At 72.9% G+C, this 55301-nt stretch carries 51 protein-coding genes and 1 tRNA gene (2 of these 52 only partly in view); 23 read left to right on the forward strand and 29 right to left on the reverse strand.

The window, feature by feature from the left end; translation table 11 throughout:
- The 3 genes from treZ to G5B56_RS15460 all read right to left on the reverse strand — a co-directional run.
- Positions 1–685: the 5' end (the start) of a malto-oligosyltrehalose trehalohydrolase gene (gene treZ / locus G5B56_RS15450; RefSeq protein WP_164963812.1), read on the reverse strand. It extends 1067 nt beyond the left edge of the window; the window shows 685 of its 1752 coding nt (coding positions 1–685); it begins with the start codon at positions 683–685; the stop codon falls past the left edge of the window.
- A gap of 178 nt (positions 686–863) precedes the next feature.
- Positions 864–2357, reverse strand: a complete 1494-nt coding sequence (gene malQ, locus G5B56_RS15455; RefSeq protein WP_164963813.1) for a 4-alpha-glucanotransferase — start codon at positions 2355–2357, stop codon at positions 864–866.
- Between the two features lie 11 nt (positions 2358–2368).
- Complete coding sequence (locus G5B56_RS15460; protein WP_164963814.1) at positions 2369–4009, reverse strand: alpha-D-glucose phosphate-specific phosphoglucomutase; 1641 nt, start codon at positions 4007–4009, stop codon at positions 2369–2371.
- A 255-nt stretch (positions 4010–4264) separates the two neighbouring features.
- Here G5B56_RS15460 and G5B56_RS15465 point away from each other — a divergent pair, with 255 nt between their 5' ends.
- The 3 genes from G5B56_RS15465 to G5B56_RS15475 all read left to right on the forward strand — a co-directional run bounded on the left by G5B56_RS15465 (position 4265) and on the right by G5B56_RS15475 (position 6479).
- Entirely contained in the window at positions 4265–4573 is a 309-nt protein-coding gene (locus G5B56_RS15465) for a hypothetical protein (RefSeq protein WP_009856712.1), read from the forward strand.
- A gap of 127 nt (positions 4574–4700) precedes the next feature.
- Positions 4701–6065, forward strand: coding sequence for a dicarboxylate/amino acid:cation symporter (locus G5B56_RS15470; protein WP_164963815.1), 1365 nt, complete (start codon positions 4701–4703; stop codon positions 6063–6065).
- A gap of 42 nt (positions 6066–6107) precedes the next feature.
- Positions 6108–6479, forward strand: coding sequence for a hypothetical protein (locus G5B56_RS15475; protein WP_009856710.1), 372 nt, complete (start codon positions 6108–6110; stop codon positions 6477–6479).
- Between the two features lie 182 nt (positions 6480–6661).
- Here G5B56_RS15475 and G5B56_RS15480 read toward each other — a convergent pair whose 3' ends face one another.
- From G5B56_RS15480 to G5B56_RS15505, 6 genes are all read right to left on the reverse strand, one after another.
- Positions 6662–8731, reverse strand: coding sequence for a bifunctional diguanylate cyclase/phosphodiesterase (locus G5B56_RS15480; protein WP_164963816.1), 2070 nt, complete (start codon positions 8729–8731; stop codon positions 6662–6664).
- A gap of 186 nt (positions 8732–8917) precedes the next feature.
- Positions 8918–11452 carry a diguanylate cyclase gene (locus G5B56_RS15485; RefSeq protein ID WP_164963817.1) on the reverse strand — a complete coding sequence of 845 codons (2535 nt, stop codon included), beginning with the start codon at positions 11450–11452 and terminating at the stop codon, positions 8918–8920.
- A gap of 25 nt (positions 11453–11477) precedes the next feature.
- Positions 11478–11696 carry a hypothetical protein gene (locus G5B56_RS15490; RefSeq protein WP_009858361.1) on the reverse strand — a complete coding sequence of 73 codons (219 nt, stop codon included), beginning with the start codon at positions 11694–11696 and terminating at the stop codon, positions 11478–11480.
- 203 nt (positions 11697–11899) lie between these two features.
- Positions 11900–12328 carry a PACE efflux transporter gene (locus tag G5B56_RS15495; protein ID WP_009858362.1) on the reverse strand — a complete coding sequence of 143 codons (429 nt, stop codon included), beginning with the start codon at positions 12326–12328 and terminating at the stop codon, positions 11900–11902.
- A 150-nt stretch (positions 12329–12478) separates the two neighbouring features.
- Positions 12479–12688, reverse strand: a complete 210-nt coding sequence (locus G5B56_RS15500; RefSeq protein ID WP_009858363.1) for a hypothetical protein — start codon at positions 12686–12688, stop codon at positions 12479–12481.
- Positions 12689–12761: 73 nt separating this feature from the next.
- A complete protein-coding gene (locus tag G5B56_RS15505; protein WP_164963818.1) occupies positions 12762–14672 on the reverse strand; it encodes a pyruvate kinase in 1911 nt (636 codons plus the stop codon).
- A 94-nt stretch (positions 14673–14766) separates the two neighbouring features.
- Between G5B56_RS15505 and G5B56_RS15510 the strand changes: the two genes are divergently transcribed.
- Positions 14767–15930, forward strand: coding sequence for a glycosyltransferase (locus G5B56_RS15510; RefSeq protein WP_164963819.1), 1164 nt, complete (start codon positions 14767–14769; stop codon positions 15928–15930).
- A 6-nt stretch (positions 15931–15936) separates the two neighbouring features.
- Here G5B56_RS15510 and G5B56_RS15515 read toward each other — a convergent pair whose 3' ends face one another.
- Positions 15937–16788: a UDP-2,3-diacylglucosamine diphosphatase gene (locus G5B56_RS15515; protein WP_164963820.1), complete on the reverse strand. Its 852-nt coding sequence runs from the start codon at positions 16786–16788 to the stop codon at positions 15937–15939.
- Positions 16789–16831: 43 nt separating this feature from the next.
- Complete coding sequence (locus G5B56_RS15520; RefSeq protein ID WP_164963821.1) at positions 16832–17374, reverse strand: helix-turn-helix domain-containing protein; 543 nt, start codon at positions 17372–17374, stop codon at positions 16832–16834.
- Between the two features lie 279 nt (positions 17375–17653).
- On the opposite strand from G5B56_RS15520, the gene G5B56_RS15525 reads away from it, so the two are divergent.
- On the forward strand, positions 17654–17881 hold the full coding sequence (locus tag G5B56_RS15525; protein WP_009858368.1) for a hypothetical protein: 228 nt from the start codon (positions 17654–17656) through the stop codon (positions 17879–17881).
- Positions 17882–17908: 27 nt separating this feature from the next.
- Here the strand turns inward: G5B56_RS15525 and G5B56_RS15530 are convergent, their stop codons facing one another.
- The 6 genes from G5B56_RS15530 to G5B56_RS15555 all read right to left on the reverse strand — a co-directional run bounded on the left by G5B56_RS15530 (position 17909) and on the right by G5B56_RS15555 (position 25908).
- Entirely contained in the window at positions 17909–19933 is a 2025-nt protein-coding gene (locus G5B56_RS15530; protein ID WP_009858369.1) for a response regulator, read from the reverse strand.
- A 1-nt stretch (position 19934) separates the two neighbouring features.
- The gene (locus G5B56_RS15535) at positions 19935–20375 is read right to left on the reverse strand and encodes a response regulator (RefSeq protein WP_009858370.1); all 441 of its coding nucleotides are present in this window, start codon (positions 20373–20375) and stop codon (positions 19935–19937) included.
- Entirely contained in the window at positions 20372–22636 is a 2265-nt protein-coding gene (locus G5B56_RS15540; RefSeq protein WP_164963822.1) for an ATP-binding protein, read from the reverse strand. Before G5B56_RS15540 ends, G5B56_RS15535 begins: the two co-directional genes overlap by 4 nt.
- 5 nt (positions 22637–22641) lie before the next feature.
- Positions 22642–23955: a sugar ABC transporter substrate-binding protein gene (locus tag G5B56_RS15545; protein ID WP_009858372.1), complete on the reverse strand. Its 1314-nt coding sequence runs from the start codon at positions 23953–23955 to the stop codon at positions 22642–22644.
- Positions 23956–24086: 131 nt separating this feature from the next.
- Positions 24087–25343, reverse strand: coding sequence for an AGE family epimerase/isomerase (locus G5B56_RS15550; protein ID WP_164963823.1), 1257 nt, complete (start codon positions 25341–25343; stop codon positions 24087–24089).
- Between the two features lie 76 nt (positions 25344–25419).
- Entirely contained in the window at positions 25420–25908 is a 489-nt protein-coding gene (locus tag G5B56_RS15555) for a MarR family winged helix-turn-helix transcriptional regulator (protein ID WP_164963824.1), read from the reverse strand.
- Positions 25909–26176: 268 nt separating this feature from the next.
- Between G5B56_RS15555 and G5B56_RS20100 the strand changes: the two genes are divergently transcribed.
- From G5B56_RS20100 to G5B56_RS15585, 6 genes are all read left to right on the forward strand, one after another.
- A complete protein-coding gene (locus G5B56_RS20100; protein ID WP_009858375.1) occupies positions 26177–27691 on the forward strand; it encodes a methyl-accepting chemotaxis protein in 1515 nt (504 codons plus the stop codon).
- 99 nt (positions 27692–27790) lie between these two features.
- Entirely contained in the window at positions 27791–28459 is a 669-nt protein-coding gene (locus G5B56_RS15565) for a Crp/Fnr family transcriptional regulator (RefSeq protein ID WP_164963825.1), read from the forward strand.
- A gap of 81 nt (positions 28460–28540) precedes the next feature.
- A complete protein-coding gene (cowN, locus tag G5B56_RS15570; protein ID WP_009858377.1) occupies positions 28541–28840 on the forward strand; it encodes a N(2)-fixation sustaining protein CowN in 300 nt (99 codons plus the stop codon).
- A 137-nt stretch (positions 28841–28977) separates the two neighbouring features.
- A complete protein-coding gene (locus G5B56_RS15575) occupies positions 28978–30918 on the forward strand; it encodes a methyl-accepting chemotaxis protein (protein ID WP_164963826.1) in 1941 nt (646 codons plus the stop codon).
- A gap of 125 nt (positions 30919–31043) precedes the next feature.
- Positions 31044–31685: a hypothetical protein gene (locus G5B56_RS15580; RefSeq protein WP_164963827.1), complete on the forward strand. Its 642-nt coding sequence runs from the start codon at positions 31044–31046 to the stop codon at positions 31683–31685.
- Between the two features lie 68 nt (positions 31686–31753).
- Positions 31754–32722, forward strand: a complete 969-nt coding sequence (locus G5B56_RS15585; protein ID WP_404947962.1) for a tripartite tricarboxylate transporter substrate-binding protein — start codon at positions 31754–31756, stop codon at positions 32720–32722.
- On the opposite strand, the gene G5B56_RS15590 is transcribed toward G5B56_RS15585, so the two are convergent.
- Both G5B56_RS15590 and G5B56_RS15595 read right to left on the reverse strand, forming a co-directional pair.
- Positions 32691–32918, reverse strand: a complete 228-nt coding sequence (locus tag G5B56_RS15590; RefSeq protein ID WP_138938916.1) for a hypothetical protein — start codon at positions 32916–32918, stop codon at positions 32691–32693. The genes G5B56_RS15585 and G5B56_RS15590 overlap by 32 nt on opposite strands.
- A 42-nt stretch (positions 32919–32960) precedes the next feature.
- Positions 32961–33218: a DUF2249 domain-containing protein gene (locus G5B56_RS15595; RefSeq protein WP_009858651.1), complete on the reverse strand. Its 258-nt coding sequence runs from the start codon at positions 33216–33218 to the stop codon at positions 32961–32963.
- Positions 33219–33290: 72 nt separating this feature from the next.
- Between G5B56_RS15595 and G5B56_RS15600 the strand changes: the two genes are divergently transcribed.
- From G5B56_RS15600 to G5B56_RS15625, 6 genes are all read left to right on the forward strand, one after another.
- Positions 33291–33902, forward strand: a complete 612-nt coding sequence (locus tag G5B56_RS15600; RefSeq protein WP_164963829.1) for a cytochrome c oxidase subunit 3 — start codon at positions 33291–33293, stop codon at positions 33900–33902.
- Positions 33899–34174: a cytochrome C oxidase subunit IV family protein gene (locus G5B56_RS15605; RefSeq protein ID WP_164963830.1), complete on the forward strand. Its 276-nt coding sequence runs from the start codon at positions 33899–33901 to the stop codon at positions 34172–34174. Before G5B56_RS15600 ends, G5B56_RS15605 begins: the two co-directional genes overlap by 4 nt.
- A 68-nt stretch (positions 34175–34242) precedes the next feature.
- Positions 34243–34398 carry a hypothetical protein gene (locus tag G5B56_RS15610; protein ID WP_009858654.1) on the forward strand — a complete coding sequence of 52 codons (156 nt, stop codon included), beginning with the start codon at positions 34243–34245 and terminating at the stop codon, positions 34396–34398.
- 198 nt (positions 34399–34596) lie between these two features.
- The gene (locus G5B56_RS15615) at positions 34597–35052 is read left to right on the forward strand and encodes a hypothetical protein (RefSeq protein WP_009858655.1); all 456 of its coding nucleotides are present in this window, start codon (positions 34597–34599) and stop codon (positions 35050–35052) included.
- A complete protein-coding gene (locus tag G5B56_RS15620; RefSeq protein WP_009858656.1) occupies positions 35039–35566 on the forward strand; it encodes a hypothetical protein in 528 nt (175 codons plus the stop codon). Before G5B56_RS15615 ends, G5B56_RS15620 begins: the two co-directional genes overlap by 14 nt.
- 43 nt (positions 35567–35609) lie before the next feature.
- Positions 35610–36305 (forward strand): flagellar basal body L-ring protein FlgH, encoded by a 696-nt coding sequence (locus G5B56_RS15625; protein WP_009858657.1) that lies wholly within the window; start codon positions 35610–35612, stop codon positions 36303–36305.
- A gap of 156 nt (positions 36306–36461) precedes the next feature.
- Here the strand turns inward: G5B56_RS15625 and G5B56_RS15630 are convergent, their stop codons facing one another.
- A complete protein-coding gene (locus G5B56_RS15630) occupies positions 36462–37979 on the reverse strand; it encodes a choice-of-anchor I family protein (RefSeq protein WP_164963831.1) in 1518 nt (505 codons plus the stop codon).
- A 293-nt stretch (positions 37980–38272) separates the two neighbouring features.
- Between G5B56_RS15630 and G5B56_RS15635 the strand changes: the two genes are divergently transcribed.
- Complete coding sequence (locus G5B56_RS15635) at positions 38273–39829, forward strand: methyl-accepting chemotaxis protein (RefSeq protein ID WP_009858659.1); 1557 nt, start codon at positions 38273–38275, stop codon at positions 39827–39829.
- 54 nt (positions 39830–39883) lie between these two features.
- On the opposite strand, the gene G5B56_RS15640 is transcribed toward G5B56_RS15635, so the two are convergent.
- The gene (locus G5B56_RS15640) at positions 39884–42367 is read right to left on the reverse strand and encodes an adenosylcobalamin-dependent ribonucleoside-diphosphate reductase (protein WP_164963832.1); all 2484 of its coding nucleotides are present in this window, start codon (positions 42365–42367) and stop codon (positions 39884–39886) included.
- A 424-nt stretch (positions 42368–42791) separates the two neighbouring features.
- On the opposite strand from G5B56_RS15640, the gene G5B56_RS15645 reads away from it, so the two are divergent.
- Complete coding sequence (locus G5B56_RS15645; RefSeq protein ID WP_206023536.1) at positions 42792–44129, forward strand: NAD(P)/FAD-dependent oxidoreductase; 1338 nt, start codon at positions 42792–42794, stop codon at positions 44127–44129.
- Between the two features lie 12 nt (positions 44130–44141).
- Complete coding sequence (locus tag G5B56_RS15650) at positions 44142–44477, forward strand: hypothetical protein (protein WP_009858662.1); 336 nt, start codon at positions 44142–44144, stop codon at positions 44475–44477.
- Between the two features lie 10 nt (positions 44478–44487).
- On the opposite strand, the gene G5B56_RS15655 is transcribed toward G5B56_RS15650, so the two are convergent.
- Positions 44488–45072 (reverse strand): lipocalin family protein, encoded by a 585-nt coding sequence (locus tag G5B56_RS15655; protein ID WP_009858663.1) that lies wholly within the window; start codon positions 45070–45072, stop codon positions 44488–44490.
- Positions 45073–45188: 116 nt separating this feature from the next.
- Here G5B56_RS15655 and G5B56_RS15660 point away from each other — a divergent pair, with 116 nt between their 5' ends.
- Both G5B56_RS15660 and G5B56_RS15665 read left to right on the forward strand, forming a co-directional pair.
- Positions 45189–47207, forward strand: coding sequence for a DEAD/DEAH box helicase (locus G5B56_RS15660; protein WP_164963833.1), 2019 nt, complete (start codon positions 45189–45191; stop codon positions 47205–47207).
- Positions 47208–47220: 13 nt separating this feature from the next.
- Entirely contained in the window at positions 47221–48327 is a 1107-nt protein-coding gene (locus G5B56_RS15665) for a hypothetical protein (RefSeq protein WP_164963834.1), read from the forward strand.
- Between the two features lie 4 nt (positions 48328–48331).
- Here G5B56_RS15665 and G5B56_RS15670 read toward each other — a convergent pair whose 3' ends face one another.
- On the reverse strand, positions 48332–49381 hold the full coding sequence (locus G5B56_RS15670) for an NAD(P)-dependent alcohol dehydrogenase (protein WP_164963835.1): 1050 nt from the start codon (positions 49379–49381) through the stop codon (positions 48332–48334).
- Between the two features lie 121 nt (positions 49382–49502).
- Between G5B56_RS15670 and G5B56_RS15675 the strand changes: the two genes are divergently transcribed.
- The gene (locus tag G5B56_RS15675; RefSeq protein WP_237704899.1) at positions 49503–50147 is read left to right on the forward strand and encodes a DUF2242 domain-containing protein; all 645 of its coding nucleotides are present in this window, start codon (positions 49503–49505) and stop codon (positions 50145–50147) included.
- Positions 50148–50245: 98 nt separating this feature from the next.
- On the opposite strand, the gene G5B56_RS15680 is transcribed toward G5B56_RS15675, so the two are convergent.
- The 6 genes from G5B56_RS15680 to G5B56_RS15705 all read right to left on the reverse strand — a co-directional run.
- Positions 50246–50321 (reverse strand) — tRNA-Asn (locus G5B56_RS15680).
- A gap of 36 nt (positions 50322–50357) precedes the next feature.
- Complete coding sequence (locus G5B56_RS15685; protein WP_164963836.1) at positions 50358–52520, reverse strand: TonB-dependent siderophore receptor; 2163 nt, start codon at positions 52518–52520, stop codon at positions 50358–50360.
- 305 nt (positions 52521–52825) lie between these two features.
- The gene (locus tag G5B56_RS15690; RefSeq protein WP_164963837.1) at positions 52826–53914 is read right to left on the reverse strand and encodes an NAD(P)/FAD-dependent oxidoreductase; all 1089 of its coding nucleotides are present in this window, start codon (positions 53912–53914) and stop codon (positions 52826–52828) included.
- Between the two features lie 23 nt (positions 53915–53937).
- Positions 53938–54261, reverse strand: a complete 324-nt coding sequence (gene fdxA, locus G5B56_RS15695) for a ferredoxin FdxA (RefSeq protein ID WP_164963838.1) — start codon at positions 54259–54261, stop codon at positions 53938–53940.
- A gap of 69 nt (positions 54262–54330) precedes the next feature.
- Positions 54331–55071 carry a uroporphyrinogen-III C-methyltransferase gene (gene cobA, locus G5B56_RS15700; RefSeq protein WP_164963839.1) on the reverse strand — a complete coding sequence of 247 codons (741 nt, stop codon included), beginning with the start codon at positions 55069–55071 and terminating at the stop codon, positions 54331–54333.
- Between the two features lie 16 nt (positions 55072–55087).
- Positions 55088–55301, reverse strand: the 3' portion of a protein-coding gene (locus G5B56_RS15705; RefSeq protein ID WP_009858672.1) for a phosphoadenylyl-sulfate reductase. The gene runs 518 nt beyond the window's last position; the window shows 214 of its 732 coding nt (coding positions 519–732); its start codon lies off the right edge, out of view; its stop codon occupies positions 55088–55090.

Below are 55301 nucleotides of genomic sequence, written 5' to 3' on the forward strand. Positions count from 1 at the left end.
AGTTGATCGCCGCACCCCAGGGCGTGGCCGCGGCGCGCGTGTAGGGCGCGAACCGGCCGCTGTAGTTGCCTTCGGGCCCGAAGTGGTTGTAGACGACGTCCAGCAGCACCGCGATGCCCAGGGCGTGCGCCTGCTCGATGAACTGCCGCAGCTCGGCCCACGAGCCATAGGCCGCGTGCAGCGCGAACGGCTGCACGCCGTCGTAGCCCCAGTTGCGTTCGCCGGGGAAGGCCGCCAGCGGCATCAGCTCGACGACGTTGACGCCCAGGCCCGCCAGATGGCCCAGGCGCTGGGTGGCTGCCACCAGCGTGCCTTCGGGCGTGAACGTGCCGACGTGCAGCTCGTAGATCACCGCGTCCTCGATCTCGACGCCGCGCCAGCCGGGGCTGGCCGCCGGGGCGATGTCGACGACCTCGCTCGGCCCGTGCACGCCGTCCGGCTGACTGCGCGAAGCCGGGTCGGGCCAGGCGGCACCGTCGACCTCGACGCGGTAGCGCGTGCCGGCCGGCAGCGCCTCGGTGGCCGCGCTCCAGTAGCCCAGCGCGTCGCTGTGCAGCACCAGCGGCGCGCGGCCGTCGTCGAAGACGATGCGCAGCGCCAGCTTCTCCGGCGCGAAGACACGGAAGGCCGAACGGCCGTCGGCCAGCCGGTGGTGGCCCAGGCGGCCGAGCGGCGGGAATGTCATCGTGCGTCCTGCACTGGAACTTCTCGCCGCAGGCTGCACGCAGCGGCCAGCCCCTCGGGGACCGAGCGCCGCAGGCGCTCAGGGGGAGCGGCGTAGGCAAGCGTGCCGAACCCGATCCGGGTCGCCCGGTCGGGCTCGGAGCCCCCTCGGGGGGCGGCCGCCAGGCGGCCGGGGGCCGTCATAACCGGTCGTAGAGCTGGGCCATGCGGTGCAGCCTCGTTGCGGCTTCGGAGGGCACGTCGCTCCAGACGAAGCGCCAGCCCCAGTTGCCGCGGCCGGTGCCGGGGAAGTTCATCCGGTGGCGGCCGTCCAGGCCCATCACGTCCTGCATCGGGTAGATCGCGGTGTCGGCGATGCTGGCGCAGGCGCAGCGGATCAGGTCCCAGTGTGGCGTGCGGCCGTCGGTGGCCAGGTACTCGCGCAGGTGGTTGCGCGAGGCCTCGCTGGCGCTGGCGTACCAGCCGACGGTCGTGTCGTTGTCGTGCGTGCCGGTGTAGACGACGGTGTCGGGCTCGTAGCGGTGCGGCAGGAAACGGCGCTCGGCGTTGATGTCCTCGCCCCAGGCGAACTGCAGGATGCGCATGCCGGGGAAGGCGAAACGCTTGCGCAACGCGTCGACGTCGGGCGTGATGACACCCAGGTCCTCGGCGATGACCGGCAGCTCGCCCAGCGCCGCGGCGATGGCCTCGAACAGCGCCTCGCCCGGTGCCGGCACCCAGCGGCCGTTGACCGCCGTCGGCTCGCTGGCCGGGATCTCCCAGTAGGCCGCGAAGCCGCGGAAATGGTCGATGCGCAGCAGGTCGACGAGCTCGAAGCCGCGTTTGATGCGCTGGATCCACCAGGCGAAGCCTTCGGCAGCGTGCGCCTCCCAGCGGTACAGCGGGTTGCCCCAGCGCTGGCCGGTGGCCGAGAAGCCGTCGGGCGGCACGCCGGCGATGACGCTGGGCTCGCCGCGTTCATCGAGGATGAACAGCTCCGGCCGCGCCCAGACCTCGGCGCTGTGGTGGGCGATGAAGATCGGCGCGTCGCCGACGATCTGCACGCCGCGGGTGTGGGCGTAGGCGCGCAGCCGGCCCCACTGGCGGAAGAAGCGCCACTGGCAGAAGGTCCAGAAGTCCACGCGTTCGCCGTGCTGCTGGCGCGCCGCGGCCAGGGCCTTCTTCTCGCGCCGCGCCAGCGGCGCCGGCCACTCGGTCCAGCGGCCCGGGTGGGTTTCGGCCAGCGCCATGAACAGCGCGTAGTCGTCCAGCCAGTCGGCGTTGGCGGCCTTGAACTCGGCCAGGTCGGCGCGGTCGGCGGCGCTCGCCGAGGCGGCGAAACGGCCCGCTGCGCGCGCCAGCCGGTCCATTCGGAACGGCACGACGGCCTCGAAGTTCACCTGGTGCTCGTCAGCGCCGGGCGGCGGCGCCAGCTCGCCCGGCTCCAGCCAGCCGTGCTGCGCGAGGTCGTCGAGGTCGACGAGCAGCACGTTGCCGGCGAAGGCCGAGCTGCTCATGTACGGCGAATTGCCCGGGCCGATGCCGCCCAGCGGCAGGATCTGCCAGAGCTTCTGGCCGCCGACGGCCAGCCAGTCGACGAAGTGGTAGGCGCCGGCGCCGAAGTCGCCCGAGCCGTGCGGGCCGGGCAGGGAAGTGGGGTGCAGCAGCACGCCGCTGCGACGGGGAAAACGCATGGAGAGAGGTCTCAGGTGATGACGTCCGGCGCTTCGCGGCCGGTCCACGCCGGGATGCCCGCGATGTCGCGGGCCAGGGTGATCAGCGGCGCCAGCGCCGCCTGCGGATCGAGCCCGTGGCGTGCCGGGTCGGGCTCGTACTGTTCGATGTAGACGCGCAGCGTCGCGCCGCTGGTGCCGGTGCCCGACATCCGGTAGACGATGCGCGAGCCGTCGCCGAAACCGATGCGCAGGCCCTGGTGGCGCGAGACGCTGCCGTCGACCGGGTCGGTGTAGGCGAAGTCGTCGGCGAGCACGATGCGGCGGCCGGCGATCGTCAGCCCGGGCAGGCGCGGCAGGCGATCGGACAGCGCGTCGAGCAGGCCGTGCACGGCCTCGACCTCGACGTCCTCGTAGTCGTGGCGGGTGTAGTAGTGGCGGCCGTAGGTGGCCCAGTGCGCCTCGGCGATCTCGCGCACGCTCTGGCGACGCTTGGCGAGGATGCTCAGCCACAGCAGCACGGCCCAGACGCCGTCCTTCTCGCGCACGTGGTCGCTGCCGGTGCCGGCGCTCTCCTCGCCGCACAGCGTGATGCGGCCGGCGTCGAGCAGGTTGCCGAAGAACTTCCAGCCGGTGGGCGTCTCGTGGCAGGGGATGCCCAGCGCCTGGGCGACGCGGTCGACGGCGGCGCTGGTCGGCATCGAGCGCGCGACGCCGGCCAGGCCCTGGGCGTAGGCCGGTGCGCAGCGCGCGTTGGCCGCCAGCATCGCCAGCGAGTCCGACGGCGAGACGAAGATGCCGCGGCCGATGATCAGGTTGCGGTCGCCGTCGCCGTCGGAGGCGGCGCCGAGGTCGGGCGCGTCGGCGCCCATCATCTCGTCGTACAGCGCCTTGGCGTGCACGAGGTTGGGGTCGGGGTGGTGGCCGCCGAAGTCGGGCAGCGGCGTGCCGTGGATCACCGTGCCGGCCGGCGCGCCGAGTTCACGTTCGAAGATCGCGTGCGCGTACGGCCCGGTGACGGCGTGCATCGCGTCGAAGCGCAGCCGGAAGCCGCCGGCGAACAAGGCGCGCAGCGCGTCGAAGTCGAACAGGCGCTGCATCAGTGCCAGGTAGTCGGCCACCGGGTCGACGACCTCGACGGCCAGCGAACCCAGCGTGCGCGTGCCCGGGGTGTCGAGGTCGAGGTCGTCGGCGTCGACCGTCAGGTATTCGGTGATCGCCAGCGTGCGGGCGTGGATCGTGTCGGTGACGCGCTCGGGCGCCGGGCCGCCGTTGGCGGTGTTGAACTTGATGCCGAAGTCGCCGTCGGGCCCTCCGGGGTTGTGGCTGGCCGACAGGATCAGGCCGCCGAAAGCCTGGTGGGCGCGGATCACGCAGGACGCCGCCGGCGTCGACAGGATGCCGCCGGCACCGACGACGACGCGGGCGAAGCCGTTGGCCGCGGCCATGCGGATCACCGTCTGGATCGCCTCGCGGTTGTGGAAGCGGCCGTCGCCGCCGACGACCAGCGTCAGCCCGGCGAAGCCCGTGGGCGGGCGCACGGCGTCGAACACCGACTGCACGAAGTTCTCGACGTAGTGCGGGCGGGCGAATTCGGCGACCTTCTTGCGCAGGCCGCTGGTGCCGGGCTTCATGCCGGCGATCGGGGTCGTGGGGACGCGCGTGACGAACATGGCGGGCAGGGTGGACGTGGTGCGTGAGCGTAACGCGGCGCAGGCCATCCGCCGTGACAGCCCCCCGACGAACCCCGATCGGGAGGGGATGCGGTGCCGCTGCGGGGGCTTGCCGTCCCCCGTTGGTGCCGAGCGGCGACACGCCGCGCGGCTTGAGCACGAAGTGAAGGGCTTGTCGCCCGTTCTTGCACCGATCGCAGGCGGGCCTGCTGCGCCATCCTAACGGCCGATCTCCTGCCACCCGGCCCCGCCCCGATGACCGCACTTGCCGCCCGCCGTCTCTACGTCCTCGACCTCGCCCGCCGCCTCGGCGACATGGACTGCGGGGAGGCCTTGCTGCACCCGCTGGAGTACCGCGTGATCGCCCGCCGCCTGAAGCAGGCGCTGGCCGGGTTGCCCGAGGTGCTGCTGGTCGGAGTCGCGCCGGACGAACTGGCGGCGCTGATCCCGCTGCTCGAGGCGCGCCACTTCGACGAGCACGGCGTGCTGCGCGGCGAGCACGCCGAGTCCAGCCGCGCCGAAGCCCGCGCGCTGATGCGGCGCCTGGGCTGCCGCTGCCGCTGAGGCTTCCGGCCGGCGGCGTCCACCGCCCGCGCATTCGTTCGCAGGAACGTCGCATTCAGGGTTTCCACGATTCGGGAATGCCCTAATGCGACAATGACATTTCCGCGCGAGTTGTCGTTGCGGGGAGATGTCAGTGAATTCGAACAGCGCTAATCGACCCTTTTACCGTTCCCTGTACGTACAAGTACTTATTGCAATTGCCGTTGGCATCACATTAGGCCACTTCTGGCCGGAAACCGGTGCCGCGATGAAGCCGCTGGGCGACGGCTTCATCAAGCTGATCAAGATGATCATCGCGCCGATCATCTTCTGCACCGTCGTCGTCGGCATCGCCGGCATGGAAGACATGAAGCAGGTCGGCCGCACCGGTGGCCTGGCCCTGCTGTACTTCGAGATCGTCAGCTCGATCGCGCTGGTCATCGGCCTGGTCATCATCAACATCGTGCAGCCCGGCGTCGGCATGCACGTCGACCCGGCGACGCTGAACACCGCGGCCGTGGCGGCCTACACCGGCCCCGGCAAGATGGAGGGCACGGTCGACTTCCTGCTGCACGTGATCCCGACCACCGTCGTCGACGCCTTCGCCAAGGGCGAGATCCTGCAGGTGCTGTTCTTCTCGGTGCTGTTCGGCTTCGCGCTGCACCGTTTCGGCGGCCGCGGCTCGATGGTCTTCGAGTTCATCGAGAAGACCAGCCACGTGCTGTTCGGCATCGTCGGCATCATCATGAAGGTCGCGCCGATCGGCGCGTTCGGCGCGATGGCGTTCACGATCGGCAAGTACGGCATCGGCACGCTGGCCTCGCTGGGCGCGCTGATGGCCACCTTCTACGCCACCTGCCTGCTGTTCATCTTCGTCGTGCTCGGCGCCATCGCGCGCGCGCACGGCTTCTCGGTCTGGAAGTTCTGCCGCTACATCAAGGAAGAGCTGCTGATCGTGCTCGGCACCTCGTCGTCGGAGTCGGTGCTGCCGCGCATGATGGCCAAGCTGGAGAACCTGGGCGCGCGCAAGTCGGTCGTCGGCCTGGTGATCCCGACGGGCTACTCGTTCAACCTCGACGGCACCTCGATCTACCTGACGATGGCCGCGGTCTTCATCGCCCAGGCCACCGACACGCCGATGACGCTGACCCAGCAGCTGACGCTGCTGCTGGTGCTGCTGCTGACCTCCAAGGGCGCCGCCGGCGTCACCGGCAGCGGCTTCATCGTGCTCGCGGCCACGCTGTCGGCCGTCGGCCACGTGCCGGTCGCCGGGCTGGCGCTGATCCTGGGCATCGACCGTTTCATGTCCGAGGCGCGTGCGCTGACCAACCTGATCGGCAACGGCGTCGCGACGCTGGTCGTCGCCAAGTGGACCGGCGGCCTGGACGGCGAACGCATGCGCCGCCAGCTCGACGGCGAGACCGTGGCCCAGGCGCAGGAGCCCGAGGCCGTGCTCGACGCCGTCGACGAGCACATGGCCGTGCCGCCGTCGGCCCGTCCGGCGCAGCGCTGAGGCCCCGGGCCGGCGGCGCTACAGTGGTGCCGCCGGCCCGCCATGAAACGCCTTCACCGCCCCGCTGTCGCCGCCGCGCTCGCCGGCGCGGCCGGCTGCATGGCGGTCGGCGTGTCCGCGCAGACGCTGCTGACGCCGGGCTACCGCGTGACGATCGAGCCGCGCTGCCCGGAGGGCGAGGTCGCGTGCACCGAGGTCGGCTACCACGGTGTCAGCCGCCGCAGCGGGCTGGGCATCACGCTGGACGGCCGCGCGCTGCACACGCGCTGCGCCGACGGCGTCACGCCCTGCCGCTTCATCGGCTGGGAGTTCCGCAACGGCGACACCGTCTACCGCGTCTCCGAGTCCGGCGAGCTGCTGGTCACGCGCGGCGAGCGCGTGCTGGTGCACCAGCGCGGCCGCTGGCAGCCCTGAACGGCCGCCGCTGACACACGGCCGACACACGGGCCGCCCACAATGCCGGCATCGGCGTGCGAAACCGGTCGCGACACTGGGCGACTCACGGGAACCCGTCACCCGGCATGGCCGATGCCAACACCGACGCCTCGCCACATCCTGTGGCGGGGCGTTTTCACGTCGGTGCCGCTGGCGCCGGCTCAGGCCGCGCTGGCGTGCGCGACCCGGGGGCCGCAGCCCTCGTCGAGCAGGCGCTCGAAGTCTTCGCGCGGCAGCGGCCGCGAGAACAGATAGCCCTGCTGCAGCGTGCAGCCCCGCGCCTTCAGGAAGGCCGACTGCGCCGGCGTCTCCACGCCCTCGGCCACGACCTGCAGGCCGAGCTCCTTGCCCAGCGTGATGATCGCCACGGCCAGCGCCGCGTCGGGGCCGCCTTGCGCGACGTCGGTGACGAAGGCGCGGTCGATCTTCAGCTCGCTCATCGGCAGGCGCTTGAGGTGGCTCAGCGACGAGTAGCCGGTGCCGAAGTCGTCCAGCGAGAGCCCGAAGCCGCGCGCCTTCAGCTCGCCCAGCACCTCGATGGCCGCGTCCACGTCGTGCATCAGCATCGTCTCGGTGAGTTCCAGCACCAGGCTGGACGGGGCCAGACCGTGGGCGCGCGTCAGCTCGCCCAGGCGGCCGGGCAGCCGGCGGTCGGCGAGGCTGCTGGCCGGCAGGTTGACCGACAGCGGCAGCGGCCGGCGGCCGGCATCGGCCCAGCGGCGCAGGCTGCTGCACGCGGCCTGCAGCACCTGCTCGGTCAGCGCCAGGATCAGCCCGATCTCCTCGGCCAGCGGGATGAAGCGCCCCGGCTCGACGAGGCCGCGTCCGGGGTGCTGCCAGCGCACCAGGGCCTCGGCGCCGACGATGCGCCCGCTGCGCACGTCGACCTTGGGCTGGTAGTGCAGCACGAACTGGCCGGCCTCCAGGGCCTGGCGCAGCTCGGCTTCCAGCAGCGCCCGCGCGCGCGAGCGGGCGTTGAGCTCGGCGTCGAAGAACGCGTGCTGCGCACCGCCGGCCGCCCGTGCCGCGCGGGCCGCCAGCTCGGCGCAGCGCATCAGGCCGGCCACGTCCTGCGCGTCGCCTGGAAACATCGCGATGCCGACGCTGGCCGACAGCAGCAGCGGCTGCGCCGGCGGCGCGCCGTCGACCTCGATGGCCTGGCCGATCACCGCCTGCAGCCGCTGCGCCACCGCCGAGGCGCGCTGCTGGCTGTCCAGATCGGTGACGAGCACCGAGAAGGCGTTGTCACCCAGGCGCGCCACGACGCCGGACTCGTCGCCTGCCGTGCCGACGGCGGCGAGGTCGCCGCCGCGGATCGTCGTGCGCACGCGCTGGGCGACGACGTTCAGCACCGCGTCGCCCTGGCCTCGGCCGTAGACGTCGGTGACGCTGCCGAAGCGGTCGATCTGGGCGTGCAGCACGGCGCAGCCGGTGCCGGTGCGGCGCGCGCGCTCCAGCGCCGCGACGGCCAGCTCCCCGAACAGGCGGCGGTTGGGCAGGCCGGTGATCTCGTCGTAGTGCGCCAGCAGCTGGGCCCGCAGCTCGGCGGCGGCGCGCGAGTCGTCGAGCGCGGCGCGTGCCATGAACTCGCGCCGCAGCACGTACTCGCGCCACCAGCCGATGCCAGCGGCCAGCACGAAGACCGTCAGCACGTGGTAGGTGCCGTACGCCGCCTCGGGCGCCGGCAGGCCGGCGTGCTGCCACAGCGCGTACTCGAAGGCCGCCAGGATCAGCAGGCCCGAGACCAGCGCGTGGCGGAACTGCACGCCCAGCACGACGAAGCAATAGAACTGCAGGAAGGTGAAGTTGAGCACCCCGACCCAGGACGTCAGCCCGGCGCCGCCTTCGGCGTCCAGCCGCACCAGTATCAGGAACAGGCACAGCGCCGCGGTGACGATGAAGCCGGCCATCACCGGCTGCCAGTGGCGGCGCCAGCGCGGCTGCAGCGAGTAGCCGAGCCCGGCCAGCAGCACCGGCACGGCCAGTGTCAGGCGCAGCAGGTTGGCGCCGCCGCCGTGGTGCACGACGAGGTCGACGAGGTAGTCGCCGATGACCAGCACCAGCCCCAGCACCAGGCTGGCCTGGGCGAAGCGGAAGTAATAGGCGACGTAGTGGCGCACGAAGCGCTGCTCGAAGACCGGATCGGCGAAACGCAGCAGCAGCCGCAGCGGCAGGGCATGGGCCCGGCCGCTGGCCGTGCCGGCGCCGGGCGGGGCATCGGGGGCGTTCATCGGTTGGGTGCGGGGCGGCGCAGAAAAGGGGCCCGGCGCGGCACCCTCGGCGCCCGGCGACCCCGGATCATCCTGTGCGGCACGCCGCTCGGCACGGCGCGGCGCCGCGCGCGCCGCGGGGCGCAGTGACTTCTGCACGGGATCGGCCGGCCGGGCGGCACGGCCGCGGCGGCCGGCGCCGCGTGCTCAGCAGGCCTCGGTGGGGCTGTCCGCGGTTGCGCGCGGCTCGGACGTCATGACGGCCGGGGCCGGTTCGAGCGGGCCCAGCGGCGGGATCACCAGCGTCGTGTACTCGGCATACCGCGCGTCGGGCAGGTCGCGCAAGGCCAGGCGCTCGATGCGCGGCTGCTCGATCGGCAGCCACGCCGCCTCGTACAGGATGACCTCGTGCTCCGGCGGATACCAGCGCAGCAGCCGGTCCACCAGCGCCTTCAGCCCGTCGCGCTCGGCGTGGAAACGCGTGCAGCTCAGGTCGCCGGCCAGGGCCACCTGCCACAGCAGCACCAGGCCGGCGCTGTCGAGCTGGCGGTCGTAGACCATCAGATGGGTGGCCTCCATCGACTGCACGCCACGCCGGCCCGGGTCCAGCCCGAGGTCCGCGTACAGGCAGGCCTCGGCCGAGATGCCCGGCTCCATGCGCGCCGGGATGCCTTCAGCACGCGCCTGGCGCACCACGCGATGCGGCACGTCGGCGAACACGCCCGGGTGGCCGTAGAACACCGCGCAGACGCGCCGGCCGGCACGAACCTCGGCCATGATCCGGTCGTCGATCTCGCGGTAGGTCTCGCGCCGGTCCTTGCCGGGGGCGTAGTGCACGCCGAGGTTGATCGCGTCCGGACGGAAACTGCAGATCATCGCCAGCGCGACCGGATTCACCAGGCAGAACACGACCTCGGCCTCGCGGATCTCGGACAGGCAGCGCTCGCTGGCGTGGCGGCCGAAATCGATGCCGCTGCCCACCACCACCAGGCCGGCCTGCCGGCTCTTGGGGGGCTCGTCGCCGCCGGCACGCACGATGCGGTTGCGCCCGCTGTGCTTGGCGCGATACAGGGCTTGGTCGGCCTCGTGCACCAGCTGCTCCAAGGTCTCGATGCCCTCGCCGGCTTCGCAGACGCCGGAGCTGATGCTGAAGTGCACGGTCTTGCCGAACACCTCGATCGGCTCGATGCGCTCGCGCAGCTGCCGCAGCAGCGCCTCGGCCTGCGCCGCGTCGTCCTTCAGCAGGATCGTGAACTCGTCGCCGCCGCTGCGCCCGGCGATGCCGCGCGCGCCCACCACCTCGGCGATCCACCCGCCCAGCGAACGCAGCGCCGCGTCGCCGGCGGCGTGCCCGAAGTGGTCGTTGACGCCCTTGAAGCGGTCGACGTCGGCGACTATCGCGGTGAACGGCTGCCCGCGTCGGCGTGCCGCGGCGAACGCCGCCTCGCCGAGCTTGCGCACCTGCTGGTAGTTGTAGAGGCCGGTCAGGCCGTCGTGCTCGGACTGCCAGCGGTAGCGCCGGCGCTCGACGAACGCACGCCGCAGCAGCAGCGTCAGCAGCATCGCGACCAGCGCCAGCCCGCCGACGCCGACCCACAGCAGCCACTGCCGGCGCTGCGCGGCGGTGACCTGCAGCGCGGCCACTTGCTTCTCGGCTTCCAGCAGCGCGATCTGCTGCTCCTTCAGGCGGGTGTCGAACTGCACCTGCAGGAAGGCCACCCGGCGCTGGCGTGCATCGCTCTCGGCTTTCGCGGTCGCCTCGCTGGCCTGCTTGTAGTGCGCCAGCGCGCCGGCGGGGTCGCCGCGCTTCTCGGCCAGCAGCGCCAAGTGGTGTTCGGTTTCGGCAATCGCGTTCTGGTGCTTCAGGCCGCGGTAGTGGCGCAGGGTGTCGGTCAGCAGCCGTTCGGCGCGCTCGAGGTCGCGGCCCGCCCCGACCAGGCTGCCGGCGAGCATCACCCGCGCGGTCCACTCGCCGACGGTGAAGCCGGCACTGCCGAACTCCGCCAGCGCCTGCTCGGCCCATGCCGCGGCCTCGACGTGGCGTCCCTGTGCCGCGGCCATCTTCGCGATGCCGTACTTGGCATTGGCGGTGAAGATCCTGTCGCCCGCGAGCTTGCAGGCCTCGATCTGGCGCCGGCGCCAGCGTTCGGCCTCGCGATAGCGGTGCCGATGGTCCTCGGACATCGCGACGTCGCTCAGCGCGACGCATCGGGCGCGTTGATCGGTGCCCTTTTCGACCAGGTTCAGCGCGCGCATCGCGAGCTCGTGCGCCCGCTCGGGCTCCCCGACCAGCGTGTGCAGGTAGCTGGCGACGCCCAGCAGGCTGGCGGACTCTTGCGGCGCCTCGCTCAGATGGGAGAGCGCCTCGTCGAGCCATGTGAAGGCCTGCGTCCACTCCTCGACGTTCGCTGCCGCGCTGATCGCGGTGGCGTACGCTCGTGCGCGCAGCGGCGGGGGCAGCGGCTCCTTCAGCAGTGCGTTGAAGCCGTTGATCGCAAGGCGCTCGTCGCCCGACACCACCAGCATGCGCAGGCGCACGAACTCCACCCGCTGGCGCTGTTCCGGGCTCAGCGCCGGAAGCTGCGGCGACAACGCCTGGATCTTCGCGTTGGTGTCGCGCCAGTCGGCGGCAACGCCCAGGCGCTCGATCTCGGCCACCTGCGGCTCCAGCGCTCCGTTGGCAAACGCCGGCAGGCCCGCGAGCGCGAGCCAAAGCGCTGCGGCGGACCGGCAGCGGCGCATGGAGGTGCTCGACGCTCGCGTCAGGCTACTGGTCGTAGGCGCGTACGGTGTGGTTGATGGTGTACTGCCCATCTTTCAGCCCGGTGAGACGCTTGATCGCCTCGTAGTCCTTCGCCAGCAGCGCCGCGCCTTCCTCCGCCGACAGGCCGAAACGGCGGATCACCGCTTGCGGGTCCTTTTCGTATTCGCTGTTCAGCGCGGCATCACTTCCGAGTTTTCGCATCAGGTCAAGCAGCTTCGACATGTCGTTCTTCTCTCTGGGTGATTGGGCGCTGTCGGCACTGGGTCGCCGGAAGGGTGCGCCATCTGTTGCAAACGCACACAAAACGAACCCTCAGTATAGGGGGCGAGGTCCTGCCGGCCTGTGACACGCGTCGCGCTGCGGCCACCTTGTCAGTCGACGGGGAGGGACGAGGGGCCGGCTCGGGTGGTCATGGCGGCGGCGCCTCAGGCCGCGCCGCCGGCCGAGCGCGGCAGCCCGAACACCCGGTCGAAGGCCCAGGTGAACACGATCGCGTAGACGAAGAAGAAGGCCAGCAGCACCATCTCGGCCAGCAGCGCGGCGAGCAGCGTCGTCTGCAGCCACCAGGCGGCCAGCGGCACCAGCAGGATCGCCAGGCCGCCCTCGAAGCCGATGCCGTGCACCAGCCGGCGCCGGGCCGAGCGGCCCTTGACCGCCTGGCGCGCCTCCCAGGCCTCGAACAGCCCGTTGAAGACGTAGTTCCAGCCCAGCGCGATGGCCGACATCAGCAGCGCCAGCGCCAGCGACTCGCCCACCGGCTGGTCGAAGCCCCAGCTCAGCGCCGGCCCGACGAAGGACACGGCGCCGATTTCGTACAGGATCGCCTGGACCACGCGGCGGGTGGTGGGCGACATCGTTGCAGACCAGTTCATACGCACTCCATGCGTGTCGGGGCCGTCCCCTGCGAACCGGTTCAGCGAGGTCGTCCTGCTGCCGCACCCGCGACACGCGGATGCGGCCGCGACTCTAGCGCAAGGCCGCTTCGCCGGCCTGGCGGTGCGGCCTCAGATCAGCCGCTGCACGACCTGGCCGGTGTGGTCGGCGATGTACAGCCGCGCGGCCTGCGTGCGTTCGGCGACGAAGGCCGCGTGCCGGCGCACGTAGGCCAGGTCGGCGTGGTAGGCGGCGTGGATCTTCTGCAGCCGGCCGTCGGCGCCGCGGACGACCTCGACGACGCGATACAGGACGTGGCTGTTGTGTTGAAGCGGGCCCATCGATGCTCGGCCGTCGGCCGGGATGAGGGCCGGCCCGCCGCGGGCTGCGATTGTCCGGCGCGAGCGCCGGCGGTCATTTGACCTGCACCATCCGCGGCCGCTTCTGCGGCGCCACCGCCGGTGCGCCCCAGGACTTCAGCGCGCGCAGCAGCGGCCGCTTCTTGTCCTGGTGGGCCTGCATGCGGCGCAGGATGTCGTCGAGCGTGCGGATCGCGTCGACGACGTGCGGGCCCTTGTTGAGCATCACGCATTCGGCGCGGCCGGCCATCGCCGCGTCGGTGATCTCGGCGCGGCTGGGCTGGCCGGTCTTGGCCAGGCCCTCGAGCACCTGCGTGGCCCAGACCACCGGCAGGTGCGCGGCCTCGCAGGCCCAGAGGATCTCCTCCTGCACCTCGGCCAGGCGTTCGAAGCCGCACTCCACCGCCAGATCGCCGCGCGCGATCATCACGCCGGCCGCCGGGCCGGCCATTGCCGCCAGCAGGATCTCGGGCAGGGCCTCGAAGCCGCGCCGCGTCTCCAGCTTCAGCATCAGCGCCGGGGACGGGCCGGGCAGGGCGGCGAGCGCGGCGCGCAGCGCCTGCACGTCGGCGGCCGACTGCGTGAACGACAGGCCGACGAGGTCGGCGTGCGCGGCCACCGTCGGCAGGTCGGCGAGGTCCTGCGCCGTCAGCGCCGGCAGGTCGAGCTCGGTGTCGGGCAGGTTGATGCCCTTGTCGGCACCGAGCTTCTGGCCGCCGTCGCGGGCGTGGGTGATCTCGACTTCCACCTTGCGCGTGCCGCTGCGGCGCACGACGCCGCCCAGATGGCCGTCGTCGAACCAGACGCGGTCGCCCTTGCGCACCTGGGCCAGCGCCTGCGGCAGCGTGCAGCCGATGGCCGGCGGCGTGGCGCCGGGGTCGGCCGGGTGGCCGTCGCGCTCGGGCTGCAGCACGAGCCGCGTGCCGCGCTGCAGCCACAGCGCCCCGGGCTCGCGCGGCAGCGCCTGCAGCCGGGCGCCGTGCGTGTCGCCGGCACGCCGGATGTCGGTCGTGTCGGCGAGCCACAGGCTGCGGCGGCATTCCAGCAGCACGCCGGCTGCGGCTCGTTCGGCGACCCGCAGGCGGCGCGGGCGGCCGCGCGTGTCGACGAGCTCGACGCGGTCGCCGACGTCCAGCGTTTCCAGCCAGTCGCGCTCGACGGCCAGCGTCAGCGCGGCGCCGGGCAGCTCGGCGCCGTCACCGGCAGCGCGCAGGCCCAGGCGCGCCGGCTGGACGACACGGCCGAGCGCGTCGCGTTCGGGTTTCAGGTGCACCACCGCCGGCCCGGCGCGCAGCGCGCCGGTACGCAGCTTCGGGCCGCCCAGGTCCATCAGCACACGCACCGGCCGGCCGCAGCGCCGGGCGTGGTGGCGCACGCGCGCGGCCATCGCGACCCAGGCCGCGGCGTCGTCGTGGGCGCAATTGATGCGCGCGATGTCCATGCCGGCGGCCACCAGCGCGGCCACCAGCGCGTCGTCGTGGGCCGCCTCGCCGGGCAGCGTGACCATGATGCGGGCGCTGCGTTCGGCCGGTGCGGCGCCCAGCAGCGCCTCGGTGTGCCGGGCCAGCAGCCGCGCGCCTTCGCTGAGCCCGGTGGGCTCGGGCCGGACGGGCAGGCGCCCTTCGTGGCCGACGAGCCGGTGCAGGATGCCCAGCACCTGGTCCAGGTTGGCCAGCACATGGGTTTCGGCGCGGCCCAGCGAGGACAGGCCGATCGCCGCCAGCCGCTGCTGCACGCGGCGCAGGTCGTAGCGGCGCAGCGCCAGGTAGTGCGCGAGGTTGGCGGCGCTGGCACGGTAGGCCGGGTCGACGGCGGCCAGCTGCGGCGCCAGCCGGGCCTCGTGTTCGAGCATCGACTCGCGCAGCACCTGCAGCTCGGCGATCAGGGCCTCGCAGGCCGGATGGTCCCAGGGGCCGGAGGCGGCGGCTTCGCGGGTGGTGGCGTTGGCGTCGGTGGTACGGTCCATCGGTCGGTGTTCTCCCCGTGGCCACTCTGCGCCCGCCGCGTGGCGCTTTCGTGACCGTCACCGCCGCGTCACGCCGCGGCCCCAGCATGCGGCCATGACGACGATCGACCTCGTCTACTTCAACGCCGGCGGCGGCCACCGGGCCGCGGTGCAGGCGCTGCAGGAGACGGCCCAGGAACAGGGCCGGCCGTGGACGCTGCGCCCGGTCAACCTGGTGCGCGTGCTGGACCCGGGCGCGAGCTTCCAGCGCCTGACCGGCTTCGAGCCCGAGGACTACTACAACCTGCGCCTGCGCCGCGGCTGGACCGCCGGGCTGGCGCACGAGCTCAAGCTGCTGCAGGGCCTGATCCGGCTGGCCCACCGGCCGATGCTCGCCGCGCTGCGCCGCCACTGGCTGGCCAGCCGGCCCGACCTGGTGGTCTCGGTGGTGCCGAACTTCAACCGGGTGCTCGCCGAGTCGGTGCAGGCGACCTGCAGCGGCCTGCCGTTCGTCACCGTGATGACCGATCTGGCCGACCACCCGCCGCGCTTCTGGATCGAGCCGCGGGTCCAGCAGCACCTGGTCTGCGGCACGCCGCGCGCGGCCGAGCAGGCGCGCGCCGCCGGCGTGCCGGCGTCGCGGCTGCACCACGTCTCGGGCATGGTGCTGCGGCCGGCCTTCCACCACCCGCAGGCGCTGGACCGGCGCGCCGAACGTGCCGCGCTCGGGCTGGTCCCCGATCGCCCGGTGGCCGCGGTGATGTTCGGCGGCCATGGCTCGCGCCAGATGCTGAAGATCGCGCGCGCGCTGGGCGACGTGCAGCTGGTGCTGCTGTGCGGCCACAACAGCGCGCTGCAGGCCGAGCTGGCGGCGCTGCGCCGCGCGGCGCCGCATGTCGCGCTGGGTTTCACGCAGAACGTGCCGCGTGTGCTGCAGCTGGCCGACGTCTTCGTCGGCAAGCCGGGGCCGGGTTCGATCAGCGAGGCGGTGCAGCTCGGCCTGCCGGTGCTGACCTTCGAGAACGCGTCGACGCTGCCGCAGGAACGCTACAACGTGCAGTGGCTGCGCGAGCTGGGCCTGGGGCTGGCGGTGGGCTCGCTGCGCGAGCTGCCCGGCGCGATGGCCGAGCTGCTGCAGCGCCTGCCGCAGTACCAGGCGCGTGTGCGCTGGGTGGACAACCGCGGTGCCGCCGAGGTGCTGCAGGTCTTCGACGAATTGCTGCGCTCGCGCCGCGCGCCGGCGGCCGCCGCCGCCATCGCCGAGGCGCTGCCCGCCTGAGCAGCGTCAGGCGACCGGCTCGGCCTCGGGCAGGGTCTCGGCGGGCGCCGGCAGCGCCGTCAGCTGCAGGCGCTTGCCGCCGCGCACGATCTCCAGCCGGCCGTCGGCGTGTTCGACCAGCGCCGTCAGGCTCTCGACCCAGTCGCCGTCGTTGCAATAGAGCACGCCGTCGATCGTGCGGATCTCGGCGTGGTGGATGTGGCCGCAGACGACGCCGTGCGCGCCGCGCCGGCGCGCCTCGTGCGCGAGCACGGTCTCGAAGTCGTCGATGTAGCTGACCGCGCGCTTGACCTTGTGCTTCAGGTAGCCCGACAGGCTCCAGTACGGCAGGCCGAAGTGCTCGCGGGCGCGGTTGAACCAGCGGTTCAGTTCCAGCGCCAGCGTGTAGGCGGCGTCGCCGACGTGGGCCAGCCAGCGCGCGTGCTGCACGATGCCGTCGAACAGGTCGCCGTGGGTGACCCACAGCACGCGGCCGTCGGCGGTCTCGTGCAGGCAGTCCTCGACGACCTCGACGCCGCCGAAGCTCAGCTCGACGTAACGGCGCGCGAAACCGTCGTGGTTGCCGGGCACGAAGACCACGCGTGTGCCCTTGCGCGCCTTGCGCAGGATCTTCTGCACGACGTCGTTGTGGGCCTGCGGCCAGTACCAGCTGCGCTTCAACTGCCAGCCGTCGACGATGTCGCCGACGAGGTACAGCGTCTCGCACTCCAGGTCACGCAGGAAGGCGAGCAGCGCCTGCGCCTGGCAGCCGGGCGTGCCGAGGTGGATGTCGGAGATCCAGGCCGTGCGCACCCGCAGTGGCACGCCGTCCGCGGCGCCGTCTCGGGCGTCGGGCGGGGAGGGGGGCGCCGTCTGCATGGACCGGCATCGTCGCCGGCCGGCGTGACGCCGTGGTGACGGCTCAGAGCGGGCGGCCCAGGCGCTTCTCGATCTGACGGCGCTCCCATTCCGGGCCGAGGAAACGAGACGGGCCCCAGACGCCTGCGGCCTGAACCACCAGACCGATGCCCCAGCCCAGCGCCGGCCACACGACCCAGAGATAACCCGGCGTCGTCAGCAGGTTGATCGCCAGCAGCATCAGCATCACCCCGGCGTAGCTCGCCAGCTGGCCGTAGAACGCGCGCAGGCGGCGCACGTGGCGCAGCGCCAGGCGTTCCTCGGCGCTGAGGCGGGCGGCGTCGGCCGACGCGGTGGTGGCGGGCGGGGCGGCGGGCGGGGGCAGGGTTTCGGCGGCCATCGCGGTCTCCGGTTCGGGCGCCGGCGCGTCGGCCGGCATCAGCACTGAAAAGTCGATCTCGAAGACCGACGCCAGCGATTTCAGGGTTTCCGCGCTGGCCGGCTGGCCGCGCTCGATGCGCTGGATGGTGCGCACGCTCAGGCCGCTCAGCTCGGCGAGCTGCTGCTGCGACCAGCCGCGTTGGATCCTCAGTTTCTGAACCAGCATCGTGTGTCCCTGCAATCGACGGCTTCAGCTTGCCCGTCCCGGCGGCGGCGCGCGACGTCAGCGCCACGACAGACGGCGACAGCGACGCGACAGTGGCGTGTCCGGCGGCTGTCGGGTCGCCCCGCCGGCGCGATGATGCAGCAGCCCGCGCCGGGCCGCCGCGCCGGGCGCGGTTCGGCCCGGCTTGGGCTGCATCAAATCCCCACCGGCGCCCGGGCGCCTAATCGGCAGGCCGGCCGCCGTGGCGGCTGGCTGGTGACACCCCGTCAGGAGAACCGCATGTCCACTGCGTCGCACCCGTCGATCGTCCGGGCCGTCGTCCGCGAGATCCTGCCCCGTACCGGGCTGGCCTACCTCGACGGCGACGACCAGCGCGAATGGACCGTCACCAAGAGCACGCCCGGCGCCGACTTCGCGCATCTGCACCCGGGGGACCGGGTGGAGCTGTGTGTCGAACGCCACGACGCCTGGCTGATCGTCTCGGGCTACGCCGAGCTCGACCACTGAGCCCCGGCCCCGCGTGCGCGCGGGGTCTCAGCGGCGGGGCCGCGCCGTCTCCCCGGCCGGCAGCCAGCGCAGCAACTGCGTGTACAGCCGCTCGGCGGCCACCGGCTTGGGCAGGTGGTCGTTCATGCCGGCGGCCAGACAGGCCTCGCGGTCCTCGCCGAAGGCGTTGGCGGTCATCGCGATCACCGGCACGTGTTCGCCGCCGGGGCGGGCGCGGATCTCCCGGGTGGCCTGCAGCCCGTCGAGCACCGGCATCTGCACGTCCATCAGGATCGCCGCGTAGGCGTTGGCCGCCGCGCGCTCGACGGCCTGCCGGCCGTCGCCGACCAGGTCGACGACCAGCCCGGCGCATTCCAGCAGCTCTTCGGCGACCAGCTGGTTGATCTCGTTGTCCTCGGCCACCAGCACGCGGGCACCGGCGTGGCGCTGGCGGACTAGGGTCTCCAGGTCCATGCCCGGCGCGGGTGCCGCCGCACGCTCGGCCTCGTCCTGGGCGCGCTGCAGCCTGACCTCGATGCAGAAGGTGCTGCCCTGGCCCGGCACGCTGCGCACGTCGATGCGCCCGTGCATCAGCTCGACGAGGTGGCGGCAGATGGCCAGCCCGAGGCCGGTGCCGCCGAAGCGCCGCGTCGTCGAGCTGTCGGCCTGCTGGAAAGGCGCGAACAGCTGCGCCAGCCGCGCGGCCTCGATGCCGATGCCGGTGTCGCTCACCTCGAGCAGCAGCCGTGGTGCGGCGGCCTCGCTGGCGTCGACGGCGCAGGTCAGGCGGATCTCGCCGCGGTCGGTGAACTTCACCGCGTTGCCCAGCAGGTTCAGCAGCAGCTGGGCCAGCCGCGTCGGGTCGCCACGCAGCCGGGCGCCAGCGGCACGGTTGTCCACCGACAGCGTCAGGTGTTTCTCGGCCGCCAGGTCGGCGACGAGGCCGCGTGCACGCTCGAGCACCTCGTCGAGCGCGAAGTCCACCGTCTCGAGCGTCAGCTTGCCGGACTCGATCTTGGACAGGTCCAGCACGTCGTTGACCAGCGACAGCAGGTGGTCGACGGCGCGCGCGATGACCGACAGCGAACGCTGCTGCTGCGGCGACGCCTCGCGCTGCAGCAGATGGACCATGCCGGTGATGGCGTTCAGCGGGGTGCGGATCTCGTGGCTCATGTTGGCCAGGAAGGCGCTCTTGGCGCGGTTGGCCGCCTCGGCCTTGCGCGTGCGCTCCTCGACCAGCACCTCCAGGTGGTGGCGGTGGCGTTCGAGCTCGGCGACGATGCGCCGGCGCTCGGTCATGTCGCGCAGCAGGCCCAGCACCGCCGGCCGGCCCCGGTGTTCGAAGCGCGCCGCGCGCAGCTCCATCCAGACACGATGGCCGTCGCGGTGCAGCAGCGCAACGTCGTCATGGCGCTCGGGCTCGGGTGTCGGCGGCGCCAGCCGTGCCTGGTAACGCTCGTCCCACAGCGGCAGCGACTCCGGCGCGAGGGTCTCGTCGAAGCCGCGGCCCTCGAAGTCCAGGCGGTCGTAACCCAGCAGCGCCGGCAGTGCCGGGTTGACGAAGACGAAACGCCGGTCCTGGGCGACGAACAGGCCGTCGCCCAGCGAGCCGACGATGGTGCGGTTGAAGGCCTCGCTGTCGGCCAGCGCCTGCGCCGCACGCGCGGCCTCGCGCCGCCGCTGCACGTCCTCGAGGCAGCGCTCGATGGCCGGGATCAGCCGCGCCATGCGGTCCTTGAGCACGAAGTCGGCGACGCCGCGGCGCAGCAGGTCGACCGCCAGCTCCTCGCCGATGGTGCCGGTGACGAGGATCACCGGCACCTCGGGCAGCCGTAGGCGCACCTCGGCGAGCGTGGCGTCGAAGTCCAGCCCGGGCAGCGAGTGGTCGGCCAGCACCAGCTGCCAGCCGCCTTCGGCGAGCGCGGCGCGAACGGCCTCCGGCGACGCGGCGCGGCGGCAGTCGGCCCCGAGGCCGTGCTGCTGCAGCTGGCGCCGCAGCAGCTGGTAGTCGGTCTCGAGATCCTCGATGACGAGGATGCGGTCGGCCTTGCCGGCCGGCGGGCAGGAGCTCATCTCATCCCCGGTTCAGCGGTTCGTTGGTCGCCAGCCAGTACACGCCGAGGCCGGCGACCCGTTCGGCGAACTCGCCGAAGTCCACCGGCTTGCGCACGAAGCTGTTGGCGCCGCCTTCGTAGCTGGCGATGCGGTCGGTGTCCTCGTCGCTGGAGGTCAGCACGACGACCGGCAGGCAGCGTGTGCGCTCGTCGGCACGCAGCCGCGCCAGCACCTCCAGCCCGGTCAGCCGGGGCAGGCCGATGTCCAGCAGCACGACGGTCGGCAGGTCCGGGCCCGGGCGCGTGGCGAACTCGCCGGCGCGGAACAGGTAGTCCAGCGCCTGCTGGCCGTCGCGCACGACGTCGACGCGGTTGGCGACCCGTGCCCGGTTCAGCGCGCGCAGCGTCAGCAACTCGTCCTGCGGGTTGTCTTCGACGAGCAGGATCACACGCTCGCTCATGCCGTCGCTCCTTCGTTCTGGCCGGCCTGCGGCCGTGGCGGCAGGGTGAAACGGAAGCAGGCCCCCCGGCCCGGGTGACCTTCGGCCTCGATGCGCCCGCCGTGGCGGTTGACGATGCGCTGCACGGTCGCCAGGCCGATCCCGAGACCGGGAAACTCGTCCTGCCGGTGCAGCCGCGCGAAGGCCTTGAACAGCCTTCCGGCATGCGCCATGTCGAAGCCGGCGCCATTGTCCTCCACGCAGAACCAGCGCTCCCCGTCACGGCTGAGCGCATGGACGTGGATGCGTGCGTCGGCGCGTCCGGCCGAGTACTTCCAGGCGTTGCCGACCAGGTTGCCGACCAGCGCGGCGAGCATGCGCCGGTCGCCGTCGAAGACCAGGCCGGGCTCGATCTCGACCTCGACCTGGCGCGCGGGCTCGGCGCGGCGCAGGTCGGCTGCGGCTTGCGCGGCCAGCGCCGACAGGTCCACCGGCGCCACCGACAGCGCGCCGCGCAGCGTGCGCGACAGCGTCAGCAGGCCTTCGACGAGGTCACCCATGCGCTGTCCGGCGAGCACGACCTGGTCGAGATAGCCGCGGGCCTCGGGCTCCAGCTTATCGCCGTGGTCCTCGATCAGGGCCTGCGAGAAGCCGGTCATCGCGCGCAGCGGCGCGCGCAGGTCGTGCGAGACGGCGTAGGCGAAGGCGTCGAGCTCGGCATTGGCGGCCTGCAGCTCGGCGGTGCGTGCGGCGACTCGTGCCTCGAGCTGGGCGTTGAGCTCGCGCAGCGCCGCCTGCGCCTGGCGCTGCTCGGTGATGTCGTGCAGCACGACCTGCACGCCCTGGCCGTCGGCCAGCGCCAGCAGCATCACGGTCGACTCGACGTCGGCCTGGCCGCCGTCGAGCCGCCGGATGCGGTGCTCGAGCGCCGGGCCCGGGGCGCCGCCGGCGGCCAGCGCGGCCTGCTGCTCCAGGCGCCGTCGGGCCAGTTCGGCGTCGTCGGCAGCGAACAGCTCGGCCGTGCTGCGTCCGCGCAGCTCGGCGATCGAGGCCGCGCCGAACAGGCGCAGGCAGGCCTGGTTGGCGATCTGCAGCCGGTCGTCGAGCGCGACGTAGATCGCCACCGGCGCGTCGCGGAACAGGGTTTCGTAGCGTGCGGTGGCCAGCTGCTGCTCGGCAAGCCGGCGCGAGAGCTCGTCGTGCAGCCGGCGCAGCGCATGCGCGAGATCGGCGACCTCGTCCTGGCGCCGCGCCGGCATCGCCGCGAAACGCGGCGGCTGCTCGTGCACGACGCGCAGCGCCGCGGCCGACAGATCGCCGATCGGCCGCGCGACGCGCGAGGCCAGCCAGACGCTGAGCAGCATGAACGCCAGCGCGCCGGTGCTGCCCAGCACCAGCAGCCGTCGCGACATCTCGTCGGCGGGACGGAAGGCGAGGGCGGCGGGCTGGCGCAGCAGCACCGTCAGCCCCGAGCTGCCGGGGCCGCCGGGGCTGCGTTCCCAGTCGCTCAGGTACTCGCCTTCGCCCGGCCAGGCGGCAATGTGCGGCGGGTTGTCGGGGTCGGGCGGCAGCGGCGCCGGGCGGTCCAGCCAGGCCGCCGGGCCGAGCAGCACGCGCTGCTCGCGGTCGAGCACGATGCTCTCGATGCCGGTTTCCGCCGACATGCCGCGCTGCAGCGAGCGGTGCAGGTCGCGCAGCCAGTCCCAGTGCAGGCGCGCCGCGAGCACGCCGATCGGGCGGCCGGTCATGTCGGTCATCGGCACGCCGAGGTCGATCAGCGGCGGCGGTTCGCCGTCGTCGAGGCCCAGGCTGGCGGCCAGCGCACCGGCCGGCCGGCGCCCGCCGATCCAGGGTGCCTGCGTCGCCGGCTCGAACCACGGTTCGCCACGCAGGTCGGCACCTTCGAGCAGCGCGTTGGTGGCCACCTGCACACGCCCGTCGGTCGAGACGATGGCCACCCAGGCCAGCGCCGACTGCTGCGCACGCAGGCCTTCGAGCAGCAGCCGGGCGTCGCCGGCCTCGAACAGCCCGCTGGCCAGCAGCGGGTGGTCGGCGGTGGCCTGCAGCTGTTCCAGGCGCTGGCGCAGCGCGCCGTCGAGCGTGCGCGCCAGCAGCAGGGCCTCGCGCCGCATCGACTGGCCCTGCTGCTCGACGAGCTGGCCGCGCTGCACGTGGCCGACCACCGCCGCCGTCAGCAGCGCCAGTGCCAGGCCGCTGCCGCCGAGGATCAGCGCAAAACGTGCGCGCAGGCTGCGGCGGGGGTCGAGCCAGCGGGGCAGCATCGGCTTCAGTTGCCGTAGTAGCCGCCGGCGCGCATCTCGCGGTCGGCGGCGGCCTGGGAGGCGCGCAGCGCCTGCTCCACCGTCGTGCGGCCGGTGAGCGCGGCGGCGATCTGCTGGCCGACGGCGACGCCGATGGTCTGGAACTCGGGAATCGCCGCGTACTGCACGCCCTGGTAGGGGCTGCGCGGCAGCGTGCTGTCGCCAGGGTCGACGCTGTCGATGGCCTTCTTCTCGGCGGCCGCGAAGTGGCCGGCGACACGCTGGAACGCCGGGTTGGCGTAGGTCGAGCGCCGTGTCCCGGTGGGCACCGCAGCCCAGCCGCGCTCGCGTGCCACCAGCGCCGTGTACTCCTTGGACGTGGCCCAGGTGACGAAGCGGCGCGCCGGCTGCGGGTGCCGGCTCGAGGTCGGCACCGCCAGCGACCAGGCCCAGAGCCAGTTCGCGCCCTTGGTCGTCACCGCATAAGGCGCCTGGGTGAAGCCGACGCGTCCGGCGACGCTGCTGCCGGCGGGGTCGGAGACGAAACCGGCGGCGATCGTCGCGTCGACCCAGATCGCGCAGCGGCCGGCGCGGAACAGCGTCAGCAGCTCGTTGTAGCTGTTGGCCGCCGAGCCCGGCGGGCCCCAGCGCTGCAGCAGCTCGACGTAGAGCGTCACGGCCTCGCGCCAGGGGCGGGTCTCGAGCTGCGGCCGCCAGGCCATGTCGAACCACTGGCCGCCGAAGCCGTTGACCATCGTCAGCAGCAGCGCCATGTTGTCGCCCCAGCCGGGTTTGCCGCGAAGGCAGATGCCGTGCACGCCGGCCGCCGGGTCGTTCAGCCGCTCGGCCGCGGCGCGCACCTCGCGCCAGGTCGGGCGCTCGCCGAAGCTGATGCCGGCGCGCGCCGCGAGGTCGCGCCGGTAGTACAGCATCGAGCTCTCGCCGTAGAACGGCGCGGCGTAGAGCCGGCCGTCGACCGAGAGCCCGGCGCGGATCGCCGGCAGCAGGTCGTCGACGTCATAGGCCGGCGGCGGCTCGATCGGCCGCAGCCAGCCCTTGCGGGCCCAGACCTGGGTCTCGTACATCCCGATCGTGACGACGTCGTAGCGGGTGGCGCCGCGCGCGACGTCGGTGGCCACGCGCTGGCGCAGCCCGGCCTCCTCCAGCGTCACCCAGCGCACGCGGATGTCGGGATTGGCACGCTCGAAATGCGGCGTCAGGCGCTGCATCTCGATCATGTGCTCGTTGTTGACCGTCGCGACGACGATCTCGGTGGCCGCCCAGGCCGGCGACGACAGCACCGCGAGGCTGCACGCGAGGCGAAAGAACGAAGCCCTCATCGTTCTCCTTCCGGGCGCTTGCCCCCGCCCGCGGCGTGGATGGTCGCCTGTCCGGGCCGCCGGAGCAACGGCTGCGGCGCCGGCCGCCGCCCGGTGTTGCGCCGACGCCCGCCGGACGCGGCGGCGCCGCGTCAGCGGCCGAGCGCGCCCAGCACGCGCAGCACGTCCCAGCACGCGCCCATGTCGTGGTAGTCGGTCTTGCCGGCGGGACTCTTCTCGTCGGTCAGCTTGCGGTTGTCGGGGCCGAGGATGCGATACCACGCGCCGTGCCGGTGGTCGACGAAATGGCGCCAGACGTAGGCCCAGATCCGGTCGTACCAGCCCCAGGCGCCGGGTTCGTCCAGGCGCACGGCCAGCCAGGCCGCGGCGGCCAGGCTCTCGGCCTGCACCCAGTGGTACTTGTCTGCGTCGCAGACGCTGCGGTCGGGCGCGAAGCCGTAGGCCAGGCCGCCGTGCTGCGCGTCCCAGCCGTGGGCCAGCGCGGTGTCGAAGAAGCGTCTGGCGGTCGGCGCGATCCACGCCGGGGCCTGCGCCGGCGCCAGCCGCGCCTGCAGCTGCAGCAGCAGCTTGGCCCACTCGGTGAGGTGCCCCGTCTGGAAGCCCCAGGGGCGGAAGATGTTGCTGCGGTCGTGGCGGTTGTAGTCCCAGTCGATCGTCCAGGGGCCGTCGCCGTCGCGGCGCCAGTGCTCCCAGACCAGGCCAGAGGCCTTCGACGCCAGGCCCTGCGTGACGGCCTGGGCCAGCGACAGTGCGCGCTCCAGGTGGCGCGGCTCGCCGGTGGCCTCGTGCGCGGCCAGCATCGCCTCGCAGGCGTGCATGTTGGCGTTCTGGCCGCGGTAGGGCGCGAGCCGCCAGGCGGCGTCGGCCTCGTCGGCGTAGAGGCCGCAGTCGGGCTCCCAGAAGCGGCGTTCCATCAGCTCGAGCGCCTCGTCCAGGCCCTCGCGGGCGCCGGCGATGCCGGCCATCGCGGCATGTGCGTGCGCCAGCACGACGAAGGCCAGGCCGTAGCCGTGGTTCGTGGTGTCGAGCACGCGGGCGCGGCCGGCGTGCCAGTCCAGCAGCCAGGCGTAGCCGCCATCGGGCTGGCGATGGGCGTCGTGCAGGAAGTGCAGGCCGTGGCGCGCCAGCGCGAGGTCGTCGGCGCTGCCGAAGTGGCGCGCCGCCTGCGCGTGCACGACGACGAAGCGCGTGCTGCTGACCAGGTGGCGCGTGCGCCGGTCGTAGACCGTGCCGTCGTCGAGAAAGTAGTGGAAGAAGCCGCCGCCGGGATCGGCGGCGCGGCCGGCGTAGAACGCGAGCGTGTCGCGGATGTGGCGGCGCAGGAACTCCGGCGAGCGGAAGTCGGGGGTCGCGCGGCCGTCGGGCGCGGGGGCAACGGGGTCGGACATCGGTGGACTCGGACGGCTGAACCGCGACGATACGACGCCGTTGCCGCGCCGCGAAAGCCGTCCTTGGCGCCGGGGTTCAGCGCCGCGCCGTGGCGCCCGCCGGGCCGCGCGGCAGTGCGTCGGCCAGGCGCGCGTGCAGCGCCTCGAGCACACCCAGCGCGTCGGCGAGTTCGGCCGCCGGCAGGCCGGCCGCCAGGCGTGCCGTCCAGGCCTCGTGCAGTGCCGTGGCGGCGGTGAGCTGGCGGCGGCCGGCGGCGGTCAGGCCGTAGAGCGGCGAACGCTGGTGGCGCGGGTTCGCCGCCGCGGCGACCAGGCCTTCGCGAGCCAGCAGGTGCAGCTGCTTCTGTGCCCCCTGGCGCGTGACGCCGACGGCCTCGGCGAGCTGCGGCGCCGACAGCGGCCGCCCGGCCTGGGAGATCGCGCCCAGCACCTGCCAGCGTGCCGAGTTCAGCTCCAGCGGCTCGAGCAGGGCGTCGCCGCGTGCGAGCAGGCGGCTGCTCAGGCGCTGCACCGCCTGCATCAGCGTGCTGACGAGGCGGGCGGGATCGTCGGTCGGATGGGCCATCGTGGTGCGTCTCGAACTGACAACCAGTTTCCAGTAAGGGAAACCGGTTGTCAATTTGGCACCCGCTGCGGGCATCGCGGCCGGCCGGTCTTGCGCTCGCTCAGAACGCGAAGCCGTTGGCGCACGCGGCATTCAACTTTTCCCCTGTCCGGACGATAGGGGACCATGACCCTCGCCGGTTTCCGGCGACACCGTTCGAACCGACACGTCAGACCTCATGCTCAGATTCCTACGTCGTTTCACGCTCCGAACCCGACTGCTGGCCTCGATGGCCCTGCTCACCGCCGCGCTGCTGGGGCTGGGCGCCTGGGGCGTGGTCGAGAACCGGATCGTCACGCAGCGCACGGCAGCCCTGTTCGACAGCGCCCAGCAGGGCTCGGACGCGGTGGCGCGCCTGCGCGAGTCGCTGACCAACCTGCGCCGGCTGCAGGCCGACGCGATCGCCTCGGGCGCCAACCCGGTCGAGGTCGAGCGCATCGTCGGGCTGTGGAAGGCCGAGGCGCAGCGTGTGCAGGCACTGGACGCCGAACTGACGAAGGTCGATCCGGGCAACACGACGATCGAGGCGCTGGTCAAGCAGCAGCAGGGCCAGTTGCAGCAGTACACGGGCATCGTCGGGCCGCTGCTGGACAAGCTGCAGTCGGCGGTACTGGACAGCGCCGGCGCGCTGGCCTACGCCGAGGAAGCCGAGGAGCACGTCAAGGCGCTGCACGGCACGGCCGACGCGATGCTGCGTGCCAGCCAGTCGCGCCAGGCGACGATCCGCCAGGAACTGGCCGACGCCTCGGCGCTGGCCGCCAACCTGCGCCTGGCGATGACGGTGCTGGCCGTGGCGGTGCTGCTGCCGGCGCTGTGGCTGACGCTGCAGTCGGTGTGCGACCCGCTGCAGCAGGCGGTGTCGGCGGCCGACCGCATCGCGCGCGGTGACCTCGGCGAAGACCTGCGTGTCGAGGGCCAGGACGAGACCGCGGCGCTGCTGCGCTCGCTGCAGCAGATGCAGCAGTCGCTGCGCCGCCTGGTCGGCCAGGTGCGTGAGTCGGCCGAGTCGATCCAGACCGCCAGCGGCGAGGTCGCCGCCGGCAACACCGACCTCAGCCAGCGCACCGAGGAGCAGGCCAGCAACCTGCAGCAGACCGCCTCGTCGATGGAGATGCTGACCGGCTCGGTGCGCCACAACGCCGACTCGGCGCAGCGTGCCAACGAGCTGGCCAGCGACGCCGCCGGCGCTGCGGCCCAGGGCGGCAAGGTCGTCGGCCAGGCGGTGACGACGATGCACGACATCGCCGCCTCGTCGCAGAAGATCGCCGAGATCATCGGCGTCATCGACGGCATCGCGTTCCAGACCAACATCCTGGCACTGAACGCCGCGGTCGAGGCCGCGCGGGCCGGCGAGCAGGGCCGCGGCTTCGCCGTCGTGGCCGGCGAGGTGCGCTCGCTGGCCCAGCGCAGCGCCGAGGCGGCGCGCGAGATCAAGACCCTGATCACCGCCAGCGTCGAGCGTGTCGAGGCCGGCACGCGGCAGGTCAGCGACGCCGGCCAGTCGATGCAGGACATCGTCACCAAGGTCGAGCGGGTCAGCCAGCTGATCGCCGACATCTCCGGCGCGACGGTGGCGCAGTCGCGCGACATCGGCCAGGTCGGCGACGCCGTCGGCCAACTCGACCGCGTGACGCAGCAGAACGCCGCGCTCGTCGAGCAGAGCGCCGCGGCGGCCGAGAGCCTGCGCGCCCAGGCCGCGCGTCTGGCCGATCTGGTCAGCGTGTTCCGCATCGGCCAGGCCTGACACGTCGGGCCCGCACGCCGGGCTTGATCCTCGTCAGTCCGGCCTCGAAGTGCGGCCCGCGGTGGCTGCGCACGGCCCCGTGTTTGCTTGATGGGCGGCATGCACCCGCATGCCGCCAGCTTTGTCGGACTCTCGACAGCCGCCGCGCCCGCCGCGCCGCCACCGGGATTCGTGCCGCGGCGCCTGGCTCGCGGCCAGGTCCTGTGCGCGCCGGGCGACGGCCGCAACCTCGTCTTCTTCGTCGCCAGCGGACGCCTGCGTGTGCACCTCACCGGCGCCAGCCGCGAGCTGACGCTGGCCTTTCTCGAGCCCGGCGACGTCTATTCGACGCACTCTCCGGCCTGGGTGACCGCCGCCGCCGCAACCACGGTCTGGACCGTTGACACGCGTGCCTTCATGGCCCGGCTGGCCGACGACCCGGCGCTGCTGCCGCCGGTGATGGCGGTGCTCGGCCGCCTGCTCACCGGCGCCGTGGGGCTGGTCGAGGACCTGGCCTTTCGCGAGGTGCCGGCACGGCTCGCGCGTTTCGTGCTCGGGCTGGCGCAGCGCCGCGGCGAACACGACGGCGAGGGCTGGCGGGTGCCGCTGGATCTCAGCCTGGAGGACATCGCCAGCCTGCTCGGCAGCACCCGGCAGACGGTGTCGGCGCTGGTCAGCCAGTGGCAGCGCGAAGGCCTGCTCGAGCGCCGCGGCCGGCGCTGCCTGCGCATCCCGTCGGCCCAGGCGATGCAGGCGCTCGAACTCGTCGCCGGGCGCGGCGGTGCGTGAAGAACGTCGCCTGGCCGACGGACACGCGCCGCCGTCACCGTCGACATTGTCTGTCGTCGTCCACCACCGGAGCCCCGCCCCGTGAGCCACCGTCCCTGCGACTGCCCCAAGACCGACCGCTACGTCAGCTTCGCCGGCATCGACTGCGCCGGCAACGCCCGGCGCATCATCGAGATCATCGACACCCACCTCGCCGTGCCCGGTCGGCGCGACCGCTTCTGGGACTACTTCGACCGCAAGCGCACCGGCGGCTCCGGCCCGCGTCCGGACGACCTGTTCCTGGTGCATTCGCACCTCAACCAGATCCGCGAGTACTTCGAGGCCTGGCAGGACGCGCCGGCGATCGCGCTGCTCGACCGTGTCGAGGAGGAGTGCTGCTGAGCGCCGGCCGCCTGCCAAGATCTGCACGGTGTTCGACGCGTTCATCTGGAAACACTCTAAATTGCAAAAACGAAAAATCCGATTCCACGAACTGGCATTGATGAACTGCTGTTCCGGTTCGTGGAAAGGATGTCTCCGTGTTTGCACTGCTCGATCGATGGTCCCTGTCGCACAAGCTGCTGCTGATCGCCGTGCTGGCGTTCACGCTGCTGGCGGTGCCGGGCACGCTGGCGCTGAACCTGGCGCTGGAGCAGGTTCGCCAGGCACGCCATGAGCTCGAGGGCCTGCCGCCGGCCACGGCGCTGATGGCGCTGGCGCGGCTGACGGCGCAGCACCGCGGCCTGTCCAACGCGGCGCTCGGCGGCAACGCCGAGGCCGAGGCCCAGCGCGCCGCGCTGCGCACGAAGATCGACGCCGCGGCGGCGACGGCGCGCGCCAGCGTCGCGGCGCTGGACGAGCCCGCGCTGGCTGCTCGCCTCGTGCGCCTGCTCGACGAGGAGCGCGGCCTGGCCGAGGAGGTCGCCGCCCGCCGCGTGCTGGCGCCGGCCAGCTTCCAGCGCCACACCGCCGTCGTCGCGGCGCAGCTGGACCTGGTCTACGACATCGCCGCGAGCACCGAGATCGTGCTGCATCCGCTGGCCTCGGGCTACTTTCTCCAGGACGCGACGCTGAACCACCTGCCGCGCCTGGGCGAGCTGCTCGGCCAGCTGCGCGGGGCCGGCATGGGCCTGCTGGTGCGCGGCGAGGCCACGCCGGCCGAGCGTGCACGGCTGTCCGGGCTGGTGGAGCGCGTGCGCAGCGCCAGCGCCGAGCTGACGCGGGCGCTGGACCACGCGATGGACGCCGACCCGGCCCTCGCCGCGGCGCTGGGCCCCCGCGCCCGCGAGGCCCGCGAGGCGGTGATGCAGGGCCTGGACTTCGCCACCGGCGCGGTCGTCGACGCGGCGGTGCTGGACCATCCCGGCGCCGACTGGTGGCGGCGCACCAGCGAGGTCATCGACCTTCAGCACGCGCTGGGCGAGCTCACGGTGCAGGCGCTGCAGGCCGACCTGCGCCAGTACGCCGACACGCGCGTGCAGCGGCTGGCCTGGGCCGGCGCGCTGATGGCGCTGCTGGGCGCGGGCACCGGCGGGCTGCTGTGGCAGATCGGCCGGCGCAGCGCCCGGTCGCTGGCCACCGCGATCGACGCCGCCAACGCGGTCGCCGCCGGCGACCTCAGCCGGCAGCTGCCGCTGCCGCCGGAGAACGCGCGCGACGAAGGCCAGCGCATGCTGCGCGCGATGCACACGATGTGCGCGCAACTGGTCGCGCTGGTCGGCACGGTGCGCGACAACGCCGGGCAGATCGCCACCGCGAGCAGCGAGATCGCCAACGGCAACGCCGACCTCAGCGCGCGCACCGAGCAGCAGGCCAGCAGCCTGCAGCAGACCGCGGCCAGCATGGAGCAGATGACGGCCACCGTCGCCCAGACGTCCGAGCATGCGACCCAGGCCAGCCGCATGGCCAGCGCCACCGCCGAGGCCGCCGGCCGCGGCGGCGAGGTCGTGCAGCGGGTGGCCGCGACGATGGCCGAGATCGAGGCCGGCGCGCGGCGCATCGGCGACATCGTCGGCACGATCGACGCCATCGCCTTCCAGACCAACATCCTGGCGCTCAACGCCGCCGTCGAGGCGGCCCGCGCCGGCGAGCACGGCCGCGGCTTCGCGGTCGTCGCCGGCGAGGTGCGGGCGCTGTCGCAGCGCAGCGCCGAGGCGGCGCGCGAGGTGCGCACGCTGATCGGCAGCAGCACCGCGGCGGTGGCCGCCGGCGGCGCGCTGGCGCGCGAGGCCGGCCAGGAGATGCAGGCCATCGTCGAACAGGTGCAGCGCGTGGCGACGCTGATCGCCGAGATCACCGCCGCCAGCAGCGAGCAGACCGAAGGCATCGGCCAGGTCAACGCCGCCGTCGGCGATCTGGACCGGACGACGCAGCAGAACGCGGCGCTGGTCGAGCAGAGCGCCGCGGCCGCCGACAGCCTGCGCCAGCAGGCGGCGCGGCTGTCGGCCGCCGTCGGCGTCTTCCGCCTCGAACGCGGCTGAGGCGGCCGGCGCCGCATCCGATGGCGCGTCGCGGCGCGCCTGTTCGCGTGGCCGGTGTTCGACGCCCCGGCGGCGAGGCGCTAGGCTTGCCGTTCCAACGGAGAACCTGCCTCATGCACGCAACGATGTCCCGTTCCCTGGTGTTGCGCGGCCGCCGGGTCGCCGCATTCGCGGCGCTGGCCGCGCTCGCCGCCTGCGCCTCCACCCCGCGAGGCATCGACGCCCAGTGGCGCGCGCCCGACGCCGGCCGCCCGCTGGGCGGCGCGCGGGTGCTCGTCGCCTGCGAGGCGGCCGAGACGACGCTGGTGCGGCTGTGTGTCGAACGCTTTGCCGCCGAGCTGGCCGCGCGCGGCGCCACGCCGGTGCCGGCGCCCGATGCACCGCCGCCGCCGGCCGCCGGCCCGCGCGACGATGCGCGTTACGTCGATCTGGCGCGCCAGGCCGGCGCGGCCGCGGTCTGGGTCGGCAGCGTCTCGGTGGCGCCGGCCGAGCCGGCCTCCGGCGGCCTGTCGATCGGCTTCGGCGGCCTGCACGTCGGCAGCGGCGGCAGCGGCGTCGGCCTGGGCGTGACGCTGCCGGTGGGCTCGCTCGGGGGCGGCGGCTCCGCGGTGCGTTACGCCGCCGAGGCCCGCGTCAGCGAAGTCGCCGGCGGCCGACTGCAGTGGAGCGCACGCGCCGGCTCGGGCGCGTCGGGCGACGCCGGGGGGCAGCTCGACGCCCTGGCGCGCCGGCTGGTCGACGCGGCGGCCACCGCCGGGCTGTTCTGAGCCTCGGCGCCGGCCGCGTGCCGGTGCCCCCTGACGACCCCACGCCGCGATCCCGAAGACCGATGCCCATGCCGAACCGCCGCCGCATCCTCCAGTCCCTGGCCACCGTCGCCATCGCGGCGCCCTGGGTGGCACGCGCCGAAGGGCGCACGGTCCGCCTGCTGGTCGGGTTTCCGCCCGGCGGCGGCACCGACGCCATCGCGCGTGTGCTCGCCGAACGGCTGAAGGACGAGCTCGGCGCCCCGGTCATCGTCGACAACCGGCCCGGTGCCGGCGGCCAGCTCGCCGCGCAGGCGCTGAAGGCGGCCGCGGCCGACGGCAGCACCTTCCTGCTGTCGCACGACCACACGGTGTCCATCCTGCCGCTGGTGCTGCGCCAGCCCGGCTTCGACCCGGCGCGCGACTTCGTGCCGGTGGCCGGCTTCGCGAGTTTTGCCAACGCCTTCGCGGTGTCGGCACGCACGCCGGCGCGCAGCCTGCGCGAGTACGTGGCCTGGGTGCGCCGCGAGGGCGGTGGCCGCGGCGCCGTCGGCATCCCGGCCGCGGCTTCGGTGCCGGAGTTCCTGGTCCGCATCGTCGCCGAGCGCAACGGCCTGGATCTCGTCGCCGTGCCCTACCGCGGCAGCGCGCCGATGATGGCCGACATGCTCGGCGAGCAGATCACCGCGGGGGTCGGGTCGGTGCCCGACTTCATCGAGAACCATCGCCACGGCCGGCTGCGCGTGGTCGCGGTGATGGGCACCCGGCGCATCGCCCAGATGCCCGAGGTGCCGACGCTGGCCGAGTCGGGCGTGGCGGGTTTCGAGGAGCTGCCGTACTACGGTGTCTTCGCCCCGGCCGCCACGCCGCGCCCGGCGCTGGACGGCTTCGCCGCAGCGCTGTCGCGTGTGCTGGCGCAGCCGGCGGTGCACGAACGGCTGACGGCGATGGGCTTGTCGGTCGGCTTCATTGAGCCGGCGCAGTTGGAAGCGCGTGAACGCGCCTACCGCGCGGCCTGGGCTCGCATCATCGCTGCCAGCGGCTTCCAGCCGCAGTGATCGCCGCCGGCCGCCGGCGTGCGGCCGCGCGTTCGCGCAGCTCGCAGGCCAGCGCGCTGGAGCCGGTGACCGCGACCGAGGTGCCGAACGCCAGCGGCCACCAGGAGCCGCTGGCCGTGCTCAGTGCCGCGCCGGCGAGCACCCCGGCCAGCCCGATCGCGTAGTGGTGCAGGGCAGGGCAGAACAGCAGGTTCATCGTCGTTCTCCTCGGCGGGTGGCCGCCTTGCGGCGGCCGCGTTCAGCTGACCAGGAAGTCGATGACCACCGCGCCCGGGGCGCGCTGGCGATAGGTGGCGCGCACCTGGCCGCGGTAGTGCTGCTCGATCTGCATCAGCAGCGGCAGCGGGTCGTGGTCGTTGGCGAAGCGCATGGTCTCGCCGGGTTCGAGCGCGTCGAGCGCACCGAAGATCGCGGCGTGGCGGAAGCGCTTGGCGATGCCGCGCGCATCGAAGACGTGGATGCCGTCTTCGGACGGGTTGGAGCAGGAACAGGACATCGGGTCGGCCTCTGTTGAAGGTGCATTCAGCGTATTGCTTCGGACTGATCAAATCCTTAAGATGCTTCAACTATGCAGCTTCAAGTCGTCCTGCCGCCCGAGGCCCGCAGCCCCGCGGAACCCGCCGCCGAACCCCGGCTGACCGGCGACCTGGCGGTCTGGCTGGTCATTGCCGCCGAGCTGCTGACCTTCGGCCTGCTGTTCGTCTCCTACGCCTTCGCCCGGCTGCGCGAGCCGGAGCTGTTCGCGACGCTGCAGGCGACGCTGGACCTGGACCGCGGCGCGTTCAACACCGTGCTGCTGATCAGCGGCAGCGCCGCCGTCGCGCATGCGGTGGCGGCGCTGGACGCCGGGCGCACGGCCGGCGCCCGCCGCTGGCTGGCCGCGGCGCTGGCCTGCGGCGCGCTGTTCAGCGTCCTCAAGCTCGACGAGCTGGCCGCCAAGGTGGCCGCCGGCGCCGACCTGGCGGCCAACACCTTCTGGATGTTCTATCTGGTGCTGTCGGGCTTCCACCTGCTGCACGTCGTCGCCGCGATGGTCTTCCTGGCCGTCGTCTGGTGGCTGGCCGGGCGCGGCGCCTACGGCCCGGGGCGCACCCACGTGCCCGAGACCGCCGCGGCGTTCTGGCACATGGTCGACCTGCTGTGGATCGTGCTGTTCCCGCTGCTCTACGTGCTGCGATGAAGCTCTCGCGCATCGATCTCGTCTGGGCGGCGCTGCTGGTCGCCACCGCCACCACCTGGGCGCTGGGCGAGTCCGGCAGCGGCGCGGCGTGGTGGCCGATGCCGCTGGTGTTCACGCTCGCCGCCGCCAAGGCCGCGGCAGTGGCGCTGGACTTCATGGGCCTGGCCGGTGCGCCGCCGCTGTGGCGCCGGCTCGTGCTGGGCTGGGTGTTCGGCGTCGTCGTGCTGGTGCTGCTGGCCTGGTGGCTGGGCCGCGGCGCCGTCTGCGCATGACCCGAATGCGGGGGTGACCCCGGGGCGCGGGGTTCCGGGCCGCCGGGCGCGGCGCAACGATGCAGCGCATGGACACGCCCAAGCCCGAATCCACCGCCGGCCAGGTCCCCGCCTCGGCCCGCGCCGCGCTGGCCGCGCTCGCCGAGCTGCGCGACGAGCTCCAGAAGATGCACGCCGAGCTGGAGTACCTGCGGCTGATGCTGCGGCTGGGCGCCCGCGACTGAGGCGCGCACCTCCGCGAACGTGACCGATTGCGACCGGAGATCACCTCCGGGTGATATTCGGAAATATCCCGTCGAATATCGTCGTGGCGCCGTCATGAATATCTCCGGAAACTCGATATAGGTGGTTTTCGGGGGGTCTATTCGAGGTTTTCGGGGGTGATCCGATAGTTAATCTGAGGGCACTTGGAAGGAGTGCCCATGAGTACCATCGGATCCCTCGCGACGGCCTACATCAATCCCCGCAGCGACGTCGGCGCATACGAGCGCAACGTCAAGGCCTTCGGCCCCGTCGTGGCCACCGCGATCGGCGCCGCCAACGCCGCCGGCAGCGCCTGCGGCGCCACCTGCTCGTTCAGCCGCGACGCGCTCGACGCGCTCGACGACTGGGTCGACGATGGCGTCGACGCGGTCGCCTCGCTGGGCGCGACGCTCGCCGGCGCCGCCGACGCGCTGCAGCAGGGTGTCGCCGACACCGTCGGCGGCGTCGTCGACACCGTGTCCGACGCGGCCGATGCCGTCGGCGATGCCTTGCAGGGCGTGGTCGACACGGCGTCGGACGTCGTCGGTGGTGTCGCCGACGCGGTCGACACGGTGGCCGGCTACGCGGCGATGGGCGTGCTGTCGGTCGGGCAGGCGATCCATGAAGCGGTCTGAACTCGCCGCCGCCGCGACGCTGCTGCTGTCGGGTTGCTCGCTGGTCTCGCCGCTGCCGACGCTGGAACTGGCGAAAGCCGCCGGTGCGGCCGTGCAGCATGCCGTGCTGTACGGCCCGAGCGAGGCCCGGCATACCGTCTTCCACGAGCCGCTGGCGGTCTCGGCGCTGTGCATCGAATATCGCCCGGACGCCCAGATCGTCGATTTCGTGCCGTCGCTGCAGGCCGAACTCAAGGCCCGCCGGATCGACAGCCGGGTCTACGAGGAAGGCACTCCACGGCAGACCTGCGACGCCTGGCTGAGATATACCGCGGCCATCGCCTGGGATACCACGCCATTCGCCGCCGAATACCGCCCCTACCTGCGCCAGGCCTCGCTCACGCTGCAGACCTCCAGCGGCCGCACGCTGGCCACCAGCCAGTACCGGCTTGAAGGCCTGCTCGAGGCCGGCAAGTGGTCCTCGACACGCGACAAGCTCGCCCCCGTCGTCTCGGCGCTGCTCACCGGGGCCTGACCCCGAGCCTGTGCCCCGCACCCCTGTTTCCGAGGAGTTCCAGATGAATCGCCCGACCGCCGTCCTGCTGGCCGCGGCCGCCGCCGTGCTCGGCGGCTGTGCCGCCCCCTCGCCGAGCACGCTCAGCGTGCCGACCGCCGTCACCGCGGTGGCCCCGCCGTCCTATGTCGAGCGGGCGGCCACCGGCTCGCTGTTCCAGCCCGGCGCGCCGATCGCGACGATGTTCTCGGGCGAGAAGCGCCCGCGCTCGATCGGCGACACGCTGAAGGTCGAGATCGACGAGCGCCTGGCGGCCAACCAGAAGGTCACCACCAACACCAGCCGCGAGAACAAGATCGCGACCAAGGGCCCCGGCACGGACTCGCAGAACGTGCGCGGCGCGCTCAGGAGCCTGCTCGACCTGGACGCCCAGGCCGGCGGCAGCGACTCCTTCGTCGGCAAGGGCTCGACCGAGAACTCCAGCCGCTTCAGCGGCCGCATCGCCGCGTCGGTGGTCAACGTGCTGCCCAACGGCCACCTCGTCGTCGCCGGCGAGCGCAGCATCGCCTACAACGAGGGCGTGACGACGCTGCGCTTCTCCGGTGTCGTCAATCCCGACGACATCAAGGCCGGCAACGTCGTCGCGTCGGCCGACATCGTCGATGCCCGGCTGGAGGCGGTGGGCCGCGGCGGTGTCGCCGACACGGCGGCACGCAGCTGGATGCAGCGTGTGCTCAGCAAGGGGCTGGCGATCTGGTGACCGGGGCGGGGCCGTCGCGGCGACGCCGGGTGCACCGGGCGCGCGCCACTGCCTGTTTCTTGAGCAATCCAGGGAAAACCCGCGGGGCACAGTCACTTGCGTGCCGCGCCCCCGGGTTGTCCACAGGGATACCCAGTGCCGCCGGGGACAGTCTCGTCAGCGGCGCCGGCCGTCCTTCGGCGCGATCTCGTACAGCGTCGTCGTGTCGCTGCTCTCGTGCGCCACGGCCAGGTAGTGGCGGCCACGGGCGTGGAAGGCGTGCAGGCCCTCGGGCGAGACGTCGCCCTCACCGAGCACCATGCCCAGATAGACCGGGGCCGTCGGTTCGCTGACGTCGAAGGCGGCGATCGCGGCCTTCTTCGTGCGCTCCAGGCCGACGAAGGCCAGCGTGCGGCCGTCGACCTCGAGCAGCGCGACGCCCTCGGGCTCGACGCCCTTGTTGTCGCTGCGGCCGTCGTCGTAGACACCGAGGCGGATGGCCTCGGCGTCGAGCAGGCTGCCGCTGTCCCAGACCAGGCGGCCGTCGGCGTCGCGGATCGAGATCGAGCGTGCGCCGAAGGCCACCAGATGCTGGGGCGTCGACGTCACGTTGTCGTAGGTCAGGCGAAACAGCTCGGCGGGGCCGGTGGACGGCACGAGGCGCGCGGCGTCGCTGCTGCCGGCCGAGCCGCGGCGCTCGTCCTCGCCGTCGGCGCTGCCGTTGTCGCGTGCATCGCCTTCGTTGGCCATCACCAGGTAGCTGCGGCCGCGCACGCGGTAGCTCGCGATCGAGTCGGGCTGGTACAGGCCGAAGACCGGCACCGGGCGCAGGAAGACGCCGTTGTTCGTCGCCGGGTCGGCCGGGTCCCGGTCGTTGGGGTCGATGCCGTTGCCGGGCAGGCTGAAGTCCTTCTCGCCCAGGCCGACGATCTTCACGAAGCGCCGGGCCTGGATGTCCAGCAGCGCCAGGCCGTTGGCCTCCTGCAGCGTCACCCAGGCGCGGCGGCCGCTGGCGTCGACGGTGATGTACTCGGGCTCGGGGTCGTAGGCGCTGTAGCTGGCGGGCTGGGTGGCGCGCGTGCCGGTGGCCGGGAACAGGCGCAGCTGGTCGTGGCCGGGGATGTCGGCCGTGATCGGCAGCGTCGTCACCGTGCGCTCGACGATGTCGACGATGCTGACGCTGCCCACCGGGTCCTCGGCGCTCAGGCCGGCGGGGGTCGGGCGCGGGTTGGGCGTGCCTTCGTTGGCGACGAGCAGCGTGCGGCCGTCGGGCGCGAAGGTCAGCATGTCGGGCAGCGGGCCCACCGGGATCGGGTGGCCGAGCTGCGCGCGCGTGCGGGTGTCGAACAGCACGACGCTGCCGGGCAGCGTGCGGTCCTGGCCGTTCTCGACGGCCAGCGCGGCGACGCCGCGCGCGATGGCGACGCTGTTGACGGCCCCCAGGTGCGAGACGTCGAGGTGCGCGACGAGCTGGCCGCTGGCGCGGTCGAGCACGTCGACACCGACCACGCCGGCGACCCACAGCGTGTCGCTGCGGGCGTCGTGGGCGACGATCTCGGCCTTCTGGCCAGGCACGCCGGTGGCGGCGTGGGCGTACTGCCAGACGCGCTGCAGCGCGAAGTCGGCGGCCTGGGCCGGCAGGGCGGCGGCGAAGGCGAGGGCGGCAACGGCGGCCAGCCGGGTCGGGGTCAGCATCGTGGGGGCTCTCGGGAGGTCGAAGACGACCGCGCAGCGTGCCCGGCGGGGATGGCAGTCCCGTGACGGCCGGCATCGCGGCGGCCCCTCGCCCGCGGGGTGCCGTTCGTGCCGCGCGTCACGCTGCAGGCGCCGGTGACGCGAATCCATCCCGTCGACAGGGGAACGATGTGCGGCAGGTCGCACCCGGGCGCTCAACTCCGCCCCGCCGGCCGCCGAAGCACCGTCATCGGCGCTCCAGGTTCGGCGAGAACCGCGGTGCGCAGCAGTCCGCGTCAACCGGAGATCGCACGATGAAGACCTGGAGCGACTTGCGCATCGGCCTGAAGCTGGGCATCGGCTTCGCGGTGGTGATGGTGGCGACGGCCGTCGTCGCCGTGTTCGGCCGCTATGCACTCGAAGGCGTCGGCGGCCAGGTGCACGAGCTCGTCGAGCACCGGCAGGCCAGCGTCGGCATGGCGCGCGACGTGAAGGACGAACTCAACGTCGTCGCGCGCGGCGTGCGCAACGTCGCGCTGCTCGATGATCGCAAGCAGATCGACGCCGAGATCGAGCGCATCCGCGGTTGCGAGACGCGCATCGCCGGCCTGCTGGAACGCCTGAAGGCCGGCGACCAGGACGGCGAGGGTGCCCGGCGCCTGGACGCGGTGATGGCGTCGCGGGCGGCCTACACGCCGGCGCTCACCCAGGCGCTGGAGCTCGCCGCCGCCAACCGCAGCGACGAGGCGCGCGACCTGCTGCTCAAGCAGGTGCGGCCGGTGCAGGCGGCCTATCTGAAGTCGCTGGACGCCTTCGTCGAGCACGAGGTCCAGCGCATGCAGGCCAGCGCGTCGGCCACCGAGGCGGCCATCGCGCGCGCCGGCAGCGTGATGCTGCTGGTCGCGCTGGCGGCGCTGGGCTGCGGCAGTGCGCTGGCCTGGCTGATCACGCGCAGCGTGACGCGGCCGCTGCGTTCGGCGCTGCAGGTCACCGAACGTGTCTCCGCCGGCGACCTGTCCGGCCCCGTGCCGGCCGGCAGCGCCGACGAGCTCGGCGTGCTGCTGCGTTCGCTGGACGGCATGCAGGCCAGCCTGCGGCAGCTGGTCGGTGGCGTGCGCGGCAACGCCGAGAGCGTGGCCACGGCCAGCGCCGAGATCGCGCGCGGCAACCAGGACCTGAGCCAGCGCACCGAGGAGCAGGCCGGCGCGCTGCAGCAGACCGCGGCGACGATGGAGCAGCTCGGCGCCACGGTGCGCCAGAACGCCGCCAGCGCACGCGAGGCCAACACGCTGGCGCACGGTGCCTCGCAGGTGGCGCTGCAGGGCGGCGCGGCGGTCGAGCAGATGCAGGGTTCGATGAAGAGCATCACGGCGTCGTCGCGCGAGGTCGCCGAGATCGTCGGTGTCATCGACGCGATCGCCTTCCAGACCAACATCCTGGCGCTGAACGCGGCGGTGGAATCGGCGCGCGCCGGCGAGGCCGGGCGCGGCTTCGCGGTGGTCGCCGCCGAGGTGCGCACGCTGGCGCAGCGCAGCGCCGAGTCGGCGCGCCAGATCCGCACGCTGATCGGCCAGAGCGTCGAGCGCATCGAGCAGGGCGCCGTGCAGGCCGAACGTGTCGGCCGCACGATGCACGAGGTGGTGCAGGCGATCGGCCGCGTGACGACGGTGATCGAGTCGATCAGCGCCGCCAGCACCGAGCAGAGCGACGGCATCGACCAGGTCGGCCATGCCGTCGGCCAGATGGACACCGTGACGCAGCAGAACGCCGCGCTGGTGGAGGAGAGCGCCGCAGCGGCCGAGAGCCTGCGCGTGCAGGCGACCCAGCTGGTCGGTGCGGTCTCGCGCTTCCAGCTGCCGCAGGCGGCCTGAAACGACAAAGCCCGCCGGGCGGCGGGCTTCGTGTTCAAGTGCGCCGGCCGGCGCTCAGCCGCAGGCGCCGATGTGGCCGCAGTTGGTGCACTTGGTGCAGCCGTCGATGTGGTGCATGTCGTGCGCGCCGCACTCCGGGCACTTGGCGCCGGTGCCGGCGGCGAACTGCATGCCGGCGGCGGGCTTGGCAGCCGCCGCCGTCTCGGCCTCGGCCGGGGCCGGCGCGGGCGGCGCGAAGCCGGCGGCGTAGGCGCGCGCCAGTTCACGCACCGGCACCTGCGCGCCCGAGGCGGTGAGGTAGCCGCGCGCGTGCAGCAGCTGCTGCACCGCGTAGGCCAGCGCCGCGACCTCGGAGTCGTGGAAACGCGGGATCTGCGTGCCGTCGCCGCGCACCAGCATGCCGCTGCGCACCGCGCCGTTGGTCCAGGCGATCTCGCGCAGGTTCTCCAGCGCCTTCTCGATCGACGCGCCGGAACGCGCGGCCAGCGACAGCAGGCGCATCGCGCCGTCCAGCCACTGGTCCTGCTCGCCGAGCAGCAGGAACTCGACCGGGCGCTCGATCGTCACCTTCTGGCCGTCGATGACGCCGTCCACCGGCAGGAAGCCGACGGTGACGTACATCGAACGCTTGCCGGCCTGGGTCCACATCTCGACCTTCTCGGTGACGCTGGAGATGCGGCCCACCGGGCGGCCGACGTGTTTGGTCAGCGGGTCCTCGTCGCGCGGCGCGGCCGGCGTGGCGGGCGCAGCGGCCGGCGTGCCGACCGACAGCACCGAGCCCAGCACCGAGTTCGGACGGTAGGTCGCCAGACCCTTCAGGCCGGCCTTCCAGGCGTCGAGGTAGAGGTTCTGGAAGTCCTCGTACGGATAGTCGGCCGGCACGTTGACCGTCTTGCTGATCGAGGTGTCCAGGAAGGGCTGCACCGCCTCGAGCATGCGCATGTGGTCGTTGGCCGACATCTCCAGCGCGGTGACGAACTGCTGCGGCAGCTTCGTCACGTCGCCGCCGAGGTGGCGGAACAGGCGCCAGGCGCGGTCGGCGACCTCGAAGATGCGGTGCGAACCGTCGGCTTCGCGCTTCTTGCGGTTGTAGGTCCAGGAGAACGGCGGCTCGATGCCGTTGCTGGCGTTGTCGGCGAAGGCCAGCGAGATCGTGCCGGTCGGCGCGATCGCCAGCAGGTGGCTGTTGCGGATGCCGTGCTTGCGGATCGCCTTGCGGATGGACTCCGGCAGGCGCTTGGCGAAGCCGCTCTTCAGGTACTTGGTCTTCTCCAGCTTGGGGAAGGCGCCGCGTTCGACGGCCAGGTCGACCGAGGCCAGGTACGAGGCGTCACGCATGGTCTCGGCGATCTTCGCGGCCAGCGCGCGGCCTTCGTCGCTGTCGTAGCGGATGCCCAGCATCACCAGCGAGCTGCCCAGGCCCAGGAAGCCCAGGCCGACGCGGCGCTTGGCGGCGGCTTCGGCGCGCTGCTGCTCCAGCGGCCAGTAGGTCGCGTCGAGCACGTTGTCGAGCATGCGCACGCCGACCCGCACGACGGCGGCGAAGCCCTCGAAGTCGAAGTGCGCGTCGTCGGAGAAGGCGCCGACGACGTGGCGCGTCAGGTCCACCGAGCCCAGGCAGCAGCAGCCGTAGTCGGGCAGCGGCTCCTCGGCGCAGGGGTTGGTGGCCTCGATCGTCTCGCAGTAGTGCAGGTTGTTCTCGCGGTTCATCTGGTCGATGAACAGCACGCCCGGCTCGGCGTGGTCGTAGGTCGACCGCATGATCTGGTCCCACAGGTCGCGGGCCTTGACGCTGCGGTAGACCCACTTGCCGTCCTCGCGCTGGCGGGCGCCGGCGGCGACCAGCTCCTCGTGCGGGCGCGCGGCGTGAACGAGCTCGAACTCGGCGTCGTCGATGACGGCCTGCACCAGCGCGTCGGTGACGCCGACGCTGATGTTGAAGTTGCGCAGCTCGCCCTTGTCCTTGGCGTGGATGAAGGCCTCGATGTCCGGGTGGTCGCAGCGCAGCACGCCCATCTGCGCGCCGCGGCGCGCGCCGGCGGACTCGACGGTCTCGCACGAGGCGTCGAAGACACGCATGAACGACACCGGGCCCGAGGCGCGCGAATGCGTCTGCGTCACCAGCGCGCCTTGCGGGCGGATGCGGCTGAAGTCGTAGCCGACGCCGCCGCCGCGGCGCATCGTTTCGGCGGCTTCGGTGACGGCGGTGTAGATGCCGGGCTTGTCGCCCTCGTAGCCGGTGATCGAGTCGCCGACCGGCTGCACGAAGCAGTTGATCAGCGTCGCCTGGATGTCGGTGCCGGCGGCCGACATGATGCGGCCGGCGGGCACGAAGCCGCGCTGCATCGCCCAGAGGAACTCGGCTTCGCGCGCCGAGCGTGCGTCCTCGGCCTCGATGGCCGCGAGTGCGCGGGCGACACGCGCCTGCACCTGCGCAATGTTCTGTTCGTCGCCCTTGGCGTACTTCTCCAGCAGGGCGACGGTGGCAATTTCCTGGGGTTCCAGGGCATCGAGCAGGTGTTTGTCGGGTGCGTTCATCGGCAACGGAAACGGCAACGCCGCGCGGCACGCGGCGTGGGGTTGATGGATTCGGGGGTCGGTTGCGGCGGCGTCGTCGGAGAGGAAAGGAGACGACCCGCCACGGGCTGCCGGACCTCGGGCACCGGTTGCTGGGCAACCGGCAGACCCTCGAGGGCGCCGGCCGGGCGCGTCGGGAGCGGGCGGAAGTTTAGTCGATGGGCTCGCGCCGCGACGCGCGGCCGCGAGGTCGCCGACTGCTTCGTGAAAAGGTCTTGACGCCCGGCGCCGAACGTGCGGGGCGGCCCTCCTGCGAGCCGAACGGCCTCCCTCTCGGGTTAGCGATAGATACCAGGCGGGGTATCGGGACTAAGATGCTCGCGTGTGTAACAGCTTGTCGCCCGTCGTGCGCCAGCCACGCGTGAGGCGGCCTGAGGAGAGCTCCGTGAAGCAGCCGCGAAATCTCCCGATCCAGCCTCCCGACGCGGGGCGCCGCCGCTGGCTGGCCGCCGCCGCCGGCCTGCCGGCCGCGGCCGCTCTGGCGCCCCGGCCCGCCACCGCCGCCCGCATCCCGACGCGCGCCCACGTCGTCATCGCCGGCAGCGGGCTGGGCGGCATCGCGGTGGCCAACCGCCTGAGCGCGGCGCTGGACGGCGTGCGCATCACCATCGTCGACCGCAAGGAGGAGCACAACTACCAGCCCGGCTACACGCTGGTGGCCACCGGCGTCTGGCCCGTGTCCAAGGTGCGAGACCGCAATGCCGACTTCCACCCCGAGGGTGTCGAGTGGGTGCGCGACATGGTGGCCGAGTTCGACCCGGCGTCCAACAGCGTCGTCACCGCCGGTGGCCAGCGCATCGGCTACGACTACCTCGTCGTCGCCACCGGCGTGCACCTGGACTACGCGCAGATCGAGGGCATGGACGTCGCCGCGATCGGCCGCCACGGGCTGGCCAGCGTCTACAACGGCCCGCAGGCCGCCGAAGCGACCTGGGGCGCGATGCGCGAGTTCGCCGAACGCGGCGGCGAGGCCTTGATGACGCTGCCGGCGACGCCGCTGAAATGCGCCGGCGCGCCGCTGAAGACCACCTTCATGCTGCGCGACCGGCTGCGCCAGGCCGGCACGCTCGAGCGCAGCCGGGTGAGCTTCATGTCGGCGCCGAAAAACGTCTTCGGCGTCAAACCGGTCAACGACAACGTGCTCGAACGCTGGCAGCAGCTGGGCATCGGCGTCGAGACCGAGCAGAAGCTGGTGGCGGTGGACATCGGCGCGCGCCGCGCGAGCTTCGTCGGCGCCGACGGCAGCCGGGCCGAACGCGGCTACGACTTCCTGCACGTCGTGCCGCCGATGCGTGCGCCTGACGTCGTGCGCCACAGCGACCTGGCCTGGAAGGACGGCCCGTTCGCCGCCGGCGGCTGGCTGGAGGTCGACAAGACGACGCTGCGCCACCGCCGCTACGCCAACGTCTTCGGCGTCGGCGACATCAACGGCACGCCGCGCGGCAAGACCGCGGCGACGGTGAAGAAATCGGCCCCGGTCGTCGTGCACAACCTGGTGCAGCTGATCGCCGGCGCCGAGCCCGATGCCGCGTTCGACGGCTACACCTCGTGCCCGCTGATCACGCGCGAAGGCTCGGCGATGCTCATCGAGTTCGACTACGAAGGCCGGCTGACGCCGTCGCTGCCGATGATCGAGCCGCTGCAGGACAGCTACTTCGCCTGGCTGATGAAGGTGCGGCTGCTCAAGCCCGCCTACCTGTCGGTGCTCAAGGGCCGCGTCTGAAGGGAGAACACCATGTACGAGATCTGGCTTGCCGCGAACATCGTCTGGGAGATCGCGATGGATGCCTGGCCGGCGCTCGCCGCTGCCGCCGTCGCCTGGCTGATCCTGGTGCTGGCGGCCGCACGGCAGCCGCGGCCCTGGGCCGCCGCGCTGCGGCCGGCGGTGCTGCTGGCCGCGGTGGGCCTGCTGCTCGCCTTCCTGGCCGTGCCGTCGCTGACACGCTCCTCGCTGGGCGAACTGCGCTACTGGGTCGACTGGGCCAACCTGCTGGCCATTGCCGCGGGGGCCGGGGCGGCCGTGCTGGCGTTCGCCTGGCCGCTGCTGGCGATGCGCGGCCGCCGCGCCTGAGCGGCCGGGCTCAGGGCGCCGTGTGCCGTGACGGCTCGAAGCGCCCGACGTCCAGCCCCTGCGCCTTCAGGCGCTGCATCAGCGCCTCGTAACGCGCCGGCTCCACCTGCGGCGTGCGCGACAGCACCCAGGCGTAGGCGCGGCGCGGGTCGGTGATCGCCACCAGCGAGTAGTCGGCGTCCAGGTCGACGATCCAGTAGTCGCCCCAGACGAAGGGCAGCCAGGACAGCCACTCGGGCGCGAAGCGAACCTTCAGCGTCGGCGACTCGCGCCCGCCGACCTGACGCGCCTGGCCCAGCGCCTCGTCCATCGTGCCGTCGGCCAGGCGGCAGCGGTTGCGCACCTGCAGCGTGCCGTCGTCGCGCAGCGTGTAGTTCGCGCTGGTGTCGGCCACGCACTGGCGCTGGAAGCGGTTGGGGAAACGCGCGACCTCGTACCAGGTGCCGAGGTAACGCGGCACGTCCAGGCGGTCGATGGTGCGCAGCGCGCCGTCGGCGACCGGGGCGGCGGCGGTGCCGGCCGCCGCGCCGGCGGTGGTTTGGGCGAGGGTGCAGGCCGCGGCCAGCAGCAGCGTGATCAGGGGCTTGTTCGTCATCGGCGTGATCATCGCCGAGCCCGGGGCTCCCGCGCTGGATCACCGTCAACGGCCGCCTTGGGGAACAATCGCGCCCCCGCAGCGCGCCGCAGGCGCCTGCCGCCGCCCCCCGCTGCATGAGTCTTGCCGAGATCCGCGCCGCGCTGGCCGCCGAACTGGCCGCCACGCCGTCCTACTACGACTTCAAGGTCGAGCGCCTGGAGCGCGACGGCGCGCTTTGGCGCGTCACGCTCGAGGCCGGCTATGTCTATGCCGAGGGCCAGCGGCCGGGTGCGGCCTCGGCGCAGGCGCTGCTCGACGAGAGCCTGGACGGCGCCTCGGCCTGGTGGGGCGAGCCGGAGAAGGGCGCCGCCGCGGTGCTGGCCGTCGTCGTCGAGGACGATCAGCTGATCCTGCAGAAGGCCAGCGGCCCGCCGCCCGGGCCTGGGCGGCTGATCCGCGTCTACCCGCCGCGGTTCCTGGACGCGCTGGTCGCCGCCTGGGACGATGGCGACTGGGCGGCACGCGCGCTGGCCGCCGAGGCCGCGCTGGCGCGGCCGGCCGAGACCGCCGCCCCTTCGCTGACCGGCGCGCCGTTCCGCTGGCTGCGCACCGCGCAGCGCCAGGCGCTGGCGCTGCCGCGCTGGACCAGCAGCTTCCTCTGGGGCCCGCCGGGCACCGGCAAGACGACGACGCTGGGCGTGCTGCTGGCCGAGACGCTGGACGCCGATCCCGAGGCGCGTGTGCTGCTGCTGTCGACGACCAACCAGGCCGTCGACCTGGCCACCGTCGCCGTCGACAAGGCGCTGGAGAAAGGCCGGCGCGAGCGCTGGCGCCCGGCCGTGCGGCGCTTCGGCTCGCGCTTCAACGCGGCGCTGTACGAAGGCCGCGAGCACCTGATCCCGAACGCCGACCGCGCGCTGCTGGCCCGGCTGGCGCGTGCCGAATCCGAACGCCCGTCGGCGCGCGACCTGGAAGCGCTGGAGGCCTGGAGCCGGCGTGTCGCCTACCTGCGCGCCGAACTCCGTGCGGCCTCGCTGGCGGTGCTGCGCGCCAGCCGCCTGGCGGCGATGACGACGGCGCGTGCCGTCGCGACGCTGAAGACGCTGCGCGAACTGGCCGACGACGGCGCGCCGCCCTTCGACCTGATCGTCTTCGACGAAGCCAGCCAGGTGCCGCTGGCCCAGGCGCTGGCGCTGATGCCGCTGGGCCGGCGCTGCCTGTTCGCCGGCGACCCGAGCCAGCTGTCGCCGGTGCAGCGCGCGCCCGAACGCGAGGCGCGGCGCTGGCTGGGGCGCTCGCCGTTCGCGGCGATGCCGCGCCGTGCGCCGTCGGTCGTGCTGCTGGACGAGCAGTCGCGCATGGCCGGGCCGATCGGCGCGCTGGTCGGCGACCTGTATTACGACGGCGCGCTGCGCGTCGCCGCCGACGCCGAGGCGTCGCCCGGCTGGCAGGCGGCGCGCCGGCGGGTGCTGGGGCCGGCCGGCGAAGACGTGCACGTGCACGTCGAGCCGGTGGCGCGCGACGGCGCCTGGTCGGCGGCCTGGCGCGGGCCGGTGCGGCCCGAGTCGGCCGACGCCATCGTCTCGCTGGTCGCCGACGCGCTGGCCGCCGGCACCTGGCAGGCGCACGAGATCGTGGTGCTGACGCCGTTCCGTGCCCAGCGCGCGCTGATCCGCCTGCGGCTGGAGGCCGCCGGCGTGGCGGGCGTGCGCGTCAGCACCGTGCACCGCGCCCAGGGCAGCGAGGCCGCGGCGGTGCTCTTCGACCCCGCCGACGGCGGCCAGCCCTTTCTGCAGACCGAGGAGGCGGCGCGCCTGGTCAACGTCGCGCTGAGCCGGGCCCAGGCCAAGGTGCTGCTGTGGCTGTCGCCGGCCGACCGCGCCAACCCGCTGCTGGCGCCCATCGTGCACCGGCTGCGCCTGGCCGGCGATGCACGCGAGGCGGTCGACCTGCTCGAGCTGGCGCGTGCGCCGGACTTCCCGGCCGGCCTCGCCGGACGCCGCGTGCGCGCCGGGCGCCACGTCGGCGAGGTGATGCGCGTCGCGCCCGACGGCAGCCGCTTCTGGCTGGCCAACGAGCGCAGCGGCGCCGAGCAGGAGATCGACGCCGGCTTCTGGCGCGCCAAGGCACGCGCCGCCGCCGGCGCTGCGTAGACTGCGCGGCGTCATGCTGCGCTGTGTCCTCCGATGCCTGGCCCTGCTGGCCGTTGCCACGACGGCGCGCGCCGAGCTCGTGCTGGCCGAAGTGCCGGTCGCCGCCGGCCAGACGCGCACGGTGATCGACTTCGCCGTTCCGGCGATGGCCGACGGCGCCTACCTGACGCTGGAGTTCTCGCTGCGGCCGGCGCTGCGCGGCGCACGGCTGCTGCCGCCGTCCGGCCCGCCGCACGAACTGGATGCCGCCGCACTGAGCACGCTGCCGGCCGCCGAGCGCCGCCAGCACCAGCGTGGCGACCTGCATCTGATGAAGCAGCCGCTGCGCGAGCCGGCTCCCGGGCGCTGGCGGCTGGAGCTGCGCCACGAGCCGGCGGCTGCGGCGGCGACGGCCTTGCTGCAGGCGAGCATCTTTGCGCGCTATGCGCTGCAGATGGAGCGCGTCGGCGGCGTGCTGCCGGCGGTCGGCAACGAGCAGGTGCTGCTGCTGTATGCCAGCGAGTACGGGCTGCCGCGGCGCGAGCCGGCACCACGGCTGTTCTCGCTGGGCGCCGACGGCCGCCGACAGGAGATCCGGCTCGTCGAGGCCGCGAGCGAGCGTCAGCCGCTGACCCTGGTCACCGGTGCCTACGTCGGCCGCTTCGTGCCGCAGGTTGCCGGGACGCAGCGGCTGCGGGCGGAGGTCCAGCCGCCGGGCGCGACCCGGCCGGTGAGGGCCGAGCTGAGTTGGGAGGTGCAGGCCGCTTCCGCGCCGGCCGATCTGCCGCTGGTGATGCAGTTCGAGCGCGGGCCCGACGGCTGCTGGCAGCGTGCGCGCTTCGTGCTGCGCTGGGAGGCGAGCCGGCGCGGGCTGCACGCGCTCAACGTTCGCCTGGCCGGGCCGCAGCAGGAGCTGTTCGTCAACGGCAGCGCCGAGGTCGCGCGGCCGGGCCCGGTCGAGCTGGTGGCCGTGCTGGACGCCGCACGCGCCCGCCAGTGGCTGCAGGGTCGGCTGGACCGTGCCGCGGCGGTGACGGTATTGCACGCCGGCGGTGACACGATCGACGCGCTGCTGCTGCGGCGCGACGTGCTGCTGCCCGAGCCGCTGGACGTCGGTGCCGCCTGCAGCGCGGCGCGCTGAAGCCTCAGCCCAGCGTCGCCATGTCGACGACGAAGCGGTAGCGCACGTCGCTCCTGAGCATGCGTTCGTAGGCGGTGTTGATCTCGTCCATGCGGATCGTCTCGGTGTCGCTGACGATGCCGTGCTGGGCGCAGAAGTCCAGCATCTGCTGCGTCTCGCGGATGCCGCCGATCAGCGAGCCGCCCAGGCGCCGGCGCTTGAAGATCAGCGCGAAGACGTCGGGCGAGGGGTGGCGTTCGGCCGGCGCGCCGACCAGCGTCATCGTGCCGTCGCGCTTGAGCAGCGCGAGGAAGGCGTCCAGATCATGCGGCGCGGCCACGGTGTTGAGGATGAAGTCCAGCCGGCCGGCCTGGCGCGCCATCTGCTCCGGGTCTTTGGACACGACGACCTCGTCGGCGCCCAGGCGCTTGCCGTCCTCGATCTTGTCCGGCGAGGTGGTGAACAGCACGACGTGCGCGCCCAGCGCGTGCGCCAGCTTGACGCCCATGTGGCCCAGGCCGCCGAGGCCGACGATGCCGACCTTCTTGCCCGGCCCGGCTTCCCACTGGCGCAGCGGCGACCAGGTCGTGATGCCGGCGCACAGCAGCGGCGCGACACCGGCCAGCTGCGACTCGGGGTGGCTGATGCGCAGCACGAAGGACTGACGGACGACGATGCTCTGCGAGTAGCCGCCGAAGGTGTTCTCGCCGCCGAAGACCGGGCCGTTGTAGGTGCCGGTGAAGCCGTTGTCGCAGTACTGCTCCTCGCCTTCGGCGCAGGACGGGCAATGGCCGCAGCTGTCGACCATGCAGCCGACGCCGGCCAGGTCGCCGACCTTGAACTTCGTCACCGCCGAGCCGACGGCGGTGACGCGGCCGACGATCTCGTGGCCCGGCACCGAGGGGTACAGCGTGTTCTTCCACTCGTTGCGTGCGGTGTGCAGGTCGGAGTGGCAGACGCCGCACCAGAGGATGCGGATCTGCACGTCCTCGGGGCCGGGTTCGCGGCGTCCGATCGTGAACGGGCCGAGCGGGGCGGTGGCGTCTTGCGCGGCATAGGCCTGGATCGTGGGCATGGCGACTCCTGGGTGTGAGAGTGGGGGCGGCGCCGTCACGCGGCGCTCGTACGATAGCGGCGGCGGCGATGTCGTGTCCTGTCCGGGACAACCGATCCTCGCCCGCGGACGTTGGAGCACGATGACCCAGTTTTTGCCGTTGCCGGCCCGCCATCGGGCCGGGGCCTTCACCCTGCTGGCGCTGGCCGCCGTCGTCGCCGGCTGCAGCACGCCGAACAAGATCGCCACCACGGTCTACCAGAACGAGCACTTCAGGCCCGACGAGACCTATTCGCGCCAGTTCGAGGCCGACGCGCCCACCACCTGCGAGGCCGCGCGGCTGGCGCTGCTGAGCCAGGGCTACGTCGTCACCTCGGCGACGCCGGAACTCGTGGTCGGCAACAAACGCTTCCAGCCCGATGGCGAGATCCACGTGCAGATCACGTTCACCGTGACCTGCGCGCCGGACCCGTTCTACAAGGCGTCGACGACGGCATTCGTCAACGCCGTGCAGGACCGCTACACGCTGAAGAAGGCCTCGTCCTCGGCCAGCGTCGGGTTGCCGGTGGGCTCGCTGTCGATCCCGCTGTCGGCGTCTGACGACTCGCTGGTCAAGGTCGGCAGCCTGACGATCCCCGCGGGCAGCTTCTACGACCGCTTCTTCGGCCTGGTGCAGCGCTACGTGCGCAGCCGCGTCTGCGGCGGCGAGGAGCGCTGCGCGGCGATCGAGGCGGCCGAGGTGGAAGCCGCCCGGGCCGCGGCGGCGGGCGCGTCCGCGGCGCCCTGAGGCGGCGGCGCCCGAGAGGGCGCGGCAGCCGCTGTCTGCGCCGGCCCCCCAAAAGCCAAAAGGGTCAGCGACTTGCATCGCTGACCCTTCGGTTTGTTTGGCTCCCCGACCTGGGCTCGAACCAGGGACCTACGGATTAACAGTCCGGCGCTCTACCGACTGAGCTATCGGGGAAGGAAGACCAAGAGTATAGCCCGAAAACTCAGTTTGTCAAAACTTGAGTGATGCGCTGGCTCTCCAGGTGCGCGCTTGCAGCGGGTACAGGTAGACGTGGTCGAACTGGTACGGCGACTCTTTCCAGGCCTTGCGGTCGAAGACGTTGTCGACGCCGGCGCGCCAGGTGATGGCGCGGCCGTCGGCCAGCGGCTGGGTCCAGCGTGCGCCCAGGTCGACGCTGGCCCAGCCGGGGATGCGCACGCTGTCGTCATAGGGCAGCACGGCGCGGTCGCTCTCGGCACGCAGGTCGGCCTGCAGCAGCAGGCCGCCGGCCTGCGGCACGCGCCAGTCGGCGCCCAGGCGCAGCGTGCGCGCCGGCACGTTCTCCGGGCGCAGGCCGTCGCTGCTGCCGCGCTCGTGGCGCACGGCGTCCAGCAGCATCGCGCTGGCGCGCCAGTCGACGGCGCCGGTGCGCCAGACGAGGCTGGCCTCGACACCGCGGTGGCGCTGCTCGCCGACGACGCCCAGGCGGCAGGAGTCGTCGACGTCGCCGTCGCAGCCGGCGTTGAGCTCGCCGGTGCGCGGGCGCTCGATCTGGAACAGTGCCACGCTGGCGTCGACGCTGGCCGAGGCGTGCTTCAAGCCGAACTCGCGCTGGCGGCTCTTCAGCGCCGGCAGCGCCTGGCCGGCGTTGACGTAGCGCGGGCGGTTCGGCACGACGGCCGACTCGACGCCGCGGCCCCAGCTGGCGTAGACCATCGTCGCCGCCGTCCACTGCCAGGCCAGCGACACCCAGGGCGTGGTGAAGCCCTGGTCGTAGTCGGTGGCGCGCAGGCTGCCGTCGTCGTCGGCGCTGGTGCGCCAGCTCTCGCGCGCCAGCCGGGTGTGGCGCAGCCCGGTCCACAGGCTCCAGCCGCCGGGCAGCGTCATCGCGTCGCGCACGAAGAACTCGGTGCTGGTCTCGTCGCGGTTGGTGTTGGCGCTCAGGCGGCCGTCCGACGGGCCGGTGACCGCGCTGCCGTCGTCCCGGCCGATGCCGGCCCACTCGTAGACCTGATCCTGGAAGCGTCCGCGATACGCTGCACGAAGCACGCCGGCCTCGATCGCGTGCTCCACGGCCCCGGTTCGGGCGCTGCCGCTGACGGCGAGCTCCAGCGCCTGGCTGTCACGGCGCTCGTTCAGGCTGAGGTACTCGTAGTAGTCGAAGCTGCCGTCGGGCGCGTAGCGATCCGGGAACTCGAGGCTGGGGTCGGGCGCATAACAGCCATAACACGCGTACGGAAACGCGGTGCGGTCGTCGGTCCGCAGCTTCTGCACCATGGCCTGGGCGCGCAGCTGCCAGTCCTCGGTGAGGCGCTGGCGCCAGCGCAGCGACGCGGTGCTGCCTTCCATCTCCACCGGGCCGCCCCAGGGCTGGTGGTTCAGGTTGTTCAGCAGGTCGACGTCGTGCGCGTCGGGCACGACGTCCCCGCGCAGGCTGTAGCCGGCGGCGCTGGGCTGCTGCTGGCGGCTGTGCTCGATCTCGAACTCGGCGACGCTGCCCGGGGTCAGCTGCCAGTCCAGCGCCACGGCGAGCAGGCGGCGGTGGCCGTCGCTGTCGTGCAGCCGCGGTTCCATGTCCTCGTAGGCGGCGTTGACGCGCCAGCCGAAGACGCCGTCGGGGCCGCTGCGGTCGCCGAGGTCGACGGCGGCGCCGGTCGTGCTCGAGCCTTCCCACCAGACGGTGGCGCTGCGTTTGCCGGCCACCGGGCGCTTGACGCGCAGGTTGACCAGACCACCCGGCGCGCTGGTGCCGGCCTGCATGCCGCTGGCGCCCTTGAGCAGCTCGACGGCCTCCTTGTTCTCCAGCGCGAACGCGGTCTCGCCGCTGACCGGCAGGCCTTCGCGGCGCACGTTGAAGCGGTTGTCCAGCGTGTAGCCGCGCACCGACAGCCCGGCCCAGTAGCCGGGCGAGTCGTAGGCCTCGGAGACACCGGCATCGAGCCGCGTGATGTCGCCGAGCCGGGTGACGTTCTCGTCGGCCAGGCGCTCGGCGCTCCAGGTCTGGGCCTGCAGCGGCGTGCGCGCGTCGGTCTGGCCGGGGAAGCCGGTGAAGGCCGGCAGGCGCTCGGCGGCGCCGGTGATGGTGATCGTCTCGGTGCCCTGCGCGTGGGCGGCGCAGGCGGAGGCGAACAGGGCCGCGGCGAGGGCGCAGCGGGTCGGGACGTGGTGTTTCATTGCCATCGGAAAGCCTTGGACGATGGCAGGTCGGCAAACCGGAGCGCAGCACGGCGCAGGACAGCGCCATGGAACCCGTGGTGTGCTTCCCTGCGCGAGCATTACCTCGTGCCGTCCTGTGAGGGACGGGTCGCCGCGTCGGCCTTGCGGCGTCGGCGGGCGATCAGGTTCAAAGGGACTCTCTCAGTCGGCCGTCCGCGGATGGCAGGCGGCCAACACCCCTAGCGAATGCCTCGCGCACCGGGTCGGCTCGCGAAGCGGGGCGGATGATAGCGGCAGCGGCGCGTGCGGCGCGCCGCGCTGTGTCAATCCAGCGACGGCGTCTCGACGCCCAGCAGCCGGTGCAGCTGTGGGCTGGAGGTCGTGTACTGCAGCAGCGCACGGCGCTCCGGGTCCACGTAGGGCACGGCGGCGAAGGCGGCCAGCGTCGCCTCGTGGAAGCCGCAGAGGATCAGCTTGCGCTTGCCCGGGTAGTGGCAGATGTCGCCGACGGCGAAGACGCCGGGCGTGCTGGTCTCGAAGGTCGCCGGGTTGACGGTGACCAGCTTGTGGTCCAGCTCCAGTCCCCACTCGGCGATCGGGCCGAGCTTGGGGCTCAGGCCGTGGAAGACGAGCAGGTCGTCCAGCGCCAGCGTCGTGCTGCTGCCGTCCGGGCGCATCAGCACCAGCCGGGCGAGGCGCTCGCCGTCGGCCTCGAAGCCGGTCGGCTGGCCGATGACGACCTCGACGGCGCCCGCGTCGCGCAGTTCGGCCAGGCGGCGTAGCGTGGCGGGCAGGGCGCGGAACTCGTCGCGCCGGTGCAGCAGCGTCACACGCGCCGGGCGGGCGGCTTCGGTGGTCGCGAAGTGGATCGCCCAGTCGAGTGCCGAGTCGCCGCCGCCGGCGACGACGACCTGCCGGCCGGCGAAGGCCGCCGCGTCGGCGACGCGGTAGAAGAGCTGCGTGCCGGCGAAACGCTCGATGCCGGGCAGGCGCAGCGCCTTGGGCTGGAAGGAGCCGACGCCGCCGGCGACGAACACCGTGCGCGCGAGGAAACGCGTGCCGGTGCTGGTGGCGACGTCGAAGCGGCCGTCGGCGGCACGTTCGAGCGAACGCACCTCCTGGCCGAGATGCAAGCTCGCGCCGAACGGCGCGATCTGCTGCTGCAGCCGCTCGACGAGCTCACGCCCGGTGCACACCGGCACGCCGGGGATGTCGTAGATCGGCTTGTCGGCGTAGAGCTCGGTGCACTGGCCGCCGACGTGCGGCAGCGAGTCGACGACGTGGGCGCGGACGTCCTGCAGCCCGAGCTCGAAGACCTGGAACAGCCCGACCGGGCCGGCGCCGACGATCAGCGCGTCGGTCTCGATCGGGTAAACAGCGGCGGGAGCGCCGGGCGAGGGGGAAACAGTCATTCGTCCGCCGGGCGCGGCCCGGATCAGCGCTGCAGGTACTGCAGCTTGTTCTTGCGGTCCTTCCACTCGTCGGCGTCGGGCAGCGAGGCCTTGCGCTTGGTGATGCTCGGCCAGGTCTTGGCGAGCTCGGCGTTGAGCTGGATGAACTGCAGCTGGTCCGAAGGCACGTCTTCCTCGGGCAGGATCGCGTTGGCCGGGCACTCGGGGATGCAGACCGCGCAGTCGATGCACTCCTCGGGGTCGATGACGAGGAAGTTCGGCCCTTCACGGAAGCAGTCGACGGGGCACACATCCACGCAATCGGTGTACTTGCAGCGGATGCAGGAATCGAGAACGACGTGAGTCATTGGAACGGGCTCGGTTGTGATGTCAGGAACTGACGCGGTCGCGGGCGAGGGCGCCAAGCGGGCGGAATTTTACGCCTCGCCCTCGGGGGCTCCGGCTTGATCTTGCTCATGCGACAGGGTCAGCGCCGACGCGCCGGCACCGACGATGACGACGGTCGGCTGGCCTTCGTGGCGCGCGCCGGCCTCGGCCAGCGTCGCGACCTCGTGATGGCTGCGCGCCTCGTCGGGCCAGCCGGCGCGCGAGACGACCAGCGCCGGCGTGTCCGCCGGCCAGCCGGCGGCACGCAGCCGCTCGCCCAGCACGCCGAGCTGGCGCCCGGCCATGTAGAAGACCTGTGTGTCGGCGGCGTGCGTCACTTCCAGCCGGCGCTCGCGCGTCATCGCGGTACTGAAGGCGACGCTGCGGCCGCGGGCGCGGCGTGTCAGCGGGCGCTGCGCCGACGCGGCGGCGGCCAGCGCGGCGGTCACCCCGGGCACGATCTCGCTGGCGATGCCGGCGCGTGCCAGCGCCGCCAGTTCCTCCTCGAGGCGGCCGAAGAGGCTGGGGTCACCGCCCTTGAGCCGCACGACGACGGCATGGCGCTGTGCCATCTCGACGAGCAGGGCGTCGATCTCGGATTGATGCGTGGAATGGCGGAAGCCGCGTTTGCCGACGTCGATCCACTCGGCACGCGGCGCCAGCTCGCGCAGCGCCGGGTCGGTCAGCGCGTCGTGCAGCACGACGTCGGCTTCGGCGAGACGGCGCGCGCCGCGCACGGTGATCAGATCGGCGGCGCCGGGGCCGGCGCCGATGAAGACGACGCGGCCCATCAGCGGCGCCCTTGTATCACGCGGCGATCGGCTCGGGCCGCAGGTGCAGCCCGCACTCCTTGGCGCCTTCCTGCTCCCACCACCAGCGCCCGGCGCGGTGGTCTTCGCCCAGCGAGACGGCGCGCGTGCAGGGCGCGCAGCCGATGCTCGGGAAGAACTGGTCGTGCAGCGGGTTGTAGGGCACGTCGTGCGTGGCGACGTAATGCCAGACGTCGGCTTCGCTCCAGTCG

This window comes from Rubrivivax sp. JA1026 (assembly GCF_011065555.1).
In the GTDB taxonomy this organism is placed as follows: Bacteria; Pseudomonadota; Gammaproteobacteria; order Burkholderiales; family Burkholderiaceae_C; genus Rubrivivax; species Rubrivivax benzoatilyticus.

Excerpts from the sequence above, each read along its gene's own strand:
- malQ (WP_164963813.1), bottom strand. The coding sequence starts at position 2,357 with ATGCGTTTTCCCCGTCGCAGCGGCGTGCTGCTGCACCCCACTTCCCTG.
- G5B56_RS15460 (WP_164963814.1), bottom strand. The coding sequence starts at position 4,009 with ATGTTCGTCACGCGCGTCCCCACGACCCCGATCGCCGGCATGAAGCCC.
- G5B56_RS15465 (WP_009856712.1), top strand. The coding sequence starts at position 4,265 with ATGACCGCACTTGCCGCCCGCCGTCTCTACGTCCTCGACCTCGCCCGC.
- G5B56_RS15470 (WP_164963815.1), top strand. The coding sequence starts at position 4,701 with ATGTCAGTGAATTCGAACAGCGCTAATCGACCCTTTTACCGTTCCCTG.
- G5B56_RS15475 (WP_009856710.1), top strand. The coding sequence starts at position 6,108 with ATGAAACGCCTTCACCGCCCCGCTGTCGCCGCCGCGCTCGCCGGCGCG.
- G5B56_RS15480 (WP_164963816.1), bottom strand. The coding sequence starts at position 8,731 with ATGAACGCCCCCGATGCCCCGCCCGGCGCCGGCACGGCCAGCGGCCGG.
- G5B56_RS15485 (WP_164963817.1), bottom strand. The coding sequence starts at position 11,452 with ATGCGCCGCTGCCGGTCCGCCGCAGCGCTTTGGCTCGCGCTCGCGGGC.
- G5B56_RS15490 (WP_009858361.1), bottom strand. The coding sequence starts at position 11,696 with ATGTCGAAGCTGCTTGACCTGATGCGAAAACTCGGAAGTGATGCCGCG.
- G5B56_RS15495 (WP_009858362.1), bottom strand. The coding sequence starts at position 12,328 with ATGTCGCCCACCACCCGCCGCGTGGTCCAGGCGATCCTGTACGAAATC.
- G5B56_RS15500 (WP_009858363.1), bottom strand. The coding sequence starts at position 12,688 with ATGGGCCCGCTTCAACACAACAGCCACGTCCTGTATCGCGTCGTCGAG.
- G5B56_RS15505 (WP_164963818.1), bottom strand. The coding sequence starts at position 14,672 with ATGGACCGTACCACCGACGCCAACGCCACCACCCGCGAAGCCGCCGCC.
- G5B56_RS15510 (WP_164963819.1), top strand. The coding sequence starts at position 14,767 with ATGACGACGATCGACCTCGTCTACTTCAACGCCGGCGGCGGCCACCGG.
- G5B56_RS15515 (WP_164963820.1), bottom strand. The coding sequence starts at position 16,788 with ATGCAGACGGCGCCCCCCTCCCCGCCCGACGCCCGAGACGGCGCCGCG.
- G5B56_RS15520 (WP_164963821.1), bottom strand. The coding sequence starts at position 17,374 with ATGCTGGTTCAGAAACTGAGGATCCAACGCGGCTGGTCGCAGCAGCAG.
- G5B56_RS15525 (WP_009858368.1), top strand. The coding sequence starts at position 17,654 with ATGTCCACTGCGTCGCACCCGTCGATCGTCCGGGCCGTCGTCCGCGAG.
- G5B56_RS15530 (WP_009858369.1), bottom strand. The coding sequence starts at position 19,933 with ATGAGCTCCTGCCCGCCGGCCGGCAAGGCCGACCGCATCCTCGTCATC.
- G5B56_RS15535 (WP_009858370.1), bottom strand. The coding sequence starts at position 20,375 with ATGAGCGAGCGTGTGATCCTGCTCGTCGAAGACAACCCGCAGGACGAG.
- G5B56_RS15540 (WP_164963822.1), bottom strand. The coding sequence starts at position 22,636 with ATGCTGCCCCGCTGGCTCGACCCCCGCCGCAGCCTGCGCGCACGTTTT.
- G5B56_RS15545 (WP_009858372.1), bottom strand. The coding sequence starts at position 23,955 with ATGAGGGCTTCGTTCTTTCGCCTCGCGTGCAGCCTCGCGGTGCTGTCG.
- G5B56_RS15550 (WP_164963823.1), bottom strand. The coding sequence starts at position 25,343 with ATGTCCGACCCCGTTGCCCCCGCGCCCGACGGCCGCGCGACCCCCGAC.
- G5B56_RS15555 (WP_164963824.1), bottom strand. The coding sequence starts at position 25,908 with ATGGCCCATCCGACCGACGATCCCGCCCGCCTCGTCAGCACGCTGATG.
- G5B56_RS20100 (WP_009858375.1), top strand. The coding sequence starts at position 26,177 with ATGGCCCTGCTCACCGCCGCGCTGCTGGGGCTGGGCGCCTGGGGCGTG.
- G5B56_RS15565 (WP_164963825.1), top strand. The coding sequence starts at position 27,791 with ATGCACCCGCATGCCGCCAGCTTTGTCGGACTCTCGACAGCCGCCGCG.
- G5B56_RS15580 (WP_164963827.1), top strand. The coding sequence starts at position 31,044 with ATGTCCCGTTCCCTGGTGTTGCGCGGCCGCCGGGTCGCCGCATTCGCG.
- G5B56_RS15585 (WP_404947962.1), top strand. The coding sequence starts at position 31,754 with ATGCCGAACCGCCGCCGCATCCTCCAGTCCCTGGCCACCGTCGCCATC.
- G5B56_RS15590 (WP_138938916.1), bottom strand. The coding sequence starts at position 32,918 with ATGAACCTGCTGTTCTGCCCTGCCCTGCACCACTACGCGATCGGGCTG.
- G5B56_RS15595 (WP_009858651.1), bottom strand. The coding sequence starts at position 33,218 with ATGTCCTGTTCCTGCTCCAACCCGTCCGAAGACGGCATCCACGTCTTC.
- G5B56_RS15600 (WP_164963829.1), top strand. The coding sequence starts at position 33,291 with ATGCAGCTTCAAGTCGTCCTGCCGCCCGAGGCCCGCAGCCCCGCGGAA.
- G5B56_RS15605 (WP_164963830.1), top strand. The coding sequence starts at position 33,899 with ATGAAGCTCTCGCGCATCGATCTCGTCTGGGCGGCGCTGCTGGTCGCC.
- G5B56_RS15610 (WP_009858654.1), top strand. The coding sequence starts at position 34,243 with ATGGACACGCCCAAGCCCGAATCCACCGCCGGCCAGGTCCCCGCCTCG.
- G5B56_RS15615 (WP_009858655.1), top strand. The coding sequence starts at position 34,597 with ATGAGTACCATCGGATCCCTCGCGACGGCCTACATCAATCCCCGCAGC.
- G5B56_RS15620 (WP_009858656.1), top strand. The coding sequence starts at position 35,039 with ATGAAGCGGTCTGAACTCGCCGCCGCCGCGACGCTGCTGCTGTCGGGT.
- G5B56_RS15625 (WP_009858657.1), top strand. The coding sequence starts at position 35,610 with ATGAATCGCCCGACCGCCGTCCTGCTGGCCGCGGCCGCCGCCGTGCTC.
- G5B56_RS15630 (WP_164963831.1), bottom strand. The coding sequence starts at position 37,979 with ATGCTGACCCCGACCCGGCTGGCCGCCGTTGCCGCCCTCGCCTTCGCC.
- G5B56_RS15635 (WP_009858659.1), top strand. The coding sequence starts at position 38,273 with ATGAAGACCTGGAGCGACTTGCGCATCGGCCTGAAGCTGGGCATCGGC.
- G5B56_RS15640 (WP_164963832.1), bottom strand. The coding sequence starts at position 42,367 with ATGAACGCACCCGACAAACACCTGCTCGATGCCCTGGAACCCCAGGAA.
- G5B56_RS15650 (WP_009858662.1), top strand. The coding sequence starts at position 44,142 with ATGTACGAGATCTGGCTTGCCGCGAACATCGTCTGGGAGATCGCGATG.
- G5B56_RS15655 (WP_009858663.1), bottom strand. The coding sequence starts at position 45,072 with ATGACGAACAAGCCCCTGATCACGCTGCTGCTGGCCGCGGCCTGCACC.
- G5B56_RS15660 (WP_164963833.1), top strand. The coding sequence starts at position 45,189 with ATGAGTCTTGCCGAGATCCGCGCCGCGCTGGCCGCCGAACTGGCCGCC.
- G5B56_RS15665 (WP_164963834.1), top strand. The coding sequence starts at position 47,221 with ATGCTGCGCTGTGTCCTCCGATGCCTGGCCCTGCTGGCCGTTGCCACG.
- G5B56_RS15670 (WP_164963835.1), bottom strand. The coding sequence starts at position 49,381 with ATGCCCACGATCCAGGCCTATGCCGCGCAAGACGCCACCGCCCCGCTC.
- G5B56_RS15675 (WP_237704899.1), top strand. The coding sequence starts at position 49,503 with ATGACCCAGTTTTTGCCGTTGCCGGCCCGCCATCGGGCCGGGGCCTTC.
- G5B56_RS15685 (WP_164963836.1), bottom strand. The coding sequence starts at position 52,520 with ATGAAACACCACGTCCCGACCCGCTGCGCCCTCGCCGCGGCCCTGTTC.
- G5B56_RS15690 (WP_164963837.1), bottom strand. The coding sequence starts at position 53,914 with ATGACTGTTTCCCCCTCGCCCGGCGCTCCCGCCGCTGTTTACCCGATC.
- fdxA (WP_164963838.1), bottom strand. The coding sequence starts at position 54,261 with ATGACTCACGTCGTTCTCGATTCCTGCATCCGCTGCAAGTACACCGAT.
- cobA (WP_164963839.1), bottom strand. The coding sequence starts at position 55,071 with ATGGGCCGCGTCGTCTTCATCGGCGCCGGCCCCGGCGCCGCCGATCTG.